This is a genomic window from Acinetobacter sp. GG2 (genome assembly GCF_000292385.1).
GTDB lineage: Bacteria > Pseudomonadota > Gammaproteobacteria > Pseudomonadales > Moraxellaceae > Acinetobacter > Acinetobacter seifertii.
Genome location: NZ_ALOW01000019.1, coordinates 1 through 54,952, shown reverse-complemented (window position 1 = coordinate 54,952; position 54,952 = coordinate 1). Strand labels below are relative to the sequence as shown.

At 39.4% G+C, this 54,952-nt stretch carries 49 protein-coding genes, 2 tRNA genes and 2 pseudogenes; 38 read left to right on the top strand and 15 right to left on the bottom strand.

Annotated features, from left to right (window positions below):
• Positions 1 to 80 precede the first annotated feature (80 nt).
• From B554_RS0102115 to B554_RS0102065, 11 genes are all read left to right on the top strand, one after another.
• A tRNA-Trp gene (locus B554_RS0102115) sits at positions 81 to 156 on the top strand.
• A gap of 75 nt (positions 157 to 231) precedes the next feature.
• Positions 232 to 672 carry a preprotein translocase subunit SecE gene (gene secE, locus B554_RS0102110; protein WP_004699177.1) on the top strand — a complete coding sequence of 147 codons (441 nt, stop codon included), beginning with the start codon at positions 232 to 234 and terminating at the stop codon, positions 670 to 672.
• 7 nt (positions 673 to 679) lie between these two features.
• Entirely contained in the window at positions 680 to 1,213 is a 534-nt protein-coding gene (gene nusG / locus B554_RS0102105; RefSeq protein WP_003654499.1) for a transcription termination/antitermination protein NusG, read from the top strand.
• A 109-nt stretch (positions 1,214 to 1,322) separates the two neighbouring features.
• Positions 1,323 to 1,751: a 50S ribosomal protein L11 gene (rplK, locus tag B554_RS0102100; RefSeq protein ID WP_001074682.1), complete on the top strand. Its 429-nt coding sequence runs from the start codon at positions 1,323 to 1,325 to the stop codon at positions 1,749 to 1,751.
• Between the two features lie 3 nt (positions 1,752 to 1,754).
• On the top strand, positions 1,755 to 2,450 hold the full coding sequence (gene rplA, locus B554_RS0102095) for a 50S ribosomal protein L1 (RefSeq protein WP_019456806.1): 696 nt from the start codon (positions 1,755 to 1,757) through the stop codon (positions 2,448 to 2,450).
• A 319-nt stretch (positions 2,451 to 2,769) separates the two neighbouring features.
• A complete protein-coding gene (gene rplJ, locus B554_RS0102090; RefSeq protein ID WP_002157004.1) occupies positions 2,770 to 3,276 on the top strand; it encodes a 50S ribosomal protein L10 in 507 nt (168 codons plus the stop codon).
• A 42-nt stretch (positions 3,277 to 3,318) separates the two neighbouring features.
• Positions 3,319 to 3,690, top strand: a complete 372-nt coding sequence (gene rplL, locus B554_RS0102085; RefSeq protein WP_001229360.1) for a 50S ribosomal protein L7/L12 — start codon at positions 3,319 to 3,321, stop codon at positions 3,688 to 3,690.
• Positions 3,691 to 3,994: 304 nt separating this feature from the next.
• Positions 3,995 to 8,083, top strand: coding sequence for a DNA-directed RNA polymerase subunit beta (gene rpoB / locus B554_RS0102080; protein ID WP_004699165.1), 4,089 nt, complete (start codon positions 3,995 to 3,997; stop codon positions 8,081 to 8,083).
• Positions 8,084 to 8,169: 86 nt separating this feature from the next.
• Complete coding sequence (gene rpoC / locus B554_RS0102075; protein WP_019456804.1) at positions 8,170 to 12,363, top strand: DNA-directed RNA polymerase subunit beta'; 4,194 nt, start codon at positions 8,170 to 8,172, stop codon at positions 12,361 to 12,363.
• Positions 12,364 to 12,541: 178 nt separating this feature from the next.
• Positions 12,542 to 12,907: a hypothetical protein gene (locus B554_RS0102070; RefSeq protein WP_004699161.1), complete on the top strand. Its 366-nt coding sequence runs from the start codon at positions 12,542 to 12,544 to the stop codon at positions 12,905 to 12,907.
• 212 nt (positions 12,908 to 13,119) lie between these two features.
• Positions 13,120 to 13,476 (top strand): hypothetical protein, encoded by a 357-nt coding sequence (locus B554_RS0102065; RefSeq protein ID WP_025465051.1) that lies wholly within the window; start codon positions 13,120 to 13,122, stop codon positions 13,474 to 13,476.
• Positions 13,477 to 13,515: 39 nt separating this feature from the next.
• Here B554_RS0102065 and B554_RS0102060 read toward each other — a convergent pair whose 3' ends face one another.
• Positions 13,516 to 14,001 carry a DUF4442 domain-containing protein gene (locus B554_RS0102060; protein ID WP_019456802.1) on the bottom strand — a complete coding sequence of 162 codons (486 nt, stop codon included), beginning with the start codon at positions 13,999 to 14,001 and terminating at the stop codon, positions 13,516 to 13,518.
• A gap of 117 nt (positions 14,002 to 14,118) precedes the next feature.
• Here B554_RS0102060 and B554_RS0102055 point away from each other — a divergent pair, with 117 nt between their 5' ends.
• The 5 genes from B554_RS0102055 (at position 14,119) to htpG (ending at position 20,003) form a co-directional block, all read left to right on the top strand.
• Positions 14,119 to 15,000 carry an alpha/beta fold hydrolase gene (locus tag B554_RS0102055; protein WP_081400274.1) on the top strand — a complete coding sequence of 294 codons (882 nt, stop codon included), beginning with the start codon at positions 14,119 to 14,121 and terminating at the stop codon, positions 14,998 to 15,000.
• Positions 15,001 to 15,101: 101 nt separating this feature from the next.
• Positions 15,102 to 16,526, top strand: a complete 1,425-nt coding sequence (locus B554_RS0102050; RefSeq protein WP_019456800.1) for a Na+/H+ antiporter family protein — start codon at positions 15,102 to 15,104, stop codon at positions 16,524 to 16,526.
• 329 nt (positions 16,527 to 16,855) lie between these two features.
• Positions 16,856 to 17,446 (top strand): OmpW/AlkL family protein, encoded by a 591-nt coding sequence (locus B554_RS0102045; RefSeq protein WP_025465050.1) that lies wholly within the window; start codon positions 16,856 to 16,858, stop codon positions 17,444 to 17,446.
• 181 nt (positions 17,447 to 17,627) lie between these two features.
• Positions 17,628 to 17,981, top strand: a complete 354-nt coding sequence (locus B554_RS0102040) for a lysozyme inhibitor LprI family protein (protein WP_004699150.1) — start codon at positions 17,628 to 17,630, stop codon at positions 17,979 to 17,981.
• 102 nt (positions 17,982 to 18,083) lie between these two features.
• Positions 18,084 to 20,003: a molecular chaperone HtpG gene (gene htpG / locus B554_RS0102035; RefSeq protein WP_019456798.1), complete on the top strand. Its 1,920-nt coding sequence runs from the start codon at positions 18,084 to 18,086 to the stop codon at positions 20,001 to 20,003.
• 84 nt (positions 20,004 to 20,087) lie between these two features.
• On the opposite strand, the gene B554_RS0102030 is transcribed toward htpG, so the two are convergent.
• From B554_RS0102030 to B554_RS0102020, 3 genes are all read right to left on the bottom strand, one after another.
• The gene (locus B554_RS0102030) at positions 20,088 to 20,990 is read right to left on the bottom strand and encodes a hypothetical protein (RefSeq protein ID WP_019456797.1); all 903 of its coding nucleotides are present in this window, start codon (positions 20,988 to 20,990) and stop codon (positions 20,088 to 20,090) included.
• 122 nt (positions 20,991 to 21,112) lie between these two features.
• Positions 21,113 to 22,252, bottom strand: coding sequence for a hypothetical protein (locus B554_RS0102025; protein ID WP_004699144.1), 1,140 nt, complete (start codon positions 22,250 to 22,252; stop codon positions 21,113 to 21,115).
• A 351-nt stretch (positions 22,253 to 22,603) separates the two neighbouring features.
• Positions 22,604 to 23,314: a DsbA family oxidoreductase gene (locus tag B554_RS0102020; RefSeq protein ID WP_019456796.1), complete on the bottom strand. Its 711-nt coding sequence runs from the start codon at positions 23,312 to 23,314 to the stop codon at positions 22,604 to 22,606.
• A 177-nt stretch (positions 23,315 to 23,491) separates the two neighbouring features.
• Here B554_RS0102020 and B554_RS0102015 point away from each other — a divergent pair, with 177 nt between their 5' ends.
• The gene (locus B554_RS0102015; protein ID WP_019456795.1) at positions 23,492 to 24,250 is read left to right on the top strand and encodes a hypothetical protein; all 759 of its coding nucleotides are present in this window, start codon (positions 23,492 to 23,494) and stop codon (positions 24,248 to 24,250) included.
• 21 nt (positions 24,251 to 24,271) lie between these two features.
• Here the strand turns inward: B554_RS0102015 and B554_RS0102010 are convergent, their stop codons facing one another.
• Positions 24,272 to 24,637, bottom strand: a complete 366-nt coding sequence (locus B554_RS0102010) for a MerR family transcriptional regulator (RefSeq protein ID WP_019456794.1) — start codon at positions 24,635 to 24,637, stop codon at positions 24,272 to 24,274.
• A gap of 71 nt (positions 24,638 to 24,708) precedes the next feature.
• Here B554_RS0102010 and B554_RS0102005 point away from each other — a divergent pair, with 71 nt between their 5' ends.
• Together B554_RS0102005 and B554_RS0102000 are read left to right on the top strand one after the other, a co-directional pair.
• The gene (locus tag B554_RS0102005; RefSeq protein WP_019456793.1) at positions 24,709 to 25,356 is read left to right on the top strand and encodes an RBBP9/YdeN family alpha/beta hydrolase; all 648 of its coding nucleotides are present in this window, start codon (positions 24,709 to 24,711) and stop codon (positions 25,354 to 25,356) included.
• A gap of 239 nt (positions 25,357 to 25,595) precedes the next feature.
• On the top strand, positions 25,596 to 26,087 hold the full coding sequence (locus tag B554_RS0102000; RefSeq protein WP_025465048.1) for a hypothetical protein: 492 nt from the start codon (positions 25,596 to 25,598) through the stop codon (positions 26,085 to 26,087).
• Between the two features lie 47 nt (positions 26,088 to 26,134).
• Here B554_RS0102000 and fadA read toward each other — a convergent pair whose 3' ends face one another.
• The gene (gene fadA, locus B554_RS0101995; protein WP_019456791.1) at positions 26,135 to 27,307 is read right to left on the bottom strand and encodes an acetyl-CoA C-acyltransferase FadA; all 1,173 of its coding nucleotides are present in this window, start codon (positions 27,305 to 27,307) and stop codon (positions 26,135 to 26,137) included.
• A 12-nt stretch (positions 27,308 to 27,319) separates the two neighbouring features.
• Entirely contained in the window at positions 27,320 to 29,473 is a 2,154-nt protein-coding gene (gene fadB, locus B554_RS0101990; RefSeq protein WP_019456790.1) for a fatty acid oxidation complex subunit alpha FadB, read from the bottom strand.
• Between the two features lie 475 nt (positions 29,474 to 29,948).
• Between fadB and B554_RS0101985 the strand changes: the two genes are divergently transcribed.
• From B554_RS0101985 to B554_RS0101950, 9 genes and pseudogenes are all read left to right on the top strand, one after another.
• Positions 29,949 to 30,953 (top strand): hypothetical protein, encoded by a 1,005-nt coding sequence (locus tag B554_RS0101985; RefSeq protein WP_019456789.1) that lies wholly within the window; start codon positions 29,949 to 29,951, stop codon positions 30,951 to 30,953.
• 170 nt (positions 30,954 to 31,123) lie between these two features.
• Positions 31,124 to 32,038 carry a lipid A hydroxylase LpxO gene (gene lpxO / locus B554_RS0101980; protein WP_019456788.1) on the top strand — a complete coding sequence of 305 codons (915 nt, stop codon included), beginning with the start codon at positions 31,124 to 31,126 and terminating at the stop codon, positions 32,036 to 32,038.
• A gap of 81 nt (positions 32,039 to 32,119) precedes the next feature.
• Positions 32,120 to 32,252, top strand: a pseudogene (locus B554_RS18980) (hypothetical protein).
• On the top strand, positions 32,249 to 33,292 hold the full coding sequence (locus tag B554_RS0101975; protein WP_025465047.1) for a DUF1311 domain-containing protein: 1,044 nt from the start codon (positions 32,249 to 32,251) through the stop codon (positions 33,290 to 33,292). Before B554_RS18980 ends, B554_RS0101975 begins: the two are co-directional and overlap by 4 nt.
• 229 nt (positions 33,293 to 33,521) lie before the next feature.
• On the top strand, positions 33,522 to 34,052 hold the full coding sequence (locus B554_RS0101970) for a peptidoglycan amidohydrolase family protein (RefSeq protein WP_025465046.1): 531 nt from the start codon (positions 33,522 to 33,524) through the stop codon (positions 34,050 to 34,052).
• A gap of 132 nt (positions 34,053 to 34,184) precedes the next feature.
• Complete coding sequence (gene uvrC / locus B554_RS0101965) at positions 34,185 to 35,984, top strand: excinuclease ABC subunit UvrC (protein ID WP_031944916.1); 1,800 nt, start codon at positions 34,185 to 34,187, stop codon at positions 35,982 to 35,984.
• A 120-nt stretch (positions 35,985 to 36,104) separates the two neighbouring features.
• The gene (locus tag B554_RS0101960; protein WP_019456784.1) at positions 36,105 to 36,899 is read left to right on the top strand and encodes a thioesterase family protein; all 795 of its coding nucleotides are present in this window, start codon (positions 36,105 to 36,107) and stop codon (positions 36,897 to 36,899) included.
• A gap of 118 nt (positions 36,900 to 37,017) precedes the next feature.
• Entirely contained in the window at positions 37,018 to 37,605 is a 588-nt protein-coding gene (gene pgsA, locus B554_RS0101955; protein WP_004699108.1) for a CDP-diacylglycerol--glycerol-3-phosphate 3-phosphatidyltransferase, read from the top strand.
• A gap of 168 nt (positions 37,606 to 37,773) precedes the next feature.
• Positions 37,774 to 38,385, top strand: a complete 612-nt coding sequence (locus tag B554_RS0101950; protein ID WP_019456783.1) for an alpha-ketoglutarate-dependent dioxygenase AlkB family protein — start codon at positions 37,774 to 37,776, stop codon at positions 38,383 to 38,385.
• 194 nt (positions 38,386 to 38,579) lie between these two features.
• Here the strand turns inward: B554_RS0101950 and B554_RS0101945 are convergent, their stop codons facing one another.
• Positions 38,580 to 39,353 (bottom strand): IclR family transcriptional regulator, encoded by a 774-nt coding sequence (locus B554_RS0101945; protein ID WP_019456782.1) that lies wholly within the window; start codon positions 39,351 to 39,353, stop codon positions 38,580 to 38,582.
• Between the two features lie 494 nt (positions 39,354 to 39,847).
• Here B554_RS0101945 and B554_RS0101940 point away from each other — a divergent pair, with 494 nt between their 5' ends.
• Genes B554_RS0101940 through B554_RS0101930 form a run of 3 tightly spaced genes read left to right on the top strand, consistent with a single transcriptional unit; the run spans position 39,848 to position 43,187 of the window.
• Positions 39,848 to 41,947 (top strand): FUSC family protein, encoded by a 2,100-nt coding sequence (locus B554_RS0101940; RefSeq protein WP_019456781.1) that lies wholly within the window; start codon positions 39,848 to 39,850, stop codon positions 41,945 to 41,947.
• Complete coding sequence (locus B554_RS0101935; RefSeq protein WP_019456780.1) at positions 41,940 to 42,146, top strand: DUF1656 domain-containing protein; 207 nt, start codon at positions 41,940 to 41,942, stop codon at positions 42,144 to 42,146. The genes B554_RS0101940 and B554_RS0101935 overlap by 8 nt, the downstream gene beginning before the upstream one ends.
• Positions 42,147 to 42,185: 39 nt before the next feature.
• A complete protein-coding gene (locus B554_RS0101930) occupies positions 42,186 to 43,187 on the top strand; it encodes an HlyD family secretion protein (RefSeq protein ID WP_019456779.1) in 1,002 nt (333 codons plus the stop codon).
• A 57-nt stretch (positions 43,188 to 43,244) separates the two neighbouring features.
• Here the strand turns inward: B554_RS0101930 and ruvX are convergent, their stop codons facing one another.
• From ruvX to recN, 3 genes are all read right to left on the bottom strand, one after another.
• Positions 43,245 to 43,685: a Holliday junction resolvase RuvX gene (gene ruvX / locus B554_RS0101925; protein WP_004699093.1), complete on the bottom strand. Its 441-nt coding sequence runs from the start codon at positions 43,683 to 43,685 to the stop codon at positions 43,245 to 43,247.
• Positions 43,685 to 44,239 (bottom strand): YqgE/AlgH family protein, encoded by a 555-nt coding sequence (locus B554_RS0101920; RefSeq protein ID WP_004699090.1) that lies wholly within the window; start codon positions 44,237 to 44,239, stop codon positions 43,685 to 43,687. The genes ruvX and B554_RS0101920 overlap by 1 nt, the downstream gene beginning before the upstream one ends.
• A gap of 125 nt (positions 44,240 to 44,364) precedes the next feature.
• Positions 44,365 to 46,032, bottom strand: a complete 1,668-nt coding sequence (gene recN, locus B554_RS0101915) for a DNA repair protein RecN (RefSeq protein WP_019456778.1) — start codon at positions 46,030 to 46,032, stop codon at positions 44,365 to 44,367.
• Positions 46,033 to 46,269: 237 nt separating this feature from the next.
• On the opposite strand from recN, the pseudogene B554_RS19245 reads away from it, so the two are divergent.
• From B554_RS19245 to B554_RS0101900, 4 genes and pseudogenes are all read left to right on the top strand, one after another.
• A pseudogene (locus B554_RS19245) lies at positions 46,270 to 46,663 on the top strand (tetratricopeptide repeat protein); the annotation flags it as partial.
• 118 nt (positions 46,664 to 46,781) lie between these two features.
• Positions 46,782 to 47,108 (top strand): pyrimidine/purine nucleoside phosphorylase, encoded by a 327-nt coding sequence (locus tag B554_RS0101910; RefSeq protein WP_000099685.1) that lies wholly within the window; start codon positions 46,782 to 46,784, stop codon positions 47,106 to 47,108.
• 102 nt (positions 47,109 to 47,210) lie between these two features.
• Complete coding sequence (gene rlmB / locus B554_RS0101905) at positions 47,211 to 47,960, top strand: 23S rRNA (guanosine(2251)-2'-O)-methyltransferase RlmB (RefSeq protein WP_019456777.1); 750 nt, start codon at positions 47,211 to 47,213, stop codon at positions 47,958 to 47,960.
• Between the two features lie 35 nt (positions 47,961 to 47,995).
• Positions 47,996 to 48,904 carry a DMT family transporter gene (locus tag B554_RS0101900; protein WP_019456776.1) on the top strand — a complete coding sequence of 303 codons (909 nt, stop codon included), beginning with the start codon at positions 47,996 to 47,998 and terminating at the stop codon, positions 48,902 to 48,904.
• Positions 48,905 to 48,906: 2 nt separating this feature from the next.
• Here the strand turns inward: B554_RS0101900 and coaE are convergent, their stop codons facing one another.
• From coaE to pilB, 4 genes are read right to left on the bottom strand one after another with little or no spacing between them, the layout of a single operon-like run.
• The gene (gene coaE, locus B554_RS0101895) at positions 48,907 to 49,503 is read right to left on the bottom strand and encodes a dephospho-CoA kinase (protein WP_019456775.1); all 597 of its coding nucleotides are present in this window, start codon (positions 49,501 to 49,503) and stop codon (positions 48,907 to 48,909) included.
• Position 49,504: 1 nt separating this feature from the next.
• The gene (locus tag B554_RS19215) at positions 49,505 to 50,365 is read right to left on the bottom strand and encodes a prepilin peptidase (RefSeq protein WP_019456774.1); all 861 of its coding nucleotides are present in this window, start codon (positions 50,363 to 50,365) and stop codon (positions 49,505 to 49,507) included.
• The gene (locus B554_RS0101885; protein WP_019456773.1) at positions 50,365 to 51,591 is read right to left on the bottom strand and encodes a type II secretion system F family protein; all 1,227 of its coding nucleotides are present in this window, start codon (positions 51,589 to 51,591) and stop codon (positions 50,365 to 50,367) included. The genes B554_RS19215 and B554_RS0101885 overlap by 1 nt, the downstream gene beginning before the upstream one ends.
• A 27-nt stretch (positions 51,592 to 51,618) precedes the next feature.
• A complete protein-coding gene (gene pilB, locus B554_RS0101880; protein ID WP_019456772.1) occupies positions 51,619 to 53,331 on the bottom strand; it encodes a type IV-A pilus assembly ATPase PilB in 1,713 nt (570 codons plus the stop codon).
• Between the two features lie 289 nt (positions 53,332 to 53,620).
• Between pilB and tpiA the strand changes: the two genes are divergently transcribed.
• From tpiA to B554_RS0101865, 3 genes are all read left to right on the top strand, one after another.
• Positions 53,621 to 54,415, top strand: a complete 795-nt coding sequence (gene tpiA / locus B554_RS0101875; protein WP_019456771.1) for a triose-phosphate isomerase — start codon at positions 53,621 to 53,623, stop codon at positions 54,413 to 54,415.
• A gap of 12 nt (positions 54,416 to 54,427) precedes the next feature.
• The gene (gene secG / locus B554_RS0101870) at positions 54,428 to 54,757 is read left to right on the top strand and encodes a preprotein translocase subunit SecG (protein WP_019456770.1); all 330 of its coding nucleotides are present in this window, start codon (positions 54,428 to 54,430) and stop codon (positions 54,755 to 54,757) included.
• Positions 54,758 to 54,813: 56 nt separating this feature from the next.
• Positions 54,814 to 54,898 (top strand) — tRNA-Leu (locus B554_RS0101865).
• Positions 54,899 to 54,952 lie beyond the last annotated feature (54 nt).

Sequence of the window (54,952 nt, the reverse complement as noted above, 5' to 3'; positions counted from 1 at the left end):
TTGCGAAAGTAACTGCATAAGCATAATATAGTGACGGATTACGTCTCAAGTTGAGGGCTTTGGCTCTCAACTTGCATTATAGGTCAGTAGTTCAATTGGTAGAGCGTCGGTCTCCAAAACCGAATGTTGGGGGTTCGAGTCCCTCCTGACCTGCCATATTTTGAAATAAAAAGCTTGATGCTGGCTTAGTTGTTCATATAATAAGTCGCGAGTTCTACGACGAGTACAAAAATGTCGAATGATAAATCGCGTGACGCATTGAGCGACGCGCCAATTCCTCAAAGAAATAATTCTGCTGAAGTTGTTCGTTCTGGTTCGCCTCTAGATATTGTTCTATGGGTGATTGCAATTGCATTGTTGCTTTCGGCTACTATGGTGAATCAGCACTTGCCAGCGTATTGGGCACCTGCAAATAATGTTTGGGTCCGCGTTGGTGCAATTTTAGCTTGTATCGTTGTGGCTTTAGGTTTATTATACGCCACCCATCAAGGTAAAGGCTTCGTTCGTTTGCTAAAAGATGCACGAGTCGAATTGCGTCGAGTAACTTGGCCAACAAAACAAGAAACAGTCACCACATCGTGGCAGGTTCTATTGGTTGTAGTTGTTGCATCATTGGTTTTATGGTGCTTTGACTATGGTTTGGGTTGGTTAATTAAGTTGATTATCGGGTAAAAGAGCTATGAAACGTTGGTACATTATTCATGCCTACTCTGGCTATGAAAAACAAGTGTTGCGTTCGCTTACAGAACGAATCCAGCGTAGCGCTGTTGCTGATAGCTTTGGTGATGTCCTTGTTCCTACCGAAGAAGTGGTAGAAATGAAGGATGGTAAGAAACGTAAGTCTGAGCGTAAATTCTTTCCTGGCTATGTGTTAGTTGAAATGGAAATGAATGACGATACTTGGCATATTGTTAAAGAATGTCCGAAAGTATTAGGTTTTATCGGTGGTACACCTGAAAAACCTGCGCCAATCACTCAACGTGAAGCAGATGCGATTCTTGCGCGTGTACGTAATACTGGTGAAGCTCCACGTCCTAAGACGATGTTTGAACCAGGTGAAGAATTACTCGTTATTGATGGCCCATTCACTGACTTTAAGGGTGTGGTGGAAGAGGTTCAATACGAAAAGTCACGTTTAACGTTGACGATTAATGTATTTAATCGACCAACTCAGGTTGAACTCGAATTTCGTCAAGTCGAAAAAACGATTTAATCTCAATTGGTTGAAAAGCGCCCGATTTTATCGGGCATTGTTGTTGTAACAGTAGTGTTGCGTAAAGATTGGGGAGCCTAGCGGCGTTTGTACCCAGAGGTATTTTAAAATGGCTAAGAAGATTGACGGCTATATCAAGCTGCAAGTTCCAGCTGGTAAAGCAAATCCATCTCCACCAATTGGTCCTGCATTAGGTCAACGTGGTGTAAACATCATGGCATTCTGTAAAGAATTCAATGCTGCTACACAAAAAGTTGAACCAGGTCTTCCAATTCCTGTAGTGATTACTGTGTACAACGACAAGTCGTTCACATTCATCATGAAAACTCCTCCAGCTTCTATTCTTCTTAAGAAAGCTGCTGGTATCCAAAAGGGTTCATCTGTACCAAACAAAACTAAAGTTGGTAAGTTGACTCGTGCTCAGTTAGAAGAAATTGCGACTACTAAAGAGCCAGATTTAACTGGTGCTGATTTAGACGCACGTGTTCGTACCATCGCTGGTTCTGCACGTTCTATGGGCTTGGAAGTGGAGCTATAAGACATGGCAAAGTTAACTAAACGTCAAAAAGCCATTGCTGCTGCTGTTGAAGCAAACAAAGTTTACACTTTGGAAGAAGCGGTAGAAGTTCTTAACAGCCTACCTGCTGCAAAATTCAAAGAATCTTTGGATGTTGCTGTAAATCTTGGTGTAGACCCACGTAAATCTGATCAGGTTGTTCGTGGTGCTACTACATTACCTGCAGGTACTGGTAAAACTGTACGTGTAGCTGTATTTGCTCAAGGCGCTCAAGCAGAAGCTGCTAAAGAAGCTGGTGCTGATGTTGTAGGTTTTGATGACCTTGCTGAAAGCATCCAAGGTGGAAACCTTGACTTTGATGTTGTGATCGCTGCTCCAGACGCTATGCGTGTTGTTGGTAAGCTCGGTACAATTCTTGGTCCACGTGGTTTAATGCCAAACCCTAAAGTAGGTACTGTAACTCCTGATGTTGCGAATGCTGTTAAAAACGCAAAATCTGGTCAGGCTCGTTACCGTGTAGACAAAGCGGGTATTATCCACGCTGCGATTGGTCAAGTTGGCTTTGATGCTGCTGCAATCCGCCAAAACGTTGAAACTTTAGTTGCTGACTTGAAAAAGTTAAAACCTGCAACTTCTAAAGGTGTATACATCAAAAAGATCACTTTGAGCTCAACTATGGGTCCTGGTCTTACTGTTGATGTAAACAACGTTTCTAACTAAGTTTTAACTTAGTTCTGTACAGAATTTTAAAGTCCTGATTGAGTAGGTAGCAAAAATAGAAATAAATTTTTATTTTTGCGCAGTTAAAGCAACGCTTTGACTCTTGCTTATCAGGCGGACTTTGAATTGATGAATGAGAATTTATCAGCGTCAAAGACCTCAGGCGAGAAGGCGTTATTTTCGGATAGCGGCTTTTCTTAATAATCCAGCCTGCGTAGACGCGGTGGTGTGATTTGTTCCTCCTCCGCGTGTAAGTCGAAAGGCTTACGAATTGGGAGTGTGCCCATTGGGTGCATAAATCACCTTAGGAGGTTTTACAATGGCTCTTCTTATCGAAGACAAAAAACAGATCGTTTCAGAAGTAAGTGAAGTTGCTTCTAAAGCGTTTGCAGCCGTTGTTGCTGACTATCAAGGTTTAAGCGTAGAGCAATTAACAACACTTCGTGTTGAAGCTCGTAAGTTAGGTGTAACTACACGTATCGTACGTAACACTTTGGCTAAGCGCGCATTCCAAGGTACTCAATTTGATATCTTGAACGACAACCTTGTTGGTCCAACAATTCTAGGTTTTTCAACTTCTGAAGATGACATGGGTGCAGCTGCACGCTTGTTTGAAGAATTTGCAAAAACTAACAAAGCATTTGAATTAAAAGCTGCTGCATTTGACGGCAAAGTTTATCAAGGTGCTGATGTTAGCGTAATTGCTAATCTTCCAAACCAAGAGAAAGCGCTTACTATGCTTGCCTCTGTTCTTCAAGCTCCTATTTCGAAATTGGGTCGCCTCATTACAGCGCTCAAAGAGAAAAACGAGTCAGAAGCTGCTTAATCAATTTTACACACCATTCAATATCCATTTGGAGTTATTCTCATGGCTTTAACTAACGAAGAAATCTTAAACGCAGTTGCTGAAAAAACTGTTCTTGAACTTGTTGAATTAATCTCTGCTTTCGAAGAGAAATTCAACGTTTCAGCTGCAGCTGTTGCTGTTGCTGCTCCAGCTGGTGGCGCTGCTGCAGCTGCTGAAGAACAATCTGAATTCAACGTTGAGTTGACTTCTTTCGGTGCTAACAAAGTAGCTGTTATTAAAGCAGTTCGTGAAGCAACTGGCCTTGGTCTTAAAGAAGCTAAAGACCTAGTTGAAGGTGCTCCTCAAGTTCTTAAAGAAGGCGTTTCTAAAGAAGAAGGCGAAGAACTTAAGAAGAAACTTGAAGAAGCTGGTGCTACAGTTACACTTAAGTAATTGTAAAAGGAGTCGGTTTTTAAATCGGCTCCATAAAATGGCTGATGGCTCTTGGGTCATCAGCCTTTTTGCGTTACAATAATCGGCTCGATTTTTGTTAGTTTTGTTTATTTTTTAGAAAAAACTAAATAAATCAATTAATTTCAAATGCTTACCAATATTTTTCTTTTTAAAAAATATTGTTAAGTGTTTTAGTACCACTAAAAGTTGCAGCATTTGTAAGCAGTGGTGGCCATATCGGCCTGTGTAATTCCTTCTGAGCCCGTTCTGCAGGCGGGCTTGGTTTACTTTCCGAGGACTCCAGATGGCATACTCATATACCGAAAAGAAACGGATCCGTAAGAATTTTGGTAAGTTGCCCCAAGTAATGGAAGCACCGTACTTACTCTCGATTCAGGTCGATTCGTATAGAACGTTCTTGCAAGGTGGCAAATCTCCAAAAAACCGTGAAGATATCGGTCTCCAGGCCGCATTTCGTTCAGTTTTTCCTATAGAAAGTTATTCTGGCAATGCTGCTTTAGAATTTGTTGAGTATAGCCTTGGTAAGCCTGAGTTTGATGTGCGTGAATGTATTTTACGTGGTTCGACTTATGCGGCACCAATGCGCGTAAAAATTCGTTTGATTATTAAAGATCGCGAAACTAAATCAATTAAAGACGTACGTGAACAAGAAGTCTACATGGGTGAAATGCCACTCATGACTGAAAATGGTACCTTTGTAATCAATGGTACTGAGCGTGTAATCGTATCTCAATTACACCGTTCACCAGGTGTGTTCTTCGACCATGATAAAGGTAAAACTCACTCAAGTGGTAAAGTGTTGTATTCAGCACGTATCATTCCTTACCGTGGTTCATGGTTAGACTTCGAGTTCGATGCAAAAGATCTAGTTTACGTACGTATTGACCGTCGTCGTAAATTACTTGCTACTGTTGTGTTACGTGCACTAGGTTATAACAATGAACAAATCTTGAATTTGTTCTACGAAAAAGTACCTGTGTACCTAGACATGGGTAGTTATCAAATTGACCTTGTTCCTGAGCGTTTACGTGGTGAAATGGCTCAATTTGATATTACTGACAATGAAGGTAAAGTCATTGTTGAGCAAGGTAAACGTATTAACGCGCGCCATGTACGTCAAATGGAAGCTTCAGGTTTAACTAAGCTTTCAGTTCCTGATGAATACTTATATGAGCGTATTACTGCTGAAGATATTACTTTACGTGATGGTGAAGTAATTGCTGCGAATACGTTATTAAGCCATGAAGTGATGGTGAAGTTAGCGGAAGGTGGTGTTAAGCAATTTAACATCCTGTTCACAAACGACATCGATCGTGGTTCTTTTGTTGCTGATACATTGCGTGCAGACACAACAGCAGGACGTGAAGAAGCTTTAGTTGAAATTTATAAAGTAATGCGTCCAGGCGAGCCGCCAACAAAAGAAGCTGCTGAAAACTTATTCAACAACTTATTCTTCTCTTCTGAGCGTTATGACTTATCTCCAGTAGGTCGTATGAAGTTCAACCGTCGTTTAGGTCGTCCTTACGAAGTTGGTACTGATCAAAAGTCTCGTGAAGTTGAAGGTATTTTGTCGCACGAAGATATCATCGATGTATTACGTACATTGGTTGAAATCCGTAACGGTAAAGGCGAAGTAGACGATATCGACCATTTAGGTAACCGTCGTGTACGTTCTGTTGGTGAAATGACAGAGAACCAATTCCGTGTTGGTTTAGTTCGTGTTGAGCGTGCTGTTAAAGAACGTTTAAGCCAAGCAGAAACAGATAACTTGTCTCCACAAGACTTGATTAACGCTAAGCCAGTTGCTGCGGCAATCAAAGAATTCTTTGGTTCAAGCCAATTATCTCAGTTCATGGACCAAAATAACCCATTATCTGAGATTACACATAAGCGTCGTGTATCTGCGCTTGGTCCTGGTGGTTTAACACGTGAGCGTGCTGGCTTCGAAGTACGTGACGTACATCAAACTCACTATGGTCGTGTTTGTCCAATTGAAACTCCTGAAGGTCCAAACATTGGTTTGATCAACTCGCTTTCTGTATATGCAAAAGCGAATGATTTCGGTTTCTTGGAAACACCTTACCGCCGAGTTGTAGATGGTCGTGTAACTGATGCGGTTGAATATTTATCTGCTATTGAAGAAGTAGGCACTGTTATTGCACAGGCCGATTCTGCTGTAGATAAAGATGGCAACTTAACAGAAGACTTCGTTTCTGTTCGTCACCAAGGTGAATTCGTACGTATGCCACCTGAAAAAGTGACGCATATGGACGTTTCTGCACAGCAGGTTGTATCTGTTGCTGCATCACTTATTCCATTCCTTGAACACGATGACGCGAACCGTGCATTGATGGGTTCGAACATGCAACGTCAGGCTGTTCCTACTTTACGTGCTGACAAGCCACTTGTTGGTACTGGTATGGAAGCGAACGTAGCACGTGACTCTGGTGTGTGTGTAATCGCAAATCGTGGTGGTGCAATTGAATTTGTAGATGCTTCTCGTATCGTTATTCGTGTAAACGAAGATGAAATGGTTGCTGGTGAGGCGGGTGTAGATATCTATAACCTCATCAAATATACACGTTCGAACCAAAATACTTGTATTAACCAAAATGTTATCGTGAATTTGGGCGACAAAGTTGCTCGTGGTGACATCTTGGCAGACGGTCCGTCTACAGACATGGGTGAACTTGCGCTTGGTCAAAACATGCGTGTAGCGTTCATGACATGGAATGGTTACAACTATGAAGACTCGATCTTGTTATCTGAGCGTGTTCTTCAAGAAGACCGTTTAACTTCTATTCATATTCAAGAATTGTCATGTGTAGCACGTGATACTAAGTTAGGTGCAGAAGAAATTACTGCCGATATTCCTAATGTAGGTGAAGCTGCGCTTTCTAAACTTGATGAGTCAGGTATCGTTTATATCGGTGCTGAAGTTACTGCTGGTGACATCTTAGTTGGTAAAGTAACGCCTAAAGGCGAAACTCAGTTAACTCCTGAAGAAAAATTGCTTCGCGCAATCTTTGGTGAAAAAGCTGCTGACGTTAAAGATTCATCTTTACGTGTTCCATCTGGTACTAAAGGTACAGTTATCGATGTTCAAGTCTTCACTCGTGATGGCTTAGAGAAAGATGACCGTGCATTAGCGATTGAAAAAGCACAGCTTGATTCTTACCGTAAAGACTTGAAAGAAGAATATAAAATCTTCGAAGAAGCGGCTCGTGAACGTGTAATTCGTTTACTTAAAGGCCAAGAGTCTAATGGCGGTGGTTCAACTAAACGCGGTGATAAACTTTCTGAAGATTTATTATCTGGTTTAGAGCTTGTTGATTTACTTGAAATCCAACCAACAGATGAAGCAATCGCTGAGCGTTTAACTCAAATTCAAGTGTTCTTGAAAGAGAAGAGCGCAGAAATCGATGAGAAATTTGCTGAGAAGAAACGTAAGCTTGCAACAGGTGACGAGTTAACAACTGGTGTATTGAAAGTTGTTAAGGTTTACCTAGCTGTTAAACGTCGTATTCAACCTGGTGATAAGATGGCTGGTCGTCACGGGAACAAGGGTGTTGTTTCTAACATCTTACCTGTTGAAGACATGCCACACGATGCTAACGGTGTGCCAGTAGATATCGTATTGAACCCACTGGGTGTACCATCTCGTATGAACGTGGGTCAGATTCTTGAGACTCACTTGGGTATGGCGGCTAGAGGGCTTGGTGACAAAATCGAAAAAATGTTGAAAGAACAACGTACAGTTTTAGAGCTACGTGAATTCTTAGACAAGATTTATAACAAAGTCGGTGGCGAGCAAGAAGATCTTGATAGCTTAACGGATGATGAAATCCTAGCACTTTCAGGCAACTTGCGCGCTGGTGTGCCTTTGGCTACTCCAGTATTTGATGGTGCTGAAGAAAGTCAAATTAAAGATTTACTTGAATTAGCTGACATTTCACGTACAGGTCAAACAGTATTGTTTGACGGACGTACAGGTGAACAGTTCGATCGTCCAGTAACTGTTGGTTACATGTACATGCTTAAGTTGAACCACTTGGTTGATGACAAGATGCATGCGCGTTCAACTGGTTCTTACTCACTTGTTACACAACAGCCGCTTGGTGGTAAAGCACAATTCGGTGGTCAGCGTTTCGGTGAGATGGAAGTATGGGCACTTGAAGCATACGGTGCAGCATATACCCTTCAAGAAATGCTTACAGTGAAGTCGGATGACGTTGAAGGACGTACTCGCATCTATAAGAATATTGTAGATGGTAACCATTATATGGATCCGGGTATGCCTGAATCGTTCAACGTATTGACCAAAGAGATCCGTTCTTTAGGTATCAACATTGAACTGAAAAATGGTGACTAAGTCGTAAGACTCACGATTTTTTAGGAAAAAACAATATTTGTGACCCAGTCGGGTAAGCGAGGCTTCCCGACACACGGAGAAAAAAATTGAAAGACTTGCTCGATATCATGCGTAAGAAAACGGATTCAGATGGTCATGCACCAATTGAGTTCGACCGTATCCGTATTGGTCTTGCGTCACCAGAAATGATTAAGTCATGGTCTCATGGTGAAGTTAAAAAACCTGAGACAATCAACTACCGTACGTTCAAACCAGAACGTGATGGTTTATTCTGTGCCAAAATCTTTGGTCCAGTAAAAGATTACGAATGCTTGTGTGGTAAATACAAGCGTATGAAATATAAAGGCGTCATTTGTGAAAAATGTGGCGTTGAAGTAACTACAGCGAAAGTTCGTCGTGAACGTATGGGTCACATCGAACTTGCTTCACCAGTTGCTCATATCTGGTTCTTAAAATCGTTACCAAGCCGTATCGGTTTATTACTTGATATGACTCTTCGTGATATCGAACGCGTGTTGTATTTCGAATCATACGTTGTTACTGATCCTGGCATGACGCCATTTGAAAAGTATCAACTTCTTAATGATGAAGAATACTTTACAGCTCTAGAAGAGCACGGTGACGAATTTGTTGCAAAAATGGGTGCGGAAGCTGTTCAGGACTTGTTGAAAGACATCGATCTTGAAGCTGAAATTTCACGTTTGCGTGAAGAAATTCCTCAAACAACTTCTGAAACGAAGTTGAAAAAAGCGTCTAAGCGCTTGAAATTGATGGAAGCATTCAAAGATTCAAACAACAAGCCTGAATGGATGGTAATGAATGTACTTCCGGTGCTTCCACCAGATTTACGTCCATTAGTTCCACTTGAAGGTGGTCGTTTTGCGACTTCTGATTTGAGCGATTTATATCGTCGTGTGATTAACCGTAACAACCGTTTGAAGCGTCTTCTTGACCTTGCAGCACCAGACATTATCGTACGTAACGAAAAACGTATGTTACAAGAGTCTGTAGATGCATTGCTTGATAACGGTCGTCGTGGTCGTGCAATCACTGGTTCTAACAAACGTCCATTAAAATCTTTGGCAGACATGATCAAAGGTAAGCAAGGTCGTTTCCGTCAGAACTTGTTAGGTAAGCGTGTTGACTATTCTGGTCGTTCGGTAATTACTGTAGGTCCTACTTTACGTCTTCACCAATGTGGTCTTCCGAAGAAAATGGCACTTGAATTATTCAAACCATTTATTTTCGCGAAACTACAAGCTTCAGGTCAGGCAACAACCATTAAAGCTGCGAAGAAAATGGTTGAACGTGAAACTCCAGAAGTTTGGGACGTTCTTGCATCTGTAATTCGTCAACATCCAGTGATGTTGAACCGTGCGCCAACACTTCACCGTTTAGGTCTTCAAGCATTTGAACCTATTCTTATTGAAGGTAAGGCAATCCGTCTTCACCCACTCGTTTGTGCTGCGTTTAACGCCGACTTCGACGGTGACCAAATGGCGGTACACGTTCCATTGACACTTGAAGCACAGTTAGAAGCTCGTGCATTGATGATGTCAACAAACAACATCTTGTCACCAGCAAACGGTGAGCCAATCATCGTTCCTTCTCAGGACGTTGTCTTGGGTCTTTACTACATCACTCGTGATGCAGTAAATGCCAAAGGTGAAGGCATGGTGTTTGCTGATACTCACGAAGTAAACCGTGCACTTGCAACTGGTCAAGTTGCGATTCATGCGCGTGTTAAAGTGCGTGTGCATCAAACTGTTATCAATGAAAATGGTGAACGTGAACACCAAACGATTATCGTTGATACAACACCAGGTCGTTGTTTACTTTGGGAAGTTGTTCCACAAGGTTTAAGTTTTGACATGATCAACCTTGAGATGACTAAAAAGAACATCTCTAAGTTAATCAACTCTTGCTACCGTAAACTTGGTTTGAAAGATACAGTTATCTTTGCTGACCAGTTAATGTACTTGGGCTTCCGTCAAGCGACTCGTTCAGGTGTATCTGTAGGTATGGAAGACATGCTTATTCCACCTACAAAACACACAATTATTGATAAAGCGGAAACAGAAGTTCGTGAAATCGAACAACAGTTCGAACAAGGTTTCGTAACTGCTGGTGAACGTTATAACAAAGTTGTCGATATCTGGGCGCGTACAAACGACCAAGTTGCGAAAGCGATGATGGATAACTTGTCTTACACTGTTGTTAAAAACAAACAAGGTGAAGATGAGAAGCAAAAATCATTCAACAGCATTTACATGATGTCTGATTCTGGTGCCCGTGGTAGTGCGGCACAGATTCGTCAGCTTGCTGGTATGCGTGGTTTGATGGCAAAACCGGATGGCTCGATTATTGAGACACCGATTAAAGCGAACTTCCGTGAAGGTTTAACAGTACTTCAGTACTTTATTTCGACACACGGTGCGCGTAAAGGTTTGGCCGATACAGCATTAAAAACTGCGAACTCTGGTTACTTGACTCGTCGTCTTGTAGACGTAGCGCAAGATTTAGTAATTACCGAACCTGACTGTGGTACAGCGGGTGGTTTGGTGATGACTCCATTCATTCAAGGTGGTGATGTCATCGAGCCATTACGTGACCGCGTATTAGGTCGTGTAACTGCTGAAGATGTACGTCGTGCATCTGATGATGAAGTTGTATTACCTCGTGGTACGTTAATTGATGAGAAAATCGCAGCTCAGCTTGAAGAAGCTGGTGTCGATGAAGTTAAAGTACGTTCAGTAATCGCATGTGAATCTACATTCGGTGTATGTGCTCGTTGTTACGGTCGTGACCTTGCACGTGGTCACTTGGTGAACCCAGGTGAATCAGTAGGTGTAATGGCTGCGCAATCAATTGGTGAGCCAGGTACACAGTTAACGATGCGTACGTTCCACGTTGGTGGTGCTGCGAGCCGAACTTCTGCTGCAAACAGTGTTCAAGTACGTAACAAAGGTACTGTACGTTTCCACAACGTGAAAACTGTACAACATGCGAAAGGTCATTTAGTTTCAGTTTCACGTTCAGGTGAAATTGGTATTGCTGATGAGCTAGGTCGTGAGCGCGAACGTTATAAACTTCCTTACGGTGCAAGCATCTTGTTGAAAGATGGTGAAATGGTTGAGGCTGGTGGTATCGTTGCAACTTGGGATCCGCATACGCATCCATTAGTAACAGAAGTTGCTGGTAAAGCACGTTTCAGCCAAATTGCTGATGGTGTAACTGCAACATCGAAAACTGATGATGCAACCGGTATGACAACTGTTGAAATCTTACCTGTAACAGCACGTCCTGCTTCTGGTAAAGATTTACGTCCAGCAATCGTATTAGATATGACTGATGGCACTGAACAGTTCTACTTCTTACCACAAAATACAATTGTAACTGTCCGTGATGGCGAAACAATTGGTGTGGGTGACGTTATCGGTCGTGTACCACAAGAAACATCGCGTACTCGTGATATTACCGGTGGTCTTCCGCGTGTTGCTGACTTGTTCGAAGCGCGTAAACCTAAAGAGCATGCAATCTTGGCAGAAGTGTCTGGTATCGTAAGCTTTGGTAAAGAGACTAAAGGTAAGAACCGTTTAGTGATTACACCAGATGACGGCTCTGAAATTTACGAAGAGTTGATTCCAAAATGGCGTCAAATCAACGTGTTTGAAGGCGAGCATGTGAACCGTGGTGAAACTATTTCTGATGGTCCACAAAACCCGCATGACATCTTACGTTTGAAAGGTGAAGTTGCATTAACAAACTACATCGTGAACGAAGTTCAAGACGTTTACCGTCTCCAAGGTGTAAAAATCAACGATAAGCACATTGAAGTTATCGTACGTCAAATGTTGCGTAAAGTTGATATCACTGATGGTGGCGATACAAGCTTTATCAAAGGCGAGCAAGTGGATTACATCCGCGTTGTTCAAGAGAACCAAGCTGTATTGGCTCAGAACAAGTTCCCAGCTAAGTTTGAACGTCAATTGATGGGTATTACGAAAGCATCGCTTTCTACTGACTCGTTCATCTCTGCTGCATCGTTCCAGGAAACAACTCGTGTGTTAACTGAAGCTGCTGTAACAGGTAAAGAAGATGATTTACGTGGCTTGAAAGAAAACGTTGTTGTGGGCCGCTTGATTCCAGCTGGTACTGGTCTTGCGTACCACTTAGAGCGTCGTCGTCAAGAAGCAGAAGCTGCAGAACATGAGCTTCATAATGACTTCAGTGAAGTAGACCAAGCATTTAGCCAAGCATTAAACTCAGAACAATTCTAAGTTTAGATTGGCATTAAAAAAGGCACCTTAGGGTGCCTTTTTTATTTAAAGTTATTTAACAATTTTAAGTTGTAATTACATAAGAATATTAAAGAGCAAATATTTTATTACTTAAGCGGGATAAAGACTCCACATAAGCAAATTAGGCTACCTACTTATGAAAACTGGAGTAAATCGAATGAAAAAAATGATGATGATTGCAGGTGTGGGTTTAATGTCGAGTACTTTGTTTGTAGGTTGTCAAAACGCAAGTCCAGAAAGTAAGCGTATTGGTTCTGCTGCGATTGGTGGTGGTGCTGGTGGCGCAGTGGGTAAAAGCTTGGGTGGTAACCTTGGCGCAGGCTTAGGAGCTGCATTAGGTGCAGGTGTAGCTGCAAATGCAAAAGGTTCGAATAGTAAAACTACGCGTAATAGTGCAATTGGCGCAGGTGTAGGGGCACTTTTAGGTGGAGCAGTCATTGGTGGTGAGGCGGGTGCCGCCGCTGGTGGCGCACTTGGCGGTAGTGCTGGAGCTGCTTATGAGGAAAAAAAAGGGAAGTACTAAGTTAGGTTGATCGTATCTAAATTAGAAGCTTTTAAGTTTTTAAGGGCTTCTTTTTTTGCTTAATTTATGCGCGTTAAGATGAATTAATTATCGATTCTATAAGGCTTTTACAAAATATCAATCGTCCACAACAGTGTATTAACACAAACTCATAAAATTCCCCATAAAAGAAGATTATGCTTGGAATAGAGCACAATGGAGTGAGTATGGTCATGAAGAAAACAATTGGTTTAGTGTCTACTTTAGTATTATCTGCAGTTATGTTTACTGGCTGTCAAAATATGAGCCCATCTGATCAGCGTATTGGTGCTGCTGCATTAGGCGGTGCTGTGGGTGGTGGCGTAGGTAACCATGTAGGTGGTGGTCTAGGTGCGGGTGTTGGTGCAGCAGCAGGCGCTGGTGTGGGGGCAAATGCTAAAGGTAGTGATAGAAGTTCGACAACAAGCAGCGCAATTGGTGCTGGTATTGGCTCTGTCGTAGGTAAAGCAATTTTTGGTGGTGATACGGGCGCTGCAATTGGTGGTGCACTCGGCGGTGGTGCTGGCGCAGCCTATGAAGAGAAAAGATAGAATTTATTGACATAAAATAAGCGCTTTTGAGCGCTTATTTTATTGGTGGAAAGCTTTAGCTTTTTTGCGGCGGATGTAAAGAGTCTTTTGTACTTCAGCAATTCTTACTCCAGATTCATCAAAAATATTGAGATGATATGTTCTAAGAACTGGCGTATAGTTCTCGGCGAGTTCTCGAATCTGCTCAATCTCTGCTAAGTCGACTCGAATGTCGGCATAAACGGTACTTCGTCCAGGTGATAAAAAGTTAATTTCAGCTGCTTTATCCCAAACAATATATTTTGGTCCTAGATGGTGCATAAGAATAAGCATATAGAACGGGTCTACCATTGAATAAAGACTACCGCCAAAATGTGTTCCCACTAAATTTTGGTTTTTCCAGCTAAGGGGCATTTTTACCCGAACGTGGCAAAGTTCTAAATTCATGATTTCAATATGAATCCCTGCACCACGGTAGGGAGGATAATAATTAAATAAGAATTTAGAGATAGAAGGAATGTTCTGAAGTTTTTTTAAAATAGCCATAATAGTCAATTTTTTTTATTGCAACACTGGTCATACTAGATAAGTATCATCTTTTTTATAGTGATGGCAATGCTTTATCCGATTAACGACATGATCAATTGAAAAACAAAATAGGAAATGATTATGCAGCCAAAGATTTATACAGTAACAACAACTGATCAACAAACCCTATGTGCCAAGGCTTGGGGCGATGAGAAAAAGACCCCATTAGTTTTAGTCCATGGTTATCCTGATAATCAGGAAGTATGGGAATCGGTCATTGAATATTTAATTAATGATTTTTATATCGTTACTTATGATGTCCGTGGAGCGGGTTTGTCATCTATTCCTAAACGGATACGCGATTATCGTTTAGAGCGCTTATCTTTAGATTTACAAGAAGTCGTCGATGAAGTACTGCCAAATCGACAGTTCCATATGGCTGCACATGATTGGGGTTCGATTCAGTCTTGGGAGTCTGCAACTGAACCTAAATTTAAAGGCCGCTTGTTATCTTATACAACCATTTCTGGTCCTTGTTTAGATCACGCTGCGTTGTTCTTAAGAGATAAATTTAAAACGTCTCCTGCAAAGATCTTAAAAATTTTAACAAAATCATGGTATATCGGGGCATTCCATTTACCATTTGTCGCGCCAACAGTATGGTCTCTTTTTAGCCCAGAAAAGTGGGGTAAAATATTAAAAGACTTAGAGCGAAAAGATAATTTACCGTTAAATAATAATATTTCTGCTGATGGTAAATACGGGATTAATTTATATCGTGCTAATTTTATTCCTCGCTTAACAGCACCTCGTCAGCGTTATGCACAGTGTCCAGTTAAAGCAATTATTTTAAAATACGATACTTTTGTGAGCCCTGAATATATTACGGAAGCGATGCCAAAATGGGTTGAAAACTTTGAGTATGTTGAGCTTGAAGCAAACCATTGGGCTATTTTAAGTCAAGCTGAGAAAGTAGCAGCTCATATTCGTCAGTTTATTGAATCACAAAGCAAATAAGTGATTGTTTAATATACAAAACTGCTAATTTGGCGATATTTTCGGCTTCGTAGATGCGAATCTGATAGAATATCGCCTTTTGTTTTGTTCTGAATTTGTTGATGAATGCTGTTGTTGTGGCGATTGCTGTGATGTTTTTACTCTCACTAGCACGTGTTTCTGTCGTATTGACATTAGTGGTTTCTGCCATTGTTGGTGGTCTTGTCTCGGGTTTAAGTCTTTCTCAAACGGTTGATGCTTTTAATGCAGGCCTTGGTGATGGTGCTGAAGTTGCGCTCGCTTATGCCGTATTAGGTGCATTTGCACTTGCTCTTTCTAAATCGGGTTTACCTGACCTACTTGCCCATAAGCTGATTGGTTTATTAGGAATGGAAGCGGGGAAAAGCCGTGAAACCAAGGTAAAATATTTACTCTTAGGTATTCTACTTATTTCTGCGATTTTCTCTCAAAACCTGATTCCGGTTCATATCGCATTTATTCCTGTACTCGTACCGCCATTATTACGAGTCATGAATCACTTGAAACTAGACCGCCGCGCAGCAGCTTGTATTCTGACTTTGGGCTTGGTAGGTACCTATATTTTTCTGCCTGTTGGTTTTGGTGCGATTTTCCTTGAACAAATTTTGATGGGAAATATCAACAAAATCGGTGCTGCTTATGGTTTACATGTAGAACGAGGCATGATGCCAATTGGTATGGCAATTCCAGTTTTAGGTATGGTTTTAGGCACTTTAGTTGCGGTATTTATTAGTTACCGTAAACCAAGAATTTATGCTGATCGAGCTATTACTCCTGTAACCACAATTGATTTAGATAAACCTCTACGTGTAACGGTACAAGATGAAACAGCAGATCTAAAAGCAGATGCAGAAGAACTTAAACATGAAGCAGAACAAGCTCCTGTCATTGCGAAAAAAACAATTTTCATGGCTTTACTGGCGATAGGTCTCACTTTAGTTGCACAGCTTTATTCTGGCTCAATGATTTTAGGTGGTCTAGTCGGCTTCGCAATTTTGTCTACAGCAGGCATTTTTAAATGGCAAGATGCAGATGATGTGTTCGTACAAGGTATGCGAATGATGGCTCTAGTCGGCTTTATTATGATCTCTGCTGCGGGTTTTGCATCAGTCATGACGCATACGGGTGATATTAATCAACTGGTAAAAGGTGTGGTTGAAATTATTGGTGATAATCGTGCCCTTGCTGCTTTCTTAATGCTTTGTATTGGTTTGTTTGTCACGATTGGTATTGGTTCATCTTTCTCTAGTGTTCCTGTCTTGGCAGTGATTTACGTTCCTTTATGTGTACAGTTTGGTTTTTCACCATTAGCAACGATTGCATTGATAGGTACAGCTGCGGCTTTAGGTGATGCAGGCTCTCCAGCTTCCGATTCGACGCTAGGGCCTACAGCTGGTTTAGGTGTTGATGGGCAACATGACCATATTTGGGATACTGTTATTCCAACATTTATTCATTTTAATATCCCTCTACTCATTTTTGGCTGGATTGCAGCTATGATTTTATAATTTTTCATAATATATTAAATTTAAAGCCTTCTTAATAATTATCCAAAGGTGATCATTAAGAAGGCTTTTTTATGGAATAAATAAAACATGTATTCAAAATAAATTATATTAAAATGCTTGGAATTAAAAGTATATTAAAAAGGTTGGTTATATAAAATAATTCTGATTAATAAGGTTGGAATAAAAAACCAATTAAAATGGTTGGTTAATATATAATTTTATTTAAAACAGTTATTTAAAAATAAATATAAAAATAATTTTATAATAGGTGTTGCATCAATTTAAAATAAATGTTTATTATAAATATAAATAGGGTTGGAGATATTAAAGTGTTCAAAAAAGCGTTGGTTATTGCATTAATGGGGATGTCGTCATTTACTTTTGCTGGTAATTGGCAAGTAAAATTTGGTGGTAGTGTTATTGCTCCATCTGACGATACAACAACTCCTTTAGGCGTAGTAAAAGCTGATCATGAATATGCATTTACACCATCAGTTGAATACTTTTTTGGCGAATCTCCTTTTTCGGCTGAATTATTATTAGCAGCGCCCGTCAATCATGATGTTTTATTAGATGGTAAGAATGTCGCGCGTATTAAACAATTACCACCAACAATTACTGCAAAATATCATTTTAAAAACTCAACTCGTTTCACACCGTATATTGGTATAGGGGCGACAGCATTCATTCCTTGGGATGAGCAAGGCGTTGCTGTGAAAGTAAAAGAAGATTTTGGTATAGCTGGGCAAGTTGGTTTTAACTTTCAGCCTGCTGATGCGAAAAACTGGGGAGTATTTGTAGATGTTCGTTATGCAGATATTAGCCCCGAAGTAACAATTGATCCTTCAATTGCTAATTATAAGTTCGATTTAAATATTAACCCATTTGTTTATACTTTAGGTTATAGCTATAGATTTTAAGCATAATAATAAATAGAAAGAATATAATAACAAACCTAGACTCAGGCACCTCACATAGATTTTATGTGAGGTTTTTTATTTTTAATATCACTAAAAAAAGCATAAAACAGACAGTTTTCTACATATTCTTTCACCTTTTATTTTTAAACTATTTTTTATATATCTTTAAAGGAATAATCTCATGAATAGAAAATTTGCCATAGCTCTAGCACTTTTTAGTGGTATGGCTTTTGCCCATAATGTACAGGCTGCTAGTTTTTCGTGTAATGCTGCAAAAACTAAGACAGAACTGAGTATTTGTAAAAACCGCTCTTTAAATGATGCAGATGTGAAAATGGCAACAACCTATCAAATTGTTTTACATGCATTACCGATGGGAGGCAGAGATAATCAAAAAGATACTCAACAACAATGGTTGAAAAAAAGAAATGCCTGCGCTGCCAACGTTAGTTGTATTTCCAAAGCTTATCAGCAGAGACAACAACAGTTGGATTCTATCCTGCAAGATAGAGTGTTAAGCCATGGCCCATTTTAATTAAAGTAAAATTTTTTAATATTCAGGATTGAAAAATTCTAGAAATACTCCATTCATAAAGCATTCGAGAACAAACAGACTTCAAAATTTAAGGAGTGATTTATGAGTGAACAAGCATCACAAAATTATAGTTTCCAAGCAGAAGTAGCACAGCTTTTACATTTAGTGACGCATTCTCTCTATTCTAACCCTGAAATTTTCTTGCGTGAGCTGATCTCTAATGCATCTGATGCATGTGATAAGTTACGTTTTGAAGGAATCAATCATCCTGAATATTATGAAAATGATCCAGATTTACATGTACGAATCAGCTTAAATAAAGAAGATAAAACTTTAACGATCTCTGATAACGGTATTGGTTTAAGCCAACAAGAAGCAATTGATAACTTAGGTACCATTGCAAAATCTGGTACTAAAGACTTCATGTCAAAATTGACGGGTGACCAGAAAGCAGATGCTCAGTTGATTGGTCAGTTTGGTGTTGGTTTCTACTCAGGTTTTATTGTTGCCGATAAAATTACGGTTGAATCACGTCGTGCAGGCTCAGATGCATCTGAAGGTGTGCGTTGGATTAGTGGTGGTACTGGCGAGTTTGAAGTTCAGCAAATTGATAAAGCTTCACGTGGTACTGACATTATTCTTCACTTGCGTGATGACGCGCTTGATTATTTAGAATCTTATAAAGTTAAGCAGATTGTTAACAAATACTCTGACCACATTAGTTTGCCAATTGAAATGCAAAAAGAAGTTTGGCAAGAAGAGGAAGTCGCTGAGGGTGAAGAGCCTAAAGGTGGCCAAATGGTCAAAACTGACGAGTGGGAAGCGATTAACTCTGCAAGTGCTTTATGGACTCGTAACAAAAGTGAAGTGACAGATGAACAATATGTTGAGTTTTATAAAAACTTAACGCATGACTTTGATGCACCACTTGCTTGGGCGCATAACCGAGTTGAGGGTAGCACTGAATATACCCAATTACTTTATATTCCAAGCAAAGCTCCTCATGACATTTTTACACGTGAAGCAAAAGCGGGAATTAAGCTATATGTAAAACGTGTCTTCATTATGGATGATGCAGATAACTTAATTCCAAACTATTTACGCTTTGTACAAGGTGTGGTGGATAGTGCAGATTTACCGCTGAATGTGAGCCGTGAGTTATTGCAAGAAAGCCGTGACGTTAAAACAATTCGTGAAGGTAATGCACGCCGTGTATTGACTGTACTTGATGGTTTGGCTAAATCAGAAGATGAAAAAGACCAAGAAAAGTTCAAAGCGTTCTACACTGAGTTTGGCTCAGTACTTAAAGAAGGTTTGGGTGAAGACTTTGGTAATCGCGAACGTATTTTAAAATTATTACGTTATGCAACTTCAACAAATGATGAAGTCGTAACTTCTTTTGCAGACTATAAAGCGCGCATGAAAGAAGGTCAAAAAGCCATTTATTATGTGACTGCTGACAGCTTAGCTGCTGCTAAAAACTCACCACAGCTTGAGTTGTTTAAGAAAAAAGGCATTGAAGTATTGTTAATGGCAGAGCGTGTTGACGAATGGGCAATGAATTTTGTTCAAGAGTTTGACGGTACACCATTGAAGAATGTTTCTAAAGGCGCGGTTGATTTAGGTGACTTGCAAGATGCAGAAGAGAAAAAGGCACTTGAGCAAGCGGCTGAACAATTTAAGCCTGTGGTTGAAAAGCTAAGTGACTCATTGAAAGCCAAAACTAAAGAAGTACGTGTAACAACCCGTTTGGTCGACTCTCCAGCGTGTTTAGTAACAAGTGAAGGTGAATTATCACCGCAACTTATTCGTATGCTGAAACAAGCAGGTCAAGCTGTTCCTGAAATCAAGCCAATTTTAGAAATTAACCCTGAGCATCCTTTGGTGAAAAAACTTGAAGGTTCAGAACAGTTTGATGACTTGGCAAACGTGATTTTTGATCAGGCTGTGATTGCAGAAGGTGGTTTACCAGAAGACCCAGCTGCTTATGTGAAGCGTATTAATAGCCTATTGTTGAAATAATTTTTCGATATAAAAAAGCCTCTGAACTGTCAGGGGCTTTTTTGTGGATAAAGAAAGAGTTATCCACAACTAAATGATTTTTGGTTAAAAACTAGCTTCTAAATTCATTTGAACACTCAATTGATGCTTAGGATCATCATCAATATGGTTAAAAAAGTTAAGATCATTTTGCATAAAAATCCAATCTCGCCATATAGGTTGGCGCCATGAAATATAAGGCCCCCAGCTATTTACTCGAATGTCATTTTTAGCATATACGCCACCACTATAAACGCCGTAAGTGAGACGATTATCTTTTACAAACTCGTATTGCTGAAAAGTCCAATTACCCCAACTATAGTCTTCATTTTCACTTTTATTAATATTAAATTTACTAGCAAAAAGGGTATTGTCCTGCATTTTTTGCGTCAAGTTCAGTGTTGTTTCAGTGTAGTTCCTGCTGGTTGAGCCGTAGCGAAACACTTGCTCTGTATCTAAGCTCATATTATGTCTTAGATTCCATTTTTTCTTGGCAAGAAATTGGACGTAAACATCACTGTCTGAGTTTGAGCCTAAATCAAGATTATTTTCAAAAGGCATCCATGTTGAAATAGTATCCCAACTTGCAGTAAGTGGATTACTGACTGAAATACGAGGGGTCGAAGCTTTCTTCTTTTTCTTACCCAAGGTTTTATAAGGATCTTTATGCTGGCTTACACGATTCCATAACGTATCATTTCCAAATACGGCCATTAAGTCCTGAATCAGTGCGGCATCTGAATCATTATTTGTTTCTACTTCACAGGGCGAGTGGGTAGAAAAAGCTGAGAATCTTGGAGTTTTGATAAATAGCGTAGAAGAATGTAGAGATCGTCTTGTAGAGCGTGGATGCTTGAAAGAAGTAGAGAAAAGTTGCGTATGAGGAATTAAAACCAGCATACCTAAACTATAAATACAAAGTAAGGCTTTAGATTTATATTCAAATGAAAAAGAAGAGAATTGATTCATTTTTCTGAAAATCAGGAATCAAAAGTTAGCTCAGTATTGTAAGGGAAAAAGCTTAAATTTTTATTTAAAAGTATTTTATTTTTCACCACCTTGGATACAAGCTCCAAGGTGGTCCGTAGCAATTAGAACAGCGCTTCTAAACGCAAGAAAGTACTCACGAAATGATTCCGATCTTCACGGTGGTCATTAAAGTAATTGACGTCGCCTTGTACAAAGAACCATTCACGTAAAAGAGGTTGGCGCCATGAGACAAATGGCCCCCAACTATTTAAACGTAAATCGTTACTGTTGTAATAACCGCCGGTATAAATACCGTAGTTAAAACGGTTGTTTGCAAAGAAACTATGTTCACGGAAAAGTCGGTTCTCCCACGTTAAATCATCGTCTTGATCATCGGCATACGTTAAGCTGAACTGATTTGATAATATTGGTTGATTTGGACGAGCATGGGTGAGTTCTAGATTAGTACGTAAATAATTTTCGCTATGAATACCATATCGATAAATTTCTTCTGCATAAAATTTAAAATCATTACGTAATTGCCAATCTCTTGATGCTTTTAAACGGACATATACGTCGTCTCCAGAGCGTATACCCAAGTCGGCATCTGTTTCAAACGGCAGTTTTTTAGAGAAATTTGACCATCGTAACGCGATTGAACTATTGTCATCTCGTGTGCGTTTAGCATCAATTTTCTTGTTTGAATCTTGATTTGGATTCTGGTTGATATTGGCCGGACTGTTATTAAATTCATTATCTAATGAGTCATCACCAAATACTACGCTCAAACGTTTCTCTAGTGTAGGAAGCTTGATCTTACCGCGAATTCTGGGCTTGATTTCAAAGTTATCGTACTCATTCCAATAGTTATCAACCATGACACGAATCGTTGCTGTTGCTGGTTTTTGAGGGTCGACTTCACCAAACCAGTTGTCAATTTTTTCAGATGTATGATCGGCCCAATTGCGGATTTTCTTTTGCTTGCGATCAAACCAAGTCTGGTCTTCAGTTTGTTCCATGGGTGGAACAATAGGGTGATTGGACTGCTCAGGAAAAATCGTTGGAGTTGCATCAATCCACCTTGGAATTTGGTCTAAAAGATTTTCATCTTTATTCTCTTGAGTTTGAGCTCCAGATGGCAAACTCTCTACTTGCTGAGTTGACGAAGAATTTATTTCTGCATGAGCCATGCATACTGAACCAAATCCTAATGTTACAAGTGCAAAAAGCTGCCGATACGTAATAACGTGAAATGTTTTCATATCTATCTTTATGTTTTGTTGTTATTGTCACTTTTGTTGATTTTTCTAATAAAATCAAGAGGACGACACAAAAGTTAAGTAAATTTAACTTTTTTTACATATTTGAATTAAATGAAAAAGTTTAAGCTAGTAGCGAGAATTTTTAAGCAAAAAAAATCCCCCAAACTAGGGGGATTTTAGATCAGGGAAACTTCAAATTCCGATCATTAAACACATAAAAAACAGAACATTACAGCGCGAATATTCTAAGTGGCAATCATAAACGCATTTTAAACAATTGAATAGTTCTTTTTTTAGAACGCTCTATTGCTAAAACGGTGATAAAACATACGATTTGTTCACACTTTACAGTTAAGACTGTTTATTTTGTGGAATATCACATGTTTCATCATTACAAACAGCCGCATCATCTTGCTCGATTTCTTGAGTATTTGCCTTGAGCTGTGCTTGTTCTAACACTTGTAAAAAAACTTCACGAGGCTGTGCACCTGCAAGCGCAACTCTTTGATCAAATACAAAGAATGGTACGCCAGTTACGTTGAGTTGCTCGTGCGCAATTTTTTCGTCATGACGAACGAAATCAGCCAATTCATTTGTATCGAGTACATATTCAACTTCGGCATTATCAAGGCCAATACGAGAAGCAATTTCTTCTACCACTTCACGTTCACCAATCGCTAAACCTTCAGTCATATAAGCATGGAAAAAGGCTTCTTTTGCTTGGTTACCTAAGCCTTTACTTTGGGCTAGGTGAATAATGCGGTGAGCGTTAAAGCTATTGCCCGAGTTGGCTTTTTGCCATTGGAAGTCGATTCCTTCAGAAGCAGCCATGGCCGCAATGTTGCGCTCCATTTCTTCCATCTCTTCATAGGTACGGCCATATTTTTTCGCTAAACGCTCAGTATTTGAAGTGTCATGTGTTGCTGGCGCATTCGGATCTAACTCGAAACTATGCCAATGAATATCAAGTTCAATACCAGCTTCAGCCGCGACATGTTCAAGGCGTTTTTTGCCGATGTAACAGAAAGGACAAACTACATCAGACCAGACATCAACACGCATGGGAGAATCTCATAAATTTTAATTACCCATCATAATAGGGGTGATGTATCAGGATTTAAAGCATTGAATAGCGAATAGAGTGTTGCGTATTGTGAAATAAATGACATATAAAGAACGAAGAGCTCTATTTTATAACTATAAAGAGCAAAACTATAAGAATGGAAATAGGAGGTGTGTATGCGCCGAATTTTGATTGCAATTGCAGGTCTGGTGGTGATTGCAGGTATTGTCTTTTTTTCCTATCAACATATTAAACAGCAACAAGCTAAAGACAGTAGCGAAATGTTCGATGTCGTGATGAATGAAAAAATGAGTGAACTTTATGAACAGGCTCAAGATTGGTCTAAACCTGTACAACTCGATATTCATGATAAACGGCTTGCAGGACACTATAAGCAAGTCTCAGAGTTTCTTTTAAGTTATTGGGTTCAAAACGTAAATGCCCGCAATGAATATTTAAGAGAACTAAAAGCTGCAAAGTGGGATACTTTTTTAAATGTTGACCGTTTGGACCTTGATAAAAAACAAAAATATGCCGAAACAGAAAAGATGTTGGCTGATGTTCGGCAAGCTTCAGATAAATATCAATCTGAATATGAATCAATACATAAGACCTTTCTCGCTAAAATTCAGGAATTATCTGTTGATGCAGATACGAGACAACTTCTTGAAATGAAATTGGGAACTCAGCAAAAGGCTGATCAAGACCATACGATTTTTATGATTGAGCTACAAATTTTAGATGACGCAGAGGAAATGTTTAAACTTCTAAAAAACTATTCGTGGCAAAAGAAAGATCATATGATCCTTTTTCATGAAAATGCTCAAGTTAAAAAATTTAACGAGCTTTACCAGCATGTTTTAAAGCTTAATGCAAAAATTGAAAGTATTAAGAAAAAGAACGTGGCTGCTTTAGAAAATGAGCTAGAAGAATAATTGCAGCATGAGCATCAACTACTATGTATTGGTGCTCTCAGCTTTGCCTTTTATCAAGAAAGATTGTAATAAACTTTGAGAAGTTTGTAGTTTGTTTAACTGCTCAGAGACATGCATCAGTTCTGTTTGTAGCTTTTCTTGAACAATAGGGCAGAGCGTAAATACTCGTTCATCTAAATCAAAACACGGTAATAACACTTGGATATCTTTTAGCGTCATACCAGCATCATTTAATATTTTAATTTTCTTAATATTTTCAATGTCTTTTTGCGTATAACTGCGATAGTTATTACTTGCGCGATGCGGTTGTATTAGCCCTAAACTTTCATAATAATGCAGCATACGCGGACTAACTTTTGTAAGTTCGGCGACTTTAGCTAGGTTCATAAAATAGGCTTGACCTTAACAGTGGTGTCATAGTTTAGCATGCTTTTATCTTTCAAAATGGTACTTGTTCAATGATTAGAAAACTCATTTTATTGGTGTTATTCGGATTGATGTCATTTGTTGCAAATGCCAAAACACTGGAACTTCAGGAGAAGAACATGCGTCAAATATTTGTACTTCATGGTTATTCAGCTTCTATAAATGATCACTGGTTCTTGGATCTAAAACATCAAATAGAAGATGAACATACGGCTGTGACACTAATACCATTTCCAAATTCTGAGCATCCCGATGTAGATGCTTGGCAGAAGGTACTAGATGAACAGATTCCTAACGTTAATGAAAATACCTATTTTGTGGCACATAGTTTGGGTGTGATTACTTTGCTGCACTTTTTGCAAAGACATGATTATCAACATATTGGAGGAATGATTTTAGTATCTGGGTTCTCTGGGCCACTTTCAGACATTTCTCCACTCGATGCTTATATAGCAAAGAGCAAAGTCGACACCAATTACTTTAAGGCTATAAACAAAAAGCTGGTGTATTTGTCTGATACTGATGATTTGGTTCCACCAAAACTGACAGTTCAATTGGCTAAGGATATTGATGCGCCGTACATTACTGTTCCTAATGGTGGGCACTTCTTAGGTCGGGAAGGTTATACGACGTTTCCACAAGTCGTGAATTCTTTAAAAGAAATGTTAGAGAACGACTAAAAATTTATAAGATAAATCTCACTCTATAAATGATTATATTTAATTTATAGGGTGGTTTTTCTATTCGGCTTTCTATTAATAAAGTTCCTTACTATTACATTAAAAATTTTAATTATATTTACCGTTTATCTGAGCCTTACTGAATCAAAAAGCAGTTTGTTGTAGCCTATTTATAGAGACCTTTATTTGAATCTTCATCTTTTGATTGAAATAGGATGACTGATTTTTTGGAGCAAGTTATGAGCTTTTTAAAACAATCAGCTTTAATCGCTGCATTTGCTTTTATGGGTTTACCAACTGTTCAGGCAGAAGAGGTAACGACTTTACCCACTATTCGCGTTATGGCTGAATCTGAGCTACGTGACGAGGTGGGTTTTGTACCGTTTCAAGAAGATAAGAAGGTACGCCAAGCACTACAACACCATGAATATAAAATACATAACGATATACAGAATGCTTTAGTCCCTGAAGGGATGACGACCGTAGATTATCAGCCCGTTATGGCGCAGCCTGATTTGTCGCAACTTTCCCCATTCTTACAACAATATATTTTAGCAGTAGCGGGTGGAATCCAATCTTCTGACCCAACCAATGGTCTTTTTGAAATGTTAAGACCTTTGAACATTAATCGAGGTAATGTTGATGCTTATCGTAATGGTACGATGAAAGTAAACCTTAATGACCTCATAAATTTACAGCAGCAAATTCAAGACGGTTTAAAAGGGCGATAAAATAAAAATCCCCGCACTGAGCGGGGATTTTTTTATCTTGGTGTTAATTAAACACGTTCGATAATCGTTGCAATACCTTGACCAAGGCCGATACACATGGTCGCAAGACCAATTTGAGTATCTTGTTGCTCCATTACGTTCAACAACGTAGTGGTGATACGTGCACCAGAACAGCCTAGTGGGTGACCCAAAGCAATCGCACCACCATTTAAGTTAATGATGTCTTGCTTGTCATAAACGCCTAAGCCTTTCATTACTGACAAGCCTTGAGCAGCAAATGCTTCGTTTAATTCGATAGTTTGAATATCAGCCATCGTTAAACCAGCACGTTTAAGCGCTTTTTGAGTTGCTGGAACTGGACCGTAACCCATAATTGCTGCATCACAGCCTGCAACTGCCATAGAGCGAATGACAGCACGTGGTTTTAAACCTAATGCTTGAGCACGTTCAGCAGACATAAGCAACATTGCAGAAGCACCGTCAGAAAGAGCAGAAGATGTTGCTGCTGTTACTGAACCACCTTTAGGGTCAAATACAGGTTTTAATGCTTTGAATGCTTCAAGGTTTGCATCTGGACGAATCACTTCGTCGATGTCGCAAAGGATTTTAAAGCCATTTGCATCGTGTCCTTCAACACCAACGATTTCGTTTTTGAAACGACCTTCTTGAGTTGCAGCCCAAGCACGGCGGTGAGATTCAACACCGAACGCATCTTGCTCTTCACGAGTAATGCCGTTCATGCGACCTAACATTTCAGCAGTTAAGCCCATCATGTTAGATGCTTTCGCATAGTGTTTAGATGCTTCTGGGTTAAGGTCGATGCCGTGCATCATACCTACGTGGCCCATATGCTCTACACCACCAATAATGAAGATGTCACCTTGGTTAGTCGCAATTTGTGCTGCCGCTGTATGGATTGCCTGCATAGACGAACCACAAAGACGGTTCACTGTTTGACCAGCAACAGTTTTAGGCAAGTCAGCCAATAAACCGATGTTACGGCCAATGTTCATACCTTGTTCTAGAGTTTGGTTTACACAGCCCCAGATCAGATCTTCAACTTCATTTACATCAAACTGGTTACGGGCAACGAGCGCACGTACAAGTTCAGCAGATAAACTGTCGGCACGTACATTACGGAACATACCGTTTTTAGATTTGCCCATGGCAGAACGAACGCCATCAACAATCACAACGTCACGTGGATTTAAAGTAGCCATTCACGTCGCTCCTTAACCGTAGAATTTTTTGTTGTTAGCAGCCATGTCGCGCAACATTTGCGGCGCTTCATAAGCCTTACCTAAGTGTGCATATTTGTCGCAAAGCGCAACGTATTCAGCAACACCTGTTTGGTCGATGTAACGGCATGGACCACCACGGAATGGAGGGAAACCTACACCCATAATCATTGCCATGTCTGCTTCAGCGGCAGTTGCAACGATATTGTCTTCTAAGCAACGAACTGTTTCGTTACAGAAAGCAAGCATCATACGGTCAATGATTTCTTGGTTATCAAACTCACGTTTTTCACCAGTCACGAAAGGAGCAATGATTTCATATGCTGTAGGATCAACAGTTTTTGCTTTCTTGCCTTTCTTGTCGAGTACGTACTTGTAGAAACCAACGTCATTCTTTTGACCAAGACGTTTAGCTTCGTACATTGCTTGAATTGAACCTTTGTAGTCTGGCTTCATACGGTCTGGGAAACCTTCTGCCATGACTTCTGCACCATGTACACCTGTGTCGATACCAACAACGTCGATGAGGTAAGCAGGACCCATTGGCCAGCCAAACTTAGACATTACATTGTCAACTTGTTGGAAGTCTGCGCCGTCTTTTACAAGAAGGTCAAACGCACCAAAGTAAGGGAACAATACACGGTTAACCAAGAACCCTGGGCAGTCGTTTACAACGATTGGTGTTTTACCCATTTTTTGAGCAAGCACTACAGTCGTTGCAATCGCTTCTTCAGAAGTTTTTTCACCACGAATAACTTCTACAAGCGGCATCATGTGAACTGGGTTGAAGAAGTGCATACCAACGAAGTTTTCAGGACGTTGTAATGCTTTCGCTAAACGTGTGATTGAAATCGTAGACGTATTAGAAGCAATGATCGTATTTTCACGAACATTCTTTTCAGTATCCGCAAGTACCATTTCTTTAACTTTTGGATTTTCTGTAACTGCTTCGATTACGATATCAACTTCTTTAAACTCGTCGTAGCTTAAAGTAGGGCGGATACGTGCAAGAGTTTCACCCATTTGCGCAGGTTTCATTTTCTTACGTTCAACTTGTTTAGTTAACAAGTTGTTTGCTTCTGACATACCTAATGCAAGTTGTGGGTTACCAATATCTTTCATGATAATTGGTGTGCCTTTGCTTGCAGCTTGGTAAGCAATACCACCACCCATAATACCAGCGCCAAGTACAGCTGCTTGGTTTACAGGGTGTGCACCTTTTTCATGTTTTTTAGCAGTTTTCTTAACAACTTGGTCATTGAGGAATAAGCCAATCAATGCACCAGCTTGTGGGGTAATTGCTGCTTTCGCAAAGCCTTCAGCTTCAACTTTTAACGCTTCATCACGTGCAAGGCTTGCACCTGCTTGTAATGAATCAAGTAATAGTTTTGGAGCAGGGTATTGAGCAGGGTTTGCTTTAGCAAGTACTGCACCTTTTGCTGTGTTGAACGCCATCATTTGTTCAAGCGGGTTCAATTTTACAGCATCAAGTTTCTCTTGGCGTTTTGCTTTCCAGTTTAAACGACCAGAAATTGCTTGTTTAACCAGGTCAGTTGCAGCATCAAGTAATTTATCAGCAGCTACTACAGCATCAACAGCACCATCTTTAAGTGCAGCAGCCGGTTTTTTAGGAACAGCCATTGCCATCCATTCAACTGCGTTATCGATACCGATAACACGGCTTAAACGAACGCTACCACCGAAACCAGGATAAATACCGAGTTTGATTTCAGGTAAGCCCACTTGTGCAGCTTCTGACATCACACGATAGTCACATACTAAGCACATTTCAAAACCGCCACCTAAAGCCATGCCATTAATAGCAGCAACTTTTGGAAGGTCTAAATCTTCAAAGCTATTGAAGATTTCGTGAACAGGCATAAGCCAGTCAACAATCGCTTTTTCGCCTTGTGCAAAGTTTTCACCAAATTCAGTAATGTCTGCACCAACGATAAATGTTGATTTGCCTGAGGTAACAACTAAGCCTTTAATATCGTTATTGGCTTTTACCGCAGCAATAGCAGCTTGGAAATCTTCAATTGTTGCACGGTTAAATTTATTGACCGACTCACCTTGTAAGTCAAAGCGGAATTCTGCAATTCCGTCCGCAAGCATTTGGACGGTAATGGCATTGCCAGCGTGGATCATGCCTGATCTCCTTAGTTTTGGAGGATTTCTAAGTTGATGTTATGAAGCGTGTGTACAGCTCCGGTACACATTTATGCTTCGCTAATCTTACGATAACTATATCTAAAAAGAAGCCAACAAGTTGTATCAAGCCGTGACGCAAGGGTCATCAATTATCTGCAAATAATTTTTTTTAATTTATTTATATGAAAAATATGTTTTTTTATAGGGAGCAATAACTTGATAAGCAAGGGTGAAGGGCCCATAAGAGAATGTAATAAATGATGAAATGAATGATAAAAGAGCAATGAAATAAGAGAGTTTTCTATGGGAAAAATGCATGTAAGAAAAAATAATAAACACTATTAAATAACTCAATTTTTTGAACTGCTAATGAAAATTAAGATACTTTGTGAATTATTAGACAGAAATGGTTGTCTATTTTTTTATCTTTGGATAAACTTTGTGTTATAAAAATGTTAGACAAAGTAATATTATGTTAAAAAATAAGTTTATGATTTTAGCCATCTTACCAATGATGTTGAGTGCGTGTGGCGGTGGTGGTTCTAGTGATAATAATTCCGTAAATAACGATCAAAGTAGTGCATCACAAGATTCTACAGCGAATGGAAGTCGTTATTATTTTATGGATTACAATGCGAATGAAACAGATGAGTTAAATATTTCTTATTTTGAAATATTCAATAAAAAATCAACAGATGGATCCTCTAATCAAGCTTTAGGTGAGTATTTGCTTACAGAGAAAAAACTCTATTTGCCAACTGATAGAGCGATTAATGTGATGAATATTAATTCGCTAACGGATTGGACACTGGATCTTATTGGTGATGTGAAAGAGGATTGGAAACTTCAGAGAGTTAATCTGTCTGGTCAGAATATGTTTGACGCTGTTTTACCAGGTTATCGAGTAGTAGGCTTTCCAGTAAATGATGCAAGTACGACTAATGGGCGTATATTTCTTAATACTTATGGACAGAATAAATTTCCTGAAGGAAGTAGTTGCTACCGTTTAATTTCAAAAAAATCTAATCAAGAGTCGTTTGCATTTAATGTCGGTCAAGATTATGAACTTAACCAAAGTTTTGATGAGTTCGATGCTGAAAATGCTCCATATCTTAATCGTTTGAATCAAACAAATCCATTTGGCTTTACTTATAAAGCAGTTAAGGGAACATGGCAAAATGTTTCATGGACAACAATTTATAATACTAGTTTAGGTTTTGCTGCAAACGATAGTGTGGCGGTGCAATATCAAGGTAAGCCATATACAGCAAATTATACAAGTAACATTGCTTGGACGGCTGATCAAGAAGTTAAGCATTGGGAAACATACTTAAAAAATACCAATGATTCTGACAGTATTCGTTTAGCTCAGTTAAGAATTGCACAATTGAAAACTGGCTGTTATGCCTACAATGAAACCGCTGCAAGAGCACTTGTTTCTCTAAATGCGTTAAATTGGAAACCCTATCAAAACTAATTTAAAGCCTGAGTTTAAGAAATCTCAAGAATAAATATTCTTGAGATTTCTTTTTGCTAAAAATAATAGTTAATCATATGACTCTGAATTTTCTTCGAGAGTTTGTTATTATTTCTCCGATTTTAAATTTCTTCGAAGTATTTTAAAGATGCTTAAATGCGAGTAACTATATGATTAAGTGGATCGTATTAGCGATTTTTGTAATATCTGCATTGTATATCCAACATCGCGGCAAAGTGCGTCACTCGTTTTATCGTCAATTTTTTGACCATTCAACCTTGCTCGCACCGATTAACTTTTTAATGTACATCTTTTCAAAGGTACCGAATCAGCCTTATATCGATACTCAACACTTCAAAGATTTAAAAGTGTTAGATGAAAATTGGGAAATGATTCGAGACGAAGCGAAAGCTTTATATGACCAAGGTGGGATTAAAGCATCAAGTACCTACAATGACTTAGGTTTCAACTCGTTCTTTAAAACAGGATGGAAACGTTTTTACCTGAAATGGTATGAGTCAAGCCATCCTTCGGCTGCTGAGCTTTGTCCGAAAACCACTGCTTTACTGAAAACATTACCAACGATTAAAGCGGCAATGTTTACCGAACTTGCTCCTGACAGCCGTTTGGTTAGACACCGTGACCCGTATGCAGGTTCACTTCGTTATCACTTGGGTTTAATTACACCAAATGATGATCGTTGTTTCATTGATGTCGATGGTGAAAGATACTCTTGGCGTGACGGTCAAAGCGTTGTGTTTGATGAAACTTATATTCACTATGCTGAAAATAAGACTGATCAAAACCGTATCATTTTCTTTGCAGACGTTGAGCGTCCGATGAAAGTGAAATGGATGGAACGTTTTAATCACTGGTTTGGTCGTAGCGTGATGACTGCGGCAAGTTCGCCGAATGAAACAGGTGATCAAACGGGCGGTTTAAATAAAGCATTTGGCTATGTGTATCAAATTCGTATTAAAGCCAAAGCATTAAAAGCGAAAAACCGTAAGTTATATTACTTCTTGAAATGGTTCCTCATGCTTGGGATTTTCTTCCTGATTTTTGTGCGACCATATGTATTTTAATTAAAACGCCCGAAAGGGCGTTTTTTTATTGTGATTATTTAAATAGTTTAGATTTATTTTTATGCATTTAAAACGCTGATTATTAGCGTAGGGAGTATTTTGTTTAAAATTTTAGGTGAATTTTATATTAATTATTGGGATGATAATGCAGCTGGTAAATATATACCTTTCTTGTACTTAATAAATTTTAAAAATTTGCGTGGAATATAAATGAATACGGTGATGAAACAAGCTTTAGTAATAACTACATTTAGTGCAGCAGTAATATTAACTGGATGTGGTAAATCTAAGCCAGAGCCAAAATCAAAAACAGAAAAAGTTGAGGCAATTTCGGATTGGAGCTGTACGCACCCTGACAATTTAAATCAGATTCAAACCTCTTTGAAAAAAGAATATTTGAAGCAAATCGAACGTAGCTTAAGACAAAGTCAATATCAGGTTGATGCTGATATTCTTAATAAAATTAATCAAGGTTTGAAGTTTGAAATTAAAAATATTCGCACTTTACCGTTAGAAGATGAAAGTCAAAAAAATACACAACTCAGCTGTGAAAGCCAGTTAGTTGTTTCATTTCCTAAAGGTTTACAAAAACGTGCGGAAAAAGCATATGTTGAAGAACTGCGACACTCTAATGGAGAATCGCAAACGCTGAATGACTATTTTTCGGATAATGAATCATCTTTGACTCTTGAAAATGATCAATTGAAAGGTGAATTTTTCTATAACATCACAAAAACAGATAAAGAGGGGTTGGTGTTTGATTTACCAAGTCAAAACACTGTGATTGAAGGATTGGTTTTTGTTGCCACTAAAGCTGTGCAATATGCGGCTTATGTTAAAGAGAATGAGTTGATTGACGAGAATATTGAAGAAAATCGACAAATGTCTGAACAAAATAATGAAGAGCAGACTGCTTTGGCTCAGGAAGCCATGGATGTTCGTAAAAAAGAATTGGATAGCGATAAAGCGAAGCAAGTGGAACGTTTAAATCTGACTTGGGATAAATTGGGTGCCGATAAAAAAACTCAATTTAAACAAGATCAATCGGATTGGTTTAAAAAACGTGATGTTGAATGTAAAGTACTGGCACAAAAAAGTGTGGAAGAAATTCCTGAAAAGGACTTAGAAACTTACCAAAAGCAATCAGATTATTGGACTGCTGATATGCGTAAGCAAAATCAAGAGATGCAATATACTCAGTGCTTTATTCAAAAAACTGCAGAGCGTACGGTTTATTTAAATAATTTAAACTAATCTGAAACTCTCTATAAGTGCTTGGTCAATCGTGTTGAAATAGATGGGATTGACCAATCTTTAGTAAGCTCGAAAGGGATTTTTTTTATAGAATAAATTCGATAAATTGTTTTTGTGACCAATTTCACAGTGCTGGCAATTTGTTACAACTATTAAAAGCCAACGCATAATTTTGATTCTACAATTGCTCCGTTTTTTCGAAGACTGGTTAGCGGAAGTAGGTTTCAAAATGGCTCATGCTCATCACGTAGCTCATGCACATATTCACCACATTAAATTGAGAAAAGAAGAAAGTTCTCAGGGTGACTTAAAAACGAAAGCGATGTTAAACAAAGCTTCTGCTGAGACTAAAAAGCATAGCCGATCGGCTTCTAAAAGACATAAAGTAGAAGACCAAAATATCGATCTGCATAAATTCTCAAGCAAACTTGAAAGTATGTCTGCAAGGCATAGTAAAGAAAAATGTGCCAAGAATATCCGTATTGCTTTACAAGCGGCTGGCGCAGACGTTTCAAAGCATCCAGTGGCTGCATCTGACTGGGGACATACTCTAGAAAAGAACGGCTATAAGAAAATCAAACCAGCATTCAACCGTCCTCAAGAAGGCGATATTTATATTATTGAACGTACCAGTGGTCATACCTACGGACATATTGCTGGCTATACGGGCAATGGCTGGTTCTCAGATTTTCGTCAAAAAACCTATGCGGTGTATAAAGAAAAAGACGTGAAGTACAGTTACTATCGTCTCGATTCTTAAGACCTACGACACACTTTGTCGGACTACTTTGTCATCCCTTGTCTAATTTGGGTTCTGGCACAGTAAAGCACTTGAAAAGTAAGGATGAAAACATCACATTAGGTATTCAGTATTAAGCCATGCATGCCAATAGTGAATCAAAACGCTCGTCCCCATATTGAAAAAATTTTAGCCCATATGACCCAACTTCCAGGCGTTTATAAAATGCTAGGGAAAGAGGGCGAATTGTTATATGTCGGTAAAGCAAAAAACCTAAAAAATCGGGTGTCGAGTTACTTTGTTAAAACCATTGAGCATCCGAAAACTCAAGCTTTAGTTGCCAGAATTTATGATATTGAAACGCTCGTCACGCGTTCAGAAACAGAAGCGCTGCTTTTAGAACAAAACCTAATTAAACAACATCGTCCGCCATATAACATCATGCTGCGAGACGACAAATCATATGTCTATATTTTTGTTTCCGCAGATAAGCCGTATCCGCGAATTGCTAGTGGACGTGGCAAAGGTAAGCATCAAATCGGGAAGTTCTTTGGCCCGTATCCAAGCGCTTATAGTGCGCGAGATACCTTGCTGGTTTTACAAAAACTTTTTAATGTTCGTCAGTGTGAAAACAGTTACTTCTCACAGCGCAAACGTCCATGTTTGCAATATCAAATCAAACGCTGTTCGGCCCCATGTGTAGGCTTGGTTTCACCAGAAGATTATAAAGAAGATGTAAATAACAGTATTCGGTTCTTACAAGGTGATACCAAAGAATTAAACCAAGAGCTAATTACGAAAATGGAGCAAGCAGCGGCGGATCTTGAATTTGAAAAAGCTGTTTTCTATCGAGATCGATTGTCTTTGCTTCGTGAAGTACAAGCGCAACAAGCTGTTTTCAAAGTGAAAGGTGAAGCTGACATTTTGGCAATTGCTTATCAGGCTGGTGTGACATGTGTGCAGATTATGCATGTGCGTAATGGACGTATGCTAGGCGGTAAAAGTTATTTCCCTGATATGTTGGGTGATGACCTCGGACAAATGCTAAGTGACTTTATGGCAAACTTTTATTTTCAGGTTGCCGATGAAGTACCAAGTGAACTGATTGTAAATACTGCTTTGTCTGACCATAAAGAGCTGGAAGAAGCCTTAGCACAGCAGTTTGGAAAGAAAGTCCAGATTAAGAGCAATGTGCGAGAAACACGTGCTGAATGGTTAGAGCTTGCTGAAATGAACGTTCAGCATGCAATTAAAGGTCAGTTGAGTAACCACTTAGAACTCAATGAGCGTTTCCACCAGCTTGAGCAGGTGGTTGGCCGTCCAATTGATCGTATCGAATGTTTTGATATTAGTCATACCATGGGCGAAGCACCGATCGCATCATGCGTGGTGTTTGACCAAGGCGGTGCGCGTAAACGGGACTACCGACAATTTGCCATTCAAGATATTACTGCGGGCGATGATTATGCTGCAATGCGACAAGCTTTAACGCGTCGCTATAAAAAGGCGATGCTGCCTGACTTGCTTTTAATTGATGGTGGTAAAGGCCAACTTCATATGGCAATGGAAGTTATGCAAGAACTTGGACTTGAGGCTTTCATGATTGGTGTATCAAAAGGTGAAGGGCGTAAACCGGGACTTGAAACGCTTCATTTTACTGACGGCACAAAAATTCAGTTACCTGAAGATCATAAAGCCCTACATTTGATTCAACAGGTCCGTGATGAAGCTCACCGTTTTGCGATTACCAAACACCGAGCTAAACGTGATAAACGCCGTAGTACCTCAGTTTTAGAAGCAATTCCGGGCTTAGGACCTAAACGCCGTCGAGATTTATTAACACATTTTGGTGGGATTCAAGGCGTGTTAAAAGCATCTGAAAAAGAACTGACAGTCGTGCCGGGCTTAGGTGAAGTGATGGCAAGAACGATTTATAAAATTTTGCATGAGTAGCCACGTATTTAAAATTTGAGTGACAAAAGCGCTCGTAAATTAATAGCTGAATGACCATTCACATGATGGTCAAAATAATGAAAGATACTTCCTAATCACGCACATGACTTAGGGATATGCATGTCATTATTACAACTATTTGAAGATGTAAAACAAAATGAATGGATTGATATACCTGCAGGATGGTTACAGGGCCGTACGGTTTTTGGGGGCCTTGTTGCTGGGCTATTAATGCAAAAAGCATGCTCCCATATTCAAGATTCAAATAAAAGATTATTAAGTTGTAGTGTTACTTTTGTGGGGCCTGTACAGCAAGGTTCTGCCCGATTGACTATTGAAGTTTTAAGAGAGGGGAAGTCAGTCACTACGCTTGAGGCACGTTTATGGCAAGATGACGCAGTGCAAACCATTTTGGTTGCAAGTTTTGGGGCATCTCGCGTATCGAGTATTGAGGTTAAACAAGAACCCGTTGCTCCTGCGTATGTACAACCTGAAAATTTATCTGTCATTCCTTTTGGTCAGCATATGCCTGAATGCTTTCAGCACTTTGAAGTGTGTTGGGCTGAGGGTAATTATCCGGTGACAGCAAGTGAGCATCCAGACTTTGGTGGTTGGTCAAGGTTCTCACCAGAGCAACATGAAAATCGTCAACTAACATTGCCTGATTTGATTGTTCTCATGGACATTTGGCCGCCGGGTGTATTGCCAATGTTTAAGCAAGTTGCACCTGCAAGTTCTTTAACGTGGCACATTACGTATGTGAACCCAGTCCAGCATCAATTGTGTGACTGGTTTAAATATAAAGTCGTCACAGAATATGCAAGTGAAGGTTACTCGACAGAATATGCATATCTTTGGGATCAAAGTGATCATTTAATTGCAATTCTGAGGCAAACTGTTACGGTATTTACCTAAGCAATCTACTTTCTCGATTCACATATTTCGTATAAAGTGGCTGTTACAGATAGATACAATATTGAAGTATGTGTCTTTGTCTGTTAAAAGATGCGTGAAGACTAAATTGGCGGTGTTTATGACCACAGGGCGAATCCTGAATATCCCAAATATCCTAACTTTGGCGCGTATCGCGCTTATTCCAGTATTTTTGGTGATTGCATATTGGCCGCCTGCAATAGGTATTGGTGAGCATGTAGGAAGTATGACTCGTCATATTATCTTGACTGCGATCTTTGTGCTGGCCGCTATAACCGACTGGTTTGATGGCTATTTGGCACGATCTTTAAACCAGACTTCAGCATTTGGCCGATTTCTAGACCCAGTTGCAGACAAACTCATGGTAGCAGCTGCACTTATTGTTTTAGTGCAGTGGAAACCTACCATTGCGATGGCTTTTGCAGCAATTGTTATTATTTCACGGGAAATTACTGTTTCTGCTCTACGTGAGTGGATGGCAGAACTGGGTGCGCGAACCAGTGTAGCAGTGTCAACTGTAGGTAAATATAAAACTGCATTTCAAATGATTGCCATTAGTGTGTTCTTACTCAACTGGCAGCCTTTAGAAATGTTGGCTTATGCTTTGTTATATACAGCAGTCATTCTTACTTTGTGGTCAATGTTTATTTATTTAAAAGCCGCGTGGCCATATCTAAAGCAGCCATAAAACCAAATAAGATTCTAAAAAGCCTTTCCTTGAGAAAGGCTTTTTTATTGCAAAGCGCAAAAATAGCGTAACTCACGTAATTGGTATGATGAGTAAATACCATTGGCAAAACGGCACTAAACTGGCATTGTTAGCTTGAGAGATAGCTAAGCAGCAAGGGGAGATTGAATGACTCTAGATTTATTTTCTCCGGAACCTTGTGAAAATTTATTACCTTATGATGGCGAAGTTCAGGACTATGGATGTATTTTAGGTGCTGAAGAGGCCGAGCAATATTTTCAGTATTTGTATCATCATCTGGCATGGCGACATGATGAAGCGAAGTTATACGGCAAGCACTTCATTACTCCCCGCAAAGTTGCTTGGTATGGTGACGAGCATTATAGATATAAGTATTCTGGTGTCTTTCGAGATTCTCTACCGTGGGACAAAGCACTTGCTAAGTTGAAACAGCAGGTAGAACAAATTCTTTCAGAAAAATTTAATTCTTGCTTAGCCAATCTTTATGAAGATGGAACGCAAGGTATGGCTTGGCATAGCGACTCAGATGTGTCTTTAGCTAGAACAACCACCATTGCTTCTTTAAGTTTTGGAGCGACCAGAAAGTTCTCTTTTAGACATATTCACACTAAAGAAAAAGTTGAAATGTGGTTACAGCCAGGCCAACTTATTGTGATGCGCGGTGAAACTCAACAATATTGGCAACACCATTTAAATCGTTCGACAAAAATTTTACAGCCACGTATTAATCTGACATTCCGTCAGTTCAAATTTTCATAAGTTTTTGCTAAAAATTAGGCAAGAAAAAAGCCCATGATGGCTGCATGAGCTTATTCCTCTGAGGGAGAGCCTTCTATTGATGAGCTGCTGATGAAAAGAATCATCAATAGGTGCTAAAATCATAATATGAGAATATTTTGATTTTTTCAATGCTTAAAAATGTAAAAAAACTTTAAATTATCAAAAATACTATTTTATATCTCACCTTTTTCTGAGAGTTCCATAAAGCGCTGCTCAATCAATCCAGCATTTTCTTGCAAAATTTCAATCAGTTTTTGAATATTTAAAAAGTCAAAACGATTCTTTGATGCAACTAATGTTAAAGCCAAAGGAACTTCTTTACTCGAAAAACGAACGGGAACGGCAAGGCCTGAAACATTAGGGTCAATCTCACCTTGTGAGAAATAGAAGCCTTGTTTTTTTATTTTACGCATGCGTTGAATAAAGCTTGTTTCGTCTAGAGAAAAACCTGACTGCGATAGCTCATTCTGAAAACGTTCATAGTAGTCATGCATGCGCTGTTTACTTAAATGTGACACCATTGTTTTTGGTGATGCTCCAACATAGATAGGACGCGGACAACCTCGGCCATATGAAAGTAGCTCTGTATCTTTAAAAATCTCATGATGAATATCAATACAATAGTCATCATTTAAATAGGTGAGTAAACAGCAAAGTTCAGTGCGCTCAACAATATTGCGCATAAACGGGGTACTGATTTGGACGAGTGGATCGGTTGTTCTGGATACATAGTCAAGAACTGCTATTTTTGAGCCTAAAGTGTAATCGCCAGAAGTACCATTAATACGTTTTAATAAGTCAGCAGATACGAGTTCTTTCAAATAACGGTAGCTAGTCGGTTTAGACAAGCCAAGTTCTTCGCAAATAATATCGACATTAATCACTGGTCGTGAAACTGAAAATAAATCCAGTACGGTTAAAATTTTGCCAAAACTTGAAATTGCCATGATGTCTTATTCGTATCCTTAGTAAAGTGTCACACTTGAGTTCTTATAACAGAAAAATTGAAGCTTTGTCTCAATTGCAAGATAACTACCTGATTTAAATATTTTACGCTCAGAATCAGAAAAGTTCTCTTGATTCGTACATCATATATGATTAACTAAAAACATATCAAATTATCAAATAAAGATATTTTAGTTGACTAAATCACTTTAATTTGAAAAAATTGTGCAACAAAATATCTAATCGAGAAATTGGTTTACTCTGCCAGCTTTCTCGATGTCTCTCCTTTCCTAAGCTTGGTCGCCTAAATAGCGGTCAAACTGAAATCATCTGGGCATATCATGCAAAGATGTAGGAAAAATCATTGTATTGAAGGATGCTCTCATTAACTCATTTGTCTATAAGGCAAATGACAAAGTCGTGTTGTCTTTTTAAAAAGGCAAGGGCACGCTGAGGAGCATGCTCATCAGTTCAAATCTGTATTTGAGATGAGTTCATGTTATTAAAGCAAATACTGGCTTTTCGCCCGAGTAAGCTTGATCTAATTTTTGCAATAAAGACATTTATTGCCGGCATGTTGGCATTATTTGTCTCGTTTGAATTAGACCTGATTAATCCAATGTGGTCGATCGGTACTGTCTTGATTATCGCCAACCCTTATTCGGGTATGGTGTCGTCTAAGTGTGTCTATCGTGTTTTAGGGACGGTGGGTGGCGCCATTGTTGCGTTAACAATCACGCCTCATCTGATTAATACACCGTGGATCTTTACAGTGGTGTTATCACTATGGGTAGGCTTTGCGCTTTATGTATCCTTACTCGACCGGACGCCTCGTAGTTATGCATTTATGCTGGCGGGTTATTCAACTGCAATGATTGCATATAACGCGATTACTTATATTGATCAGTACAATATTTTTGATATCGCTTTGGCGCGTGTACTTGAGATTTCAATTGGTGTGATTTCAAGTGCAGTGGTTTCCGCAACTATTTTGCCTATGCATATTGGTTCAGCCATTAAGCAGCGTGTAACTAAAACACTTAAAGATACCGAGAGCCTGTTTGCAAACTTATTAAATGCAGACCAGCAGCAAAACAATACACAGCTTTTAGCCGCAATTACTCGTGATACAACTGATATTCATGCTTTGGCAGTTCACTTGAGCTATGAAAAAGGTGAGTTGCATGGCATGACCAAGCCTTTGCAAGAAATGCTCCATCAAATGTCGATGGTAGTTGCAAACTTAGTTGCTTTGTCCGAGCGAATTAAACAGTTACAAGAACTTAATTTTATTGAAAGTCATGCGGACAAATTAAAACAGCTTTCGGGTCATGTGATTCATTTTCTCGAACAAAAAGACCAGATGACTGATGAAAATGTTTTGCAGTTACCTGACGAGTTTGAAAATGATTTCTTGCACTTAAATGACTCAGCTTCTGAACACCAGCAAGTTTTATTGGCTGCTATGAAAATGGATGTCCGCCACTTTATTAGTAATGTTTTAGCTGTAAAAGTTTTATGGCAACGCATCAAACAGGGTAATAAAGAGATACCAGATAACATTACCCCAATGACGACTAAATATCCAAGTTTGCACCGAGATCATGGCGTAGCCGTCAGAGGTGGTATTAGTGCGGTACTCATTACATTTATTGTGACAGGTGTGTGGATTCTGTCTGGCTGGAAAGCTGGATTTATGATGGCACAGATTGGGGCCGTAACTGCCTGTATTTTAACAGCCTTAGATAACCCTGTTCCTGTCTTACGTATTTTTATATGGGGCAGTGTGGCATCGGCTGTTTTAGTGTTTATTTATGCTTTTGGTGTTTTCCCTCATGTCACTACATTTTGGGAACTGGGACTCGTTTTATTACCGATGTTCTTATTTGCGGTTTCTATGATGGCAAATCAGGCACTCATGCCAGTGGGCATGGTGCTGGGTATTAATACCATGATGGGTCTGAACTTGCACAATGCTTATAGCATGGATGCAGTGTCTTACCTAGACAGTTCATTTGGTATGGTCATGGGTGTATTGGTATCTCTCATTGTGATAGATGTCGTGCGTGCCATGTCACCAGATACCAGTGCAAATCGTATTTTAGCTTTACATTATCGTGCAATGCGTCAAGCGATTTATATCCCTTATGGTATTGAATTCAAAGTTCATTTGCGTGCGATGTTAGACCGTGTAGGTGTTTTAAATACCAAAATGGTTCAGTCAGAAGAGATTAAAAAATCAATTCATCAGGCACTTGTTGAATCAAGTGCAATTGTTGATTTAACCCGTTTGCAAGAGTTAGCAAATCAGGTTCAGTCATCTTCAGAACTGGCTCATCATATTGGGCGTTTGCAACAAGATTTAGATGAGCTATTTAGAGCTAAAGAGAATGAAAAAGATGAAGCAGATGTATTAATACAACATATTCATCAGACTTTGTTTGAACTAAAACAGCTTGCTTCAAATATAGAAGATATGGCTATTCGCCAAAGATTATTTATTTCACTAAATAATATTGCTTATAGCATGTGTCATGTTTCATCAAACCAAATGAATGCAGATCGTACGCTTACAGGAGCCACAGCGCATGGGTGAGTTTAATGTCTACGGTATTTACGTGCCCGCTTTGCTCGTCCAAGCCTTATTTGCATATATATGTTTCCGCTTGTTAAGTCCTTTAACTAACAAATGGATTGCACAAGGCTGGATTGTATTGCCCAGCATTTTCAATTTGTGTTTTTACCTTTTATTACTTTTGGTGATACACCAGGTTTTTGTTGGGTTAGGTGCTTAAAGATGATTGCCAGATTAAAGATTGAGTTAGGTGAGTGAAATGAATCAATTGGAGTTGAAAAAAGTCATCCGTCCAGTGATTTTGATTGTCGCATTAATGATTGCGGTCTATACCATTGTGCATTTATGGAATTACTATAATGCAGCGCCGTGGACACGCGATGGTCGCGTTCGTGGTGACGTCATTCAAGTTTCTTCAGATGTAGCAGGGCTTGTAACGGAAGTATTGGTTCAAGATAACCAGACTGTCAAAAAAGGTCAGGTACTTTTTAAAATTGATGTCTCTCGCCGAGCTTTAGATGTAGAGCAAGCAAAGTCTGATTTGGCAAAAGCAAAAGCAGCATTTGCTCAGGCGCAAGCAGGTTTAGCACAAGCCAAGGCAAACTTAATTAAGTCGAGTACAAACATTAAGTTAGCTGAGAAAAACGCAAACCGTTATTCAAACTTAATGGATGGTGCTATTTCTAAACAAGAACAAGATCAAGTTTTTGCAACTCGCGATCAATCCCTTGCAGAGCATGAACAACTTCAAGCTGCGATTGAACAAGCAGAAGCAACTATTAAGCAGCAACAGGCACTCGTTGAAGCTGCGACAAGTAACTTGCATTTAGCTGAACTTAATATGCATCGTGCTGCTGTGGTGGCACCCGCAGATGGAACACTCTCTAACTTTGATATGCGCCCTGGTAATTATGTTCAAGTTGGACAAGCAGTTGCAGCATTGCTCGATCGTAAACAACTCTATGTTGTAGGGTATTTTGAAGAGACAAAATTAGACCGTATTCATATTGGCGATGAAGCGAGTGTACAGTTAATGGGTGATAGTCAGAAAATTAAAGGTCATGTACAAGGTATTGCATCGGGTATTGAAGACCGTGAGCGTTCAAGCAGTTCTAAATTGCTTGCAAACGTAAACCCAACCTTTAGCTGGGTTCGTTTAGCGCAGCGCGTACCTGTAAAAATTGTGTTAGACGAAGCGCCAAAAAATCAGCTTGCTTTTGTTTCTGGTCGTACTGCGACAGTACATATTATTGAAAAATAAAAAGCTTAAGTTTTTCTACTCAATAAAAAAGCATGTGTAAAACATGCTTTTTTATTTTTATGGCGTTAAGCCGACCGGATTTCGATACCAACTCTGGATCAGCAAGGCTGCTGCAAAACTATCTGCTGATAATTTCTTTGCGCGTCCTTGTTCTTGGTAGAAGCCGAGCTCTTCTCTTGCTTCACGCGTCGTTAAGCGCTCATCCACCATCCAAGTTTCAATGTTGGTTTGATGGCGTAAACGTCTTGCAAATTTGCGAGCACGTGTAGAAAGTTCTGACTCACTATCATCCATATTTAATGGAAGACCAACAATAAACAAATCAGGTTGCCACTCTTTCACAATTTTTAAAAGCTGGTCCCAGTTAGGAATTCCATCTTTCATCACAAATAACGGTAGTGGGTTAGCACTTTCAATTGCAGATTGACCTATCGCCATCCCCATTTTTTGAGTGCCAAAGTCGAAAGCCATAATTGATTTGGATTGTGTCACAGTCATTAAGCATGTCCGATTTCAGAAGCCAGCCATGTACGATCTACACCAATCTTTTTATAGGCTGCATCCCACCGGTCATCGTATGGTAAGTTAAAAATTAGATCCATATCGGCATCACAGATAAGCCAGTCACCACGAGCGATTTCATCTTCTAACTGGTTTTTACCCCAACTCGCATAACCTAGTGCGATTTGATAGCGACCCACACCTTCGTTATGTGCAATTGCATCAAGAATATCTTTACTGGTGGTAATACAGACATTTTCACCCACAGCAATAGAAGAGTGCCAAGTTGGTTGGCCAGTATGAAGGACAAAGCCAGCTTCTGGGCGTAAAGGTCCACCTTGTAAAACCTCATGTGGATTTACATTGTCTGCATCAATATCTAAATCATTCAGGAGTTCTTTAATTTGAATGCCAGCAGGACGATTAATGATAATGCCTTGAGCACCTTCTTCATCGTGACGGGCAAGATAAATTACTGTATTTGCAAAAAAGTCATCTGCCAGTTCTGGCGGGGCAATCAGACAACGGTGAGTCATGTATTGTTTGGTCACCTAAGCGGTTCTCCCTCAAAAAATGTCGCTAGAGGGTCTCACGACCCTTTTATCTATATAGGTTCTTTTTATCAACATACAAGAGTTAATCGGATTTCGCCAATCTTTTTCTCTCATTTTCTTTATTAATTTGAAGAAGCCTGAAATTTAAGTTGTCGTAATTGTTTAGCATGCTGTAAGGTCGTTTCATTAATTTCAACACCGCCAGACATACGTGCTAATTCAGAAATAATCTGATTTTCATCAAGTTGTACAATGGTACTGCTGGCTGGGTCAGTTTGCTGCTTTTTAACTAACAAATGTTGATCAGATTGCGCAGCGACCTGTGCTTGGTGAGTAATACATAAAAGTTGGACATGTTGAGCTAAGTCGGCAAGTAAACGCCCAACCACTTCAGCCGTACCACCGCTAATCCCCACATCAATTTCATCAAACACTAAAACTTCGGCTTCTGTTTTTTCCGCGTTCATGACTTGCATGACGAGTGCAATACGTGAAAGTTCACCACCCGAAGCGACGCGTGCTAATGGTTGTGGTGGAATACCTTTATTAGCAGTAAATAAAAGTTGAATAAAGCTTAAGCCTTCTGCACCTGGTTGTTCCAATGGCTCAAACTTAAACTCAAAGTGGGCTTCTGGTAGGGCTAAGGGTTTCACTTGTTCGGTTAACTGTTTTGCAAGTGGAACAGCAGCTTCACGACGAATAGTGTCTAAATGCTGAGCTTTCTCTAAAAATTCCTCATGTGACTTTTCTACTTGCTCTGCCAGAGTCTCTGGATCTTCAAGTTGATGTAACTGTTCAAGCTCATTTTGCCAAGTTTCGTATTCTTCTTTGAGCGTCTCTGGCTGAGTACGGTACTTACGTGCCAGACGATGAAAAACTTCAAGCTTGGAATTTAGTTCTTCCATTCGTTCAGGGTCAAAACTTTGACGATCAATGAACTGACGTAAATTTGATGTGGCATCATCAATTTCACTTTGCGCATTTAATAATGAGTTATAAATTTCAGAAAGCTGTTCACTACGTCCAGCATGAGATTCTAAACGACGAATGATCGACGACATTTCTTGAGTAATGTTTTGCTCAGCTTCATCAAGCGCATTCAAGCTATAGCTACAATCTTGCATGATATGTTCATGATGACTAAGGCGGTCGAACTCTTGCTCGATTTCTTTGTAATCGGTCTGAATAACTTCCTCAAGTTCTTCGATTTGCAGCTCTAAGGTCGCAATACGTTGTAGACGAGTTGCTTGAGCATCTAAAGCTGCTTGGTGTAAACGAATGGTACGTTGCCATGTGCTATAAGCTTCGCGGACATCATTCGCTTCAGCATAAAAATTGTTATAACGGTCTAACCAGTGCTTTGGATAAGGTGGTTCAAGAAGTTGCTGTTGGCTGTGCTGGCTATATAACTGAACCAGTAAACGTCCTAATTCTTTAAGCTCAGAGAGACTACTTGGACGTCCATTGACCCATGCTTTACTGCGACCAGTTGCGAAAATAACACGACGTAAATGAATTTCCCCAGAATCATCATCTAGTTCATGGTCTTGTAGCCATTTCGCTTCAGGGCTATTGTCCTGATAAGTAAAAACAGCGGTTACATCCGCTTTGTCCGAACCATAGCGGACATAATTTGTATCTGTACGTTCACCTAAGCAGGCAGAAAGTGCATCCAGTAATAATGATTTTCCGGCACCTGTCTCACCTGTTAGAACATTAAATCCTTGTTCTATATCAATAGCTAAATGATCAGCTAATGCAAAATTAATTAAAGTTAAATGTGTGAGCATAAACGCATCCAACGCGCCAAATTATGGGTTAAAGATAGAGAAGTTTTGAATTTGCTACAAGTGATCTATTATTCTAACTTAAATTATAGAACACCAAGATTCTTGTTCGTTTATTATTTGGCAATAATCGTCGATATCAAAAATTATCAGAATTATTCATAGATACATTTATTTAATTGTGTAGAAAGATATTTTTTACTTGCCAGTTTATTTTGAAGAGTAAAAAAATATCAGTATTTTCATAATATTGAAGTACATATTGGTGATTATGTTGCCACTGGAAAGTATGTGGAAAATCGAGTTATAGACCAACATTATCTGCATTATTGTATTTGACCGACTTTAAAATAAAGTGTGCTTGTACATGCTAGTCGGCATTTTGATGGAAATAACGTCGATTTCCCAGCTTGTGAGGCTGCTTCAATGCGAAATAACCCAGACAACTTTCATGTCGGCATAGAAGTTGATTCATCATTAATTACAGCTCCTAGTTGATTATTCAACAGCGCAGAAAGTTTACTGAGTTTTTCTGAATGAAATCTACGATGAAGTTTGCAGATAGAGTGCAATTATGTTGACTAATCGAAATATTGAAATAAATTTACCCTACGCTTTTGCTAAAAAAATTTAGCTACAGCAGTAGAAATTACAAGTCTATGCGTATGAAAACTGATTGATTAGTTATTTAGGCACAATTAAACTACATTCAACATAATTTATATAAATGCGGCATTATCTGGAGAATGTGCATGAGTTCAACCCAATTTGATCATGTAACGGTCATCAAAAAGTCAAATGTTTATTTTGGTGGAGCATGTATCAGCCATACCGTGCAATTTGAAGATGGAACGAAAAAAACATTAGGTGTTATTTTGCCGACTGAGCAGCCTTTAACATTTGAAACACATGTTCCTGAGCGTATGGAAATTATTTCAGGTGAATGTCGCGTGAAAATTGCAGACAGCAATGAAAGTGAATTGTTCCGCGCTGGTCAATCATTTTATGTTCCTGGAAACAGCGTTTTTAAAATTGAGACTGATGAAGTGCTCGATTATGTGTGCCATTTAGAAGGCTAAGAAATTCCTGTTTAAATCGGGTACACTATGCCCAAAGAAATCCTGTGAAGTTGGCTTTGCAGGATTTTTATTTTTTTGCTCAAACGTTGTTAGAGGTCAAGCATGGCAAAACCGGAATATTATTATGGCGTTCACTCAGTGGAGTCATTGTTAGAACTTGAGCCGGAACGTGTGCTAACCCTGTTTACTTTAAAAGGGCGGGATGACCAACGTTTGCAAAAGATTTTGCAATTGGCAGAGCCTTTTGGAATTAGTGTACAAAAGGCAAGCCGTGACAGTCTTGAAAAACTTGCAGGTTTGCCATTTCATCAGGGTGTAGTAGCAGCAGTACGTCCTCATCCGATTTTAAATGAAAAAGATCTAGATCAGATTTTGGCCGAAACTCCAGATGCTTTATTGCTCGCATTAGATCAGGTAACAGATCCACATAACTTAGGTGCTTGTATCCGTACGGCTGCTGCAATGGGCGTGCAAGCTGTGATTGTGCCTCGTGATCGTTCGGCAAGCTTAACCCCAACGGCTCGTAAAGTTGCGGCGGGTGGAGCTGAAAAAGTTAAATTTATTCAAGTCACAAATTTAGCTCGTACATTGGCTCATCTGAAAGAAACAACTCATGTACGTGTAATTGGTACTATGCTTGATGAAAGTGCAATGCCAATCCAAAAGTGTGATTTCTCTGGCCCAGTCGTGATTGTGATGGGAGCTGAAGATACAGGTTTGCGCCCAATTACTCAGGCACAGTGTGATCACAAAGTTTATATTCCGATGTCTGGGAATTTACAGAGTTTGAATGTAAGCGTGGCAACAGGTATGGCACTTTACGAGGCTTGTCGTCAGCGTTCTGAGGTATAATTGAGCTGCCTTTCTCGTTTTTAAGCAGTCTTCATATGTCTCCCCGTAAGCAAGGTTATTTCTTTGTATTGGTGACCATGTGCATTTGGGGCGGGTTTACACTTTTTGCTCGTTTAAATGCACAATGGCACATCAGTGCTTGGGACATTGCCGCACTGCGCTTCGCTATCGCCTTTCTAATTTTAATGCCTATCTTAATTTATAAAAAAGATCTCGCTTTTTTATGGAGTAAGCATGCGGTTATTTTGGCGCTCATTGGCGGTGTCATCTATTGTCTGACTGTTTATACAGCTTTTCTTTATGCTCCAGCCGCACATGCTGCAATATTTTTAAATGGCTGCATACCCATCTGTACTGCTATAGCTGCCTATATTTTATTTAGACAGCCGTTTGATAAACACACATGGGCGAGTCTTGCAATCATGATCGCTGCCTTAGCACTCATGAGCGTTTTGATGCTACGTACAAGTAGCTCTGCATTTGGAATTGGAGACTTACTTCTTTTCATTAGTGCGATTTGGTGGGGAATTTTTACTGTATTACTTAAACAGTGGAAACTTTCTGCATGGCACTCTATGGCAAGTGTCGCGATTTGGTCTGCAATTATTTACTTGCCCATCTATGCTCTATTTTTACCAAAGCATTTCATGGAAGTTAGTCCTTTTCATTTGGCGATACAGGGCATTTTCCATGGTGTATTTGTCGTTATTATCGCAACTTTGACTTATGTTGCTGCCATTCAACGTCTTGGTGCTTTTAAAACGGGAAGTATTGTCACTTTGGCGCCGTTCATTGCCGCTATTTTAGCTGTACCTTTACTTGGTGAGTCATTAAGCCCATCAATTGTTGTGGGCTTAGTAGGTATGGGAATAGGCGCTTTACAGCCTTGGCGTTGGTTTAGGCAAGATAGCCTGACACAAAAGATTAAGCAGCAAAATATGTAAGATTAGTTGGTGCGCTTCAAATAGCTTTGATGTAAAGGCTCTAGTTGCTGATATAAATGTTCGAGTAATCCGTCATTAAACACAATGTCATTAGCAAGTTCGCGTTTACGCTCGCGTGGCATTTGTGCGGCAATAATTTTCTGAATTTGTTCTTGATTTTGCCCGTCACGTTGACTTGCACGCTGAATTTGAGTTTGTTCACTCGCATCAACTAATAAAGTGTGATTAACCAATTCATGTTGATTGGTTTCAAAGAGTAATGGTGAAACTAAAATCACATAAGGACTTTTTGGATTTTGTAGTTGTTGAATAATCGATTGGCGAATCGCAGGATGGGTAATGCTCTCGAGTATGTGTCTTGCTTCAGGGGTCTGAAAAATATGTTCGCGTAGGGCACGACGATCTAAATTACCATCGGGCTGAAGTACCCAGTTTCCAAAAGTTTGCTGAATTTTTTGGAGAGTAGGTTGGCCTTTTTCAACGACTTCACGCGCAACGATGTCGGCATCGACGACTTGAATTCCTTGGGACTCGAACCATTGTGTTGCAGCAGATTTTCCACTGCCAATACCACCTGTGATTCCCAGAATAAAAGCCATCTTAACCTCCTAAATAAATCTTCATAATCTGATCACCCCATAAAAAGGCAACCCAACCCGCAATGGCAATATATGGCCCAAAAGCAAAAGGCTGATTGTCATTTCTTAACTTTAATAAAATGATGCCAATAATTGCACCCAATAAAGATGACAATAACACAATTAATGGCAGCATCAATGGCCCCATCCATGCGCCCAATGCGGCAAGCAATTTAAAGTCACCGTAGCCCATACCTTCTTTGCCAGTAATCACTTTAAATAAGTAATACACAATCCAAAGACATAAAAAACCAATTAAATATCCCCAAATGGCTGAGCTAGGTGAGGTGTAAATATTAAAGGTGTTAATTCCTAAGCCGAGTGCAGCCAAAGGCAGGGTAAAGCGATCAGGTAATAACTGCGTATCGAAATCAATAAAGGTAAGGGCAATCAGTACCCAAGTAAGAACGAGTCCCCAAAGCATTTGTATAGTTGGGCCAAATACCATAACCACTACCACAGAGCATAGCATGGTGAGTAGTTCAATTGCTGGATAACGAATGCTGATAGGATGTTGGCAATAACCACATTTTCCTCTTAGCATCAACCAGCTTACGATAGGAATATTTTGATACCAACGGATCTGTTGGTGGCAATTTGGACATGATGAAGCAGGTTTGCTTAATGTTAGTTTTTCATGGTCAATAATGGGTTGCTCTGGATTTAGGAGCATTTGACATTCTAATTGCCAATCTTGCTCCATCATCTTTGGAGTACGATAAATCACTACATTTAGAAAGCTACCAATACATAGGCTCACGAATGCAACTGCAATATAAAGAGCAGTTAAGTTTTGAATAAAATAAGCAATGATTTCTTGCATTATACAACTGAACCCATTTGGAAAATTGGAAGATACATAGCAATTACTAGACCGCCTACCAGTACCCCTAAAATTGCCATAATTAAAGGTTCCATCATTGCAGTTAAACCATCAACTGCATTATCAACTTCATTTTCATAATAGGTAGCCACTTTATCAAGCATGCTGTCTAGTGCACCAGATTCTTCACCAATTGCAACCATTTGTATAGCCATAGAAGGAAAACGGTTAGATACACGCATGGCAAACTGAAGTTGTTGTCCTGTTGCTACATCTTCACGAATTTTCATAACGGCTTTTTCATAGATGACATTATTGGTTGCACCAGCAGTCGACTCAAGTGCATCAATGAGCGGAACACCTGCTGCAAATGTTGTGGCAAGTGTCCGGCTATAACGGGCAATAATTGCTTTATAGACCAAGTTCCCAAAAATAGGTAATTTGAGCGCCAGTTTATCTAAGCCATCTCTAAACTTTTTACTACGTTTTTTAGCTTCTAAAAAGGCTATAATAATTGCGCCAAATGCAATAATCATGATGAACCAATATTCTTGCATCCATTTCGACATATTCACGACCATTTGGGTAAATGCTGGTAATTCTGCTCCAAATGAAGAAAACAGATCTTGGAAAACGGGTACGACTTTAACCATCAAAATAATAGTCACCACAATCGCTACTACAATAACCGTGGCCGGATATTTCATTGCTTTCTTGATTTTCTGCTTGAGCAATTCACTTTTTTCTTTGTAAATTGCCACACGATCTAGCATGGTTTCGAGAGCGCCTGATTGTTCTCCAGATTCCACAAGTGAACAAAATAAATTGTCAAAATGTTGCGGATACTTTCTTAAAGCTGAGGCAAAAGTACTACCACCCTCAATTTCACCTTTAATACCAAGTACTACCTCACGCATGGCTGGATTTTCTAAACCTTCTGCTACAATTTCAAAGCCTTGTACCAGCGGTACACCGGCTTTCATCATGGTCGCCAGTTGTCGGGTAAAAATAGTAATATCAAGCGTTGATACTTTTTTCTTGAATAAACCTTCAAGAATATTTTTACGTTTCTCACGTATGGTTCGAACAGTCACCCCTTGTTTGCGTAAGGTTACTTTAGCTAAAGCCATATTTTTAGCTGGAAGTTCCCCCTTAATTTTTAAGCCCTTACGGTCAACCCCTTCATAAGCAAAAGTCGGCATCATTTGTGCCTTTTTGACAGCCATTAGATTATCCTTATTTTAAATAGTGTCTTATTCACTGGTCACACGGTTGACTTCTTGTAGAGAGGTCACCCCTTGTATTACCTTTTGCAAACCTGAACGACGTAGATTATTAAACCCCAATTTTTCAGAAGCGGCCGCGATTTCTAGAGCGTTGCCATCTTCCATAATAATCTTGGAAATTTCAGGTGTAACTTTCATTACTTCATAAATACCTACACGGCCTTTATAGCCTTCACGACATTCAGAACAACCTACCGGTTGAAAAACGCAAAAATCTGGATGTGCTAAGTCTTGTTCGGTAAAACCCATTTCTAATAGGCTTTGTTTTGGAACATCTGTAGGTATTTTACACTGAGAGCAAAGACGTCGTGCCAAACGCTGTGCAATAACTAGGTTTACTGATGTTGCAATATTAAAAGAAGGAACCCCCATATTGCGTAAGCGAGTCAGCGTTTCAGGCGCACTATTGGTATGCAGTGTTGACATCACCATGTGACCCGTTTGTGCAGCTTTAATCGCGATTTCTGCTGTTTCCAAGTCACGAATCTCACCCACCATAATAATGTCAGGGTCTTGTCGTAAAAATGATTTAAGTGCAGCAGCAAAAGTGAGACCTACTTTTGGGTTCACGTTAACCTGATTAATCCCTTCAAGGTTAATTTCTACAGGGTCTTCGGCAGTAGAAATATTAGAGCTCTCAGTATTTAAAATGTTTAAGCCTGTATATAAAGATACAGTTTTACCGGAACCTGTTGGTCCAGTAATTAAAAGCATGCCTTGTGGTTTATCTAAAGCTTCCATAAACAAAGCTTTTTGTTCTTCTTCGTATCCTAGGGCATCAATTCCTAGCATTGCACTTGATGGGTCAAGAATACGTAGAACTAGCTTTTCACCAAACAAAGTCGGAAGTGAGTTCACACGAAAATCAATTGCTTTAGTTTTTGAGAGCTTAAGTTTGATACGACCATCTTGTGGGACACGTTTTTCGGAAATATCCATTTGAGACATGACTTTTAAACGTGACGCCAAACGGTTTGCCAATTGTAAAGGAGGGTTAGCAATTTGACGTAACACGCCGTCGACTCGATATCGAACCCGATATGACTTTTCATACGGTTCAAAATGTAAATCTGAAGCCCCCATACGAATTGCATCAATCAATAATTTATTAATATATTTAACAATGGGAGCTTCATCACCTTGAGGTGTTTCGTCTTCATCTTCTTGAGTGGTAGGGCCATCAAGGCTGACGTCAAGATCAAACTCTTCATCATTAAAATCAAAACTGCTTTCTTCTGCGAAATGCTGACCTAAAACTTTTTCGAGTTTATGGTGCTCAACAATGACAGGCTCAACCATCAGTTTGCTATTAAAACGAATCGCATCAATCGCTTCAATATTACTTGGATTGCTGGTCGCAACATATAAAATTTGGCCTCTTTGAATAAGTGGCAAAATTCGATGTTTTAAAATCAGTTTTTGATCGACCAGATCTTTAGGAATCTGAGATGTGTCATAAACATCAAGATCAAAATATGGTTCAGCAAACTCAGCGGAAATTGTTTCAGCCAGTAAAGAAGGGGAGAGATGAACCTCTTCAATTAAATATGCGACTGTATCCTGCTTAGCTCTCTTTGCTGCATCTAATGCATTTTGCATGGTCGCTGCCGACACATGCTTTTCTTCGACTAAACGCCGAAAAAACCCCGTAAATTTTGGAGATGTATGTAATGCTGACATCTGCCTGCCTATGCTAATGTGTTTATAATTGGTATATGAAAAATTATACTTTTGTTATGTAAAATTACTACCTTATAAAATGTTGCTCTAGTCCTACTCAGGCTGTTAAAGCTTGAACTAGTCGAAGTTTTTATAGATTAATTTTTAGAATGTTTAAGTTTGAACCCTTAGAAAGTTTTTTTAATTTCAAAGAGTAGAAAAGATATAAGTAATCCCATTAAAGAAAAGTATCTGAAATTTGTATAAATGCGTGTAGAATGTGCTGCATTTTTGATGAAAGGTGAGCAGTATGTCGGGTACGACGATTACGCCTTGGGTAGTTGGCAACTGGAAAATGAATCCAATGCGTGCTAACGCCAACCAACTTATAGAAGAATTTAAACAATTATTGCAACAAAACCAAATTGCAGATGAAAGCTGCCATGTGGGCGTTGCCCCTGTTGCTATTGCACTTACAACAGTACAGTCGCAATTGCAGGATGCTGCAAGAGCAGTATATACAGTTGCACAAGATGTATCGCGTGTTGCGGGTACAGGTGCTTATACTGGTGAAGTTAGTGCAGAATTATTAAAAGATAGCCAAATTAATTTCGTATTGGTCGGGCATTCTGAACGCCGTGATATTTTTGGCGACAATGTTGAAATTTTGAAGGTGAAACTCCAAAATGCATTAAGTGCGGGCTTAACTGTCATTTATTGTGTGGGTGAAAGTCTTGAACAGCGTGAGCAAGGCCATGCAGAGCAAGTTGTTTTACAGCAAATTTGCGATATTGCACCTGTGGTTACTGCTGAACAATGGCAAAACCAAGTCGTGATTGCTTATGAACCTATCTGGGCAATTGGTACAGGTAAAACAGCTTCTCCACAAGATGCACAAGCGATGCACGCTAAAATTCGTGAAGGCTTATGTCAGCTTACATCAGCAGGTTCAAATATTGCTATTTTGTATGGTGGTAGTGTAAAAGCAGATAACGCTGTCGAATTGGCTGCATGTCCAGATATTAATGGTGCGTTGGTAGGCGGTGCTTCATTAAATGCAGCATCTTTTTATCAAATTGTACAAGCCTTCGCGCAAAGCAAATAACGAGGATAGGGTATGCACTCTTTTGTACTTGTTGTACATATTATTTTAGCGGTACTCATGATTGCATTGATTTTGGTGCAACATGGTAAAGGCGCAGATGCCGGAGCTTCCTTTGGTGGAGGTGGTGCAGCAACCGTATTTGGTGCATCTGGTTCAGGTAATTTCCTGACTCGTCTAACTGCTGTTTTAACTGCATTGTTCTTTGTAACAAGTTTGACTCTTGCTGTTTTTGCAAAAAAGCAAACTACAGAAGCATATAGTTTGAAAACTGTACAAACTTCAGCACCAGTTCAAACCACATCGCCTGAAACTTCACCAAATGCACCAAAAACGGGTCAATAATTCGAAATAGGGCTTTCCTTTTGTAGTTGGAAGGACTAGAATGCGTCCCACAAGCTGCGGTGGTGGTGGAATTGGTAGACACGCTACCTTGAGGTGGTAGTGCCTTCGGGCGTGGGGGTTCAAGTCCCCCCTTCCGCACCAACTTTGAACCAGAAAGTTGAGTGCAAGCAGTTTTTTGATGCGGGATGGAGCAGT

Excerpts from the sequence above, each read along its gene's own strand:
- B554_RS0101930 (WP_019456779.1), top strand. The coding sequence starts at position 42,186 with ATGAATCAATTGGAGTTGAAAAAAGTCATCCGTCCAGTGATTTTGATT.
- B554_RS0101945 (WP_019456782.1), bottom strand. The coding sequence starts at position 39,353 with ATGGCAATTTCAAGTTTTGGCAAAATTTTAACCGTACTGGATTTATTT.
- B554_RS0101885 (WP_019456773.1), bottom strand. The coding sequence starts at position 51,591 with ATGGCTGTCAAAAAGGCACAAATGATGCCGACTTTTGCTTATGAAGGG.
- B554_RS0101950 (WP_019456783.1), top strand. The coding sequence starts at position 37,774 with ATGACTCTAGATTTATTTTCTCCGGAACCTTGTGAAAATTTATTACCT.
- rpoB (WP_004699165.1), top strand. The coding sequence starts at position 3,995 with ATGGCATACTCATATACCGAAAAGAAACGGATCCGTAAGAATTTTGGT.
- B554_RS0102030 (WP_019456797.1), bottom strand. The coding sequence starts at position 20,990 with ATGAATCAATTCTCTTCTTTTTCATTTGAATATAAATCTAAAGCCTTA.
- coaE (WP_019456775.1), bottom strand. The coding sequence starts at position 49,503 with ATGGCTTTTATTCTGGGAATCACAGGTGGTATTGGCAGTGGAAAATCT.
- B554_RS0101975 (WP_025465047.1), top strand. The coding sequence starts at position 32,249 with ATGAATACGGTGATGAAACAAGCTTTAGTAATAACTACATTTAGTGCA.
- B554_RS0101985 (WP_019456789.1), top strand. The coding sequence starts at position 29,949 with ATGTTAAAAAATAAGTTTATGATTTTAGCCATCTTACCAATGATGTTG.
- B554_RS0102050 (WP_019456800.1), top strand. The coding sequence starts at position 15,102 with ATGAATGCTGTTGTTGTGGCGATTGCTGTGATGTTTTTACTCTCACTA.
- rplA (WP_019456806.1), top strand. The coding sequence starts at position 1,755 with ATGGCAAAGTTAACTAAACGTCAAAAAGCCATTGCTGCTGCTGTTGAA.
- B554_RS0102010 (WP_019456794.1), bottom strand. The coding sequence starts at position 24,637 with ATGAACCTAGCTAAAGTCGCCGAACTTACAAAAGTTAGTCCGCGTATG.
- recN (WP_019456778.1), bottom strand. The coding sequence starts at position 46,032 with ATGCTCACACATTTAACTTTAATTAATTTTGCATTAGCTGATCATTTA.
- B554_RS0102005 (WP_019456793.1), top strand. The coding sequence starts at position 24,709 with ATGATTAGAAAACTCATTTTATTGGTGTTATTCGGATTGATGTCATTT.
- rplK (WP_001074682.1), top strand. The coding sequence starts at position 1,323 with ATGGCTAAGAAGATTGACGGCTATATCAAGCTGCAAGTTCCAGCTGGT.
- B554_RS0102000 (WP_025465048.1), top strand. The coding sequence starts at position 25,596 with ATGAGCTTTTTAAAACAATCAGCTTTAATCGCTGCATTTGCTTTTATG.
- secG (WP_019456770.1), top strand. The coding sequence starts at position 54,428 with ATGCACTCTTTTGTACTTGTTGTACATATTATTTTAGCGGTACTCATG.
- B554_RS0102020 (WP_019456796.1), bottom strand. The coding sequence starts at position 23,314 with ATGCGTGTTGATGTCTGGTCTGATGTAGTTTGTCCTTTCTGTTACATC.
- rplJ (WP_002157004.1), top strand. The coding sequence starts at position 2,770 with ATGGCTCTTCTTATCGAAGACAAAAAACAGATCGTTTCAGAAGTAAGT.
- pilB (WP_019456772.1), bottom strand. The coding sequence starts at position 53,331 with ATGTCAGCATTACATACATCTCCAAAATTTACGGGGTTTTTTCGGCGT.
- ruvX (WP_004699093.1), bottom strand. The coding sequence starts at position 43,685 with ATGACTGTGACACAATCCAAATCAATTATGGCTTTCGACTTTGGCACT.
- B554_RS0101970 (WP_025465046.1), top strand. The coding sequence starts at position 33,522 with ATGGCTCATGCTCATCACGTAGCTCATGCACATATTCACCACATTAAA.
- lpxO (WP_019456788.1), top strand. The coding sequence starts at position 31,124 with ATGATTAAGTGGATCGTATTAGCGATTTTTGTAATATCTGCATTGTAT.
- htpG (WP_019456798.1), top strand. The coding sequence starts at position 18,084 with ATGAGTGAACAAGCATCACAAAATTATAGTTTCCAAGCAGAAGTAGCA.
- rlmB (WP_019456777.1), top strand. The coding sequence starts at position 47,211 with ATGGCAAAACCGGAATATTATTATGGCGTTCACTCAGTGGAGTCATTG.
- nusG (WP_003654499.1), top strand. The coding sequence starts at position 680 with ATGAAACGTTGGTACATTATTCATGCCTACTCTGGCTATGAAAAACAA.
- tpiA (WP_019456771.1), top strand. The coding sequence starts at position 53,621 with ATGTCGGGTACGACGATTACGCCTTGGGTAGTTGGCAACTGGAAAATG.
- fadB (WP_019456790.1), bottom strand. The coding sequence starts at position 29,473 with ATGATCCACGCTGGCAATGCCATTACCGTCCAAATGCTTGCGGACGGA.
- B554_RS0102060 (WP_019456802.1), bottom strand. The coding sequence starts at position 14,001 with ATGGCTATTTTAAAAAAACTTCAGAACATTCCTTCTATCTCTAAATTC.
- B554_RS19215 (WP_019456774.1), bottom strand. The coding sequence starts at position 50,365 with ATGCAAGAAATCATTGCTTATTTTATTCAAAACTTAACTGCTCTTTAT.
- B554_RS0102070 (WP_004699161.1), top strand. The coding sequence starts at position 12,542 with ATGAAAAAAATGATGATGATTGCAGGTGTGGGTTTAATGTCGAGTACT.
- B554_RS0101900 (WP_019456776.1), top strand. The coding sequence starts at position 47,996 with ATGTCTCCCCGTAAGCAAGGTTATTTCTTTGTATTGGTGACCATGTGC.
- B554_RS0102025 (WP_004699144.1), bottom strand. The coding sequence starts at position 22,252 with ATGAAAACATTTCACGTTATTACGTATCGGCAGCTTTTTGCACTTGTA.
- B554_RS0101940 (WP_019456781.1), top strand. The coding sequence starts at position 39,848 with ATGTTATTAAAGCAAATACTGGCTTTTCGCCCGAGTAAGCTTGATCTA.
- rplL (WP_001229360.1), top strand. The coding sequence starts at position 3,319 with ATGGCTTTAACTAACGAAGAAATCTTAAACGCAGTTGCTGAAAAAACT.
- B554_RS0102040 (WP_004699150.1), top strand. The coding sequence starts at position 17,628 with ATGAATAGAAAATTTGCCATAGCTCTAGCACTTTTTAGTGGTATGGCT.
- fadA (WP_019456791.1), bottom strand. The coding sequence starts at position 27,307 with ATGGCTACTTTAAATCCACGTGACGTTGTGATTGTTGATGGCGTTCGT.
- B554_RS0102015 (WP_019456795.1), top strand. The coding sequence starts at position 23,492 with ATGCGCCGAATTTTGATTGCAATTGCAGGTCTGGTGGTGATTGCAGGT.
- secE (WP_004699177.1), top strand. The coding sequence starts at position 232 with ATGTCGAATGATAAATCGCGTGACGCATTGAGCGACGCGCCAATTCCT.
- B554_RS0101910 (WP_000099685.1), top strand. The coding sequence starts at position 46,782 with ATGAGTTCAACCCAATTTGATCATGTAACGGTCATCAAAAAGTCAAAT.
- B554_RS0102055 (WP_081400274.1), top strand. The coding sequence starts at position 14,119 with ATGATTATGCAGCCAAAGATTTATACAGTAACAACAACTGATCAACAA.
- pgsA (WP_004699108.1), top strand. The coding sequence starts at position 37,018 with ATGACCACAGGGCGAATCCTGAATATCCCAAATATCCTAACTTTGGCG.
- B554_RS0101935 (WP_019456780.1), top strand. The coding sequence starts at position 41,940 with ATGGGTGAGTTTAATGTCTACGGTATTTACGTGCCCGCTTTGCTCGTC.
- B554_RS0102065 (WP_025465051.1), top strand. The coding sequence starts at position 13,120 with ATGAAGAAAACAATTGGTTTAGTGTCTACTTTAGTATTATCTGCAGTT.
- B554_RS0101960 (WP_019456784.1), top strand. The coding sequence starts at position 36,105 with ATGTCATTATTACAACTATTTGAAGATGTAAAACAAAATGAATGGATT.